This window comes from Thalassovita aquimarina (genome assembly GCF_018219815.1).
Classification (GTDB): domain Bacteria; phylum Pseudomonadota; class Alphaproteobacteria; order Rhodobacterales; family Rhodobacteraceae; genus Thalassobius; species Thalassobius aquimarinus.
Genome location: NZ_JADMKU010000008.1, coordinates 1 through 56,459, shown reverse-complemented (window position 1 = coordinate 56,459; position 56,459 = coordinate 1). Strand labels below are relative to the sequence as shown.

The 56,459-nt window shown below is 62.2% G+C and carries 58 protein-coding genes (1 of these 58 running past the window's edge); 49 read left to right on the top strand and 9 right to left on the bottom strand.

The features are described 5' to 3' along the window. The 3 genes from IT775_RS10585 to IT775_RS10575 form a co-directional block, all read left to right on the top strand. Positions 1–40: the final stretch of a RidA family protein gene (locus tag IT775_RS10585; RefSeq protein ID WP_212701082.1), read on the top strand. It extends 374 nt beyond the left edge of the window; the window shows 40 of its 414 coding nt (coding positions 375–414); its start codon lies beyond the left edge, outside the window; the stop codon is at positions 38–40. A 34-nt stretch (positions 41–74) separates the two neighbouring features. Next, a complete protein-coding gene (locus IT775_RS10580) occupies positions 75–410 on the top strand; it encodes an acyl-CoA thioesterase (RefSeq protein WP_212701081.1) in 336 nt (111 codons plus the stop codon). A 140-nt stretch (positions 411–550) separates the two neighbouring features. Beyond that, positions 551–1,015: a MarR family winged helix-turn-helix transcriptional regulator gene (locus tag IT775_RS10575; protein ID WP_212701080.1), complete on the top strand. Its 465-nt coding sequence runs from the start codon at positions 551–553 to the stop codon at positions 1,013–1,015. Between the two features lie 75 nt (positions 1,016–1,090). Here the strand turns inward: IT775_RS10575 and IT775_RS10570 are convergent, their stop codons facing one another. Genes IT775_RS10570 through IT775_RS10560 form a run of 3 tightly spaced genes read right to left on the bottom strand, consistent with a single transcriptional unit; the run spans position 1,091 to position 3,224 of the window. Beyond that, on the bottom strand, positions 1,091–1,900 hold the full coding sequence (locus tag IT775_RS10570; protein WP_212701079.1) for an SDR family NAD(P)-dependent oxidoreductase: 810 nt from the start codon (positions 1,898–1,900) through the stop codon (positions 1,091–1,093). Then, positions 1,897–2,739 (bottom strand): fumarylacetoacetate hydrolase family protein, encoded by an 843-nt coding sequence (locus IT775_RS10565; protein ID WP_212701078.1) that lies wholly within the window; start codon positions 2,737–2,739, stop codon positions 1,897–1,899. The genes IT775_RS10570 and IT775_RS10565 overlap by 4 nt, the downstream gene beginning before the upstream one ends. 59 nt (positions 2,740–2,798) lie before the next feature. Beyond that, positions 2,799–3,224: a cupin domain-containing protein gene (locus IT775_RS10560; RefSeq protein ID WP_212701077.1), complete on the bottom strand. Its 426-nt coding sequence runs from the start codon at positions 3,222–3,224 to the stop codon at positions 2,799–2,801. Between the two features lie 350 nt (positions 3,225–3,574). Between IT775_RS10560 and IT775_RS10555 the strand changes: the two genes are divergently transcribed. The 16 genes from IT775_RS10555 (at position 3,575) to IT775_RS10480 (ending at position 20,634) form a co-directional block, all read left to right on the top strand. Then, positions 3,575–4,363, top strand: coding sequence for a cyclase family protein (locus IT775_RS10555; RefSeq protein WP_212701076.1), 789 nt, complete (start codon positions 3,575–3,577; stop codon positions 4,361–4,363). Between the two features lie 12 nt (positions 4,364–4,375). Further along, positions 4,376–5,938, top strand: coding sequence for a phytoene desaturase family protein (locus IT775_RS10550; protein WP_212701075.1), 1,563 nt, complete (start codon positions 4,376–4,378; stop codon positions 5,936–5,938). Then, the gene (locus IT775_RS10545) at positions 5,935–6,381 is read left to right on the top strand and encodes a MarR family winged helix-turn-helix transcriptional regulator (RefSeq protein WP_212701074.1); all 447 of its coding nucleotides are present in this window, start codon (positions 5,935–5,937) and stop codon (positions 6,379–6,381) included. The genes IT775_RS10550 and IT775_RS10545 overlap by 4 nt, the downstream gene beginning before the upstream one ends. A 46-nt stretch (positions 6,382–6,427) precedes the next feature. Continuing rightward, positions 6,428–8,572, top strand: coding sequence for a thiamine pyrophosphate-dependent enzyme (locus tag IT775_RS10540; protein WP_212701073.1), 2,145 nt, complete (start codon positions 6,428–6,430; stop codon positions 8,570–8,572). An 11-nt stretch (positions 8,573–8,583) separates the two neighbouring features. Beyond that, positions 8,584–10,131, top strand: a complete 1,548-nt coding sequence (locus IT775_RS10535; RefSeq protein WP_212701072.1) for an indolepyruvate oxidoreductase subunit beta family protein — start codon at positions 8,584–8,586, stop codon at positions 10,129–10,131. Between the two features lie 3 nt (positions 10,132–10,134). Then, positions 10,135–11,682 (top strand): phytoene desaturase family protein, encoded by a 1,548-nt coding sequence (locus IT775_RS10530; protein WP_212701071.1) that lies wholly within the window; start codon positions 10,135–10,137, stop codon positions 11,680–11,682. A gap of 134 nt (positions 11,683–11,816) precedes the next feature. Continuing rightward, positions 11,817–13,355, top strand: a complete 1,539-nt coding sequence (locus tag IT775_RS10525; protein ID WP_212701070.1) for an ABC transporter substrate-binding protein — start codon at positions 11,817–11,819, stop codon at positions 13,353–13,355. 69 nt (positions 13,356–13,424) lie between these two features. Then, positions 13,425–14,432, top strand: a complete 1,008-nt coding sequence (locus tag IT775_RS10520) for an ABC transporter permease (protein WP_212701069.1) — start codon at positions 13,425–13,427, stop codon at positions 14,430–14,432. Further along, positions 14,425–15,291: an ABC transporter permease gene (locus tag IT775_RS10515; RefSeq protein WP_212701068.1), complete on the top strand. Its 867-nt coding sequence runs from the start codon at positions 14,425–14,427 to the stop codon at positions 15,289–15,291. The genes IT775_RS10520 and IT775_RS10515 overlap by 8 nt, the downstream gene beginning before the upstream one ends. Further along, positions 15,288–16,181 carry an ABC transporter ATP-binding protein gene (locus IT775_RS10510; RefSeq protein WP_212701067.1) on the top strand — a complete coding sequence of 298 codons (894 nt, stop codon included), beginning with the start codon at positions 15,288–15,290 and terminating at the stop codon, positions 16,179–16,181. The genes IT775_RS10515 and IT775_RS10510 overlap by 4 nt, the downstream gene beginning before the upstream one ends. Beyond that, entirely contained in the window at positions 16,178–16,999 is an 822-nt protein-coding gene (locus IT775_RS10505) for an ABC transporter ATP-binding protein (protein WP_343231131.1), read from the top strand. Before IT775_RS10510 ends, IT775_RS10505 begins: the two co-directional genes overlap by 4 nt. 197 nt (positions 17,000–17,196) lie before the next feature. Then, positions 17,197–18,345 carry an MFS transporter gene (locus IT775_RS10500; RefSeq protein WP_246525501.1) on the top strand — a complete coding sequence of 383 codons (1,149 nt, stop codon included), beginning with the start codon at positions 17,197–17,199 and terminating at the stop codon, positions 18,343–18,345. Between the two features lie 310 nt (positions 18,346–18,655). After that, complete coding sequence (locus IT775_RS10495; RefSeq protein WP_212701187.1) at positions 18,656–18,862, top strand: cold-shock protein; 207 nt, start codon at positions 18,656–18,658, stop codon at positions 18,860–18,862. 145 nt (positions 18,863–19,007) lie between these two features. Then, complete coding sequence (locus IT775_RS10490; protein ID WP_246525492.1) at positions 19,008–19,253, top strand: DUF982 domain-containing protein; 246 nt, start codon at positions 19,008–19,010, stop codon at positions 19,251–19,253. Between the two features lie 63 nt (positions 19,254–19,316). Further along, positions 19,317–19,553: a hypothetical protein gene (locus tag IT775_RS10485; protein ID WP_212701064.1), complete on the top strand. Its 237-nt coding sequence runs from the start codon at positions 19,317–19,319 to the stop codon at positions 19,551–19,553. A gap of 85 nt (positions 19,554–19,638) precedes the next feature. Continuing rightward, a complete protein-coding gene (locus IT775_RS10480; RefSeq protein WP_212701063.1) occupies positions 19,639–20,634 on the top strand; it encodes a fatty acid desaturase in 996 nt (331 codons plus the stop codon). An 80-nt stretch (positions 20,635–20,714) separates the two neighbouring features. Here the strand turns inward: IT775_RS10480 and IT775_RS10475 are convergent, their stop codons facing one another. From IT775_RS10475 to IT775_RS10460, 4 genes are all read right to left on the bottom strand, one after another. Beyond that, positions 20,715–21,473 carry a DeoR/GlpR family DNA-binding transcription regulator gene (locus IT775_RS10475; RefSeq protein WP_212701062.1) on the bottom strand — a complete coding sequence of 253 codons (759 nt, stop codon included), beginning with the start codon at positions 21,471–21,473 and terminating at the stop codon, positions 20,715–20,717. 3 nt (positions 21,474–21,476) lie between these two features. Further along, positions 21,477–23,168, bottom strand: coding sequence for an ABC transporter permease subunit (locus IT775_RS10470; protein WP_212701061.1), 1,692 nt, complete (start codon positions 23,166–23,168; stop codon positions 21,477–21,479). Beyond that, a complete protein-coding gene (locus IT775_RS10465; protein WP_212701060.1) occupies positions 23,165–24,193 on the bottom strand; it encodes an ABC transporter ATP-binding protein in 1,029 nt (342 codons plus the stop codon). Before IT775_RS10465 ends, IT775_RS10470 begins: the two co-directional genes overlap by 4 nt. Before the next feature lie 110 nt (positions 24,194–24,303). Further along, entirely contained in the window at positions 24,304–25,311 is a 1,008-nt protein-coding gene (locus IT775_RS10460) for an ABC transporter substrate-binding protein (protein WP_212701059.1), read from the bottom strand. 221 nt (positions 25,312–25,532) lie between these two features. Here IT775_RS10460 and hisN point away from each other — a divergent pair, with 221 nt between their 5' ends. Then, positions 25,533–26,327: a histidinol-phosphatase gene (gene hisN, locus IT775_RS10455; protein ID WP_212701058.1), complete on the top strand. Its 795-nt coding sequence runs from the start codon at positions 25,533–25,535 to the stop codon at positions 26,325–26,327. A gap of 114 nt (positions 26,328–26,441) precedes the next feature. On the opposite strand, the gene IT775_RS10450 is transcribed toward hisN, so the two are convergent. Continuing rightward, the gene (locus tag IT775_RS10450; RefSeq protein WP_212701057.1) at positions 26,442–27,323 is read right to left on the bottom strand and encodes a helix-turn-helix domain-containing protein; all 882 of its coding nucleotides are present in this window, start codon (positions 27,321–27,323) and stop codon (positions 26,442–26,444) included. 196 nt (positions 27,324–27,519) lie between these two features. Between IT775_RS10450 and IT775_RS10445 the strand changes: the two genes are divergently transcribed. The 11 genes from IT775_RS10445 (at position 27,520) to IT775_RS10395 (ending at position 37,450) form a co-directional block, all read left to right on the top strand. Continuing rightward, a complete protein-coding gene (locus IT775_RS10445) occupies positions 27,520–28,506 on the top strand; it encodes a TRAP transporter substrate-binding protein (RefSeq protein ID WP_212701056.1) in 987 nt (328 codons plus the stop codon). 104 nt (positions 28,507–28,610) lie between these two features. Then, positions 28,611–29,114, top strand: coding sequence for a TRAP transporter small permease (locus IT775_RS10440; RefSeq protein ID WP_212701055.1), 504 nt, complete (start codon positions 28,611–28,613; stop codon positions 29,112–29,114). Continuing rightward, on the top strand, positions 29,114–30,394 hold the full coding sequence (locus IT775_RS10435; protein WP_246525491.1) for a TRAP transporter large permease: 1,281 nt from the start codon (positions 29,114–29,116) through the stop codon (positions 30,392–30,394). The genes IT775_RS10440 and IT775_RS10435 overlap by 1 nt, the downstream gene beginning before the upstream one ends. A gap of 13 nt (positions 30,395–30,407) precedes the next feature. Further along, positions 30,408–31,250 (top strand): dihydroorotate dehydrogenase electron transfer subunit, encoded by an 843-nt coding sequence (locus IT775_RS10430; protein ID WP_212701054.1) that lies wholly within the window; start codon positions 30,408–30,410, stop codon positions 31,248–31,250. Then, a complete protein-coding gene (locus tag IT775_RS10425) occupies positions 31,244–32,188 on the top strand; it encodes a dihydroorotate dehydrogenase (protein WP_212701053.1) in 945 nt (314 codons plus the stop codon). The genes IT775_RS10430 and IT775_RS10425 overlap by 7 nt, the downstream gene beginning before the upstream one ends. Further along, positions 32,185–33,468 (top strand): Zn-dependent hydrolase, encoded by a 1,284-nt coding sequence (locus IT775_RS10420; RefSeq protein WP_212701052.1) that lies wholly within the window; start codon positions 32,185–32,187, stop codon positions 33,466–33,468. The genes IT775_RS10425 and IT775_RS10420 overlap by 4 nt, the downstream gene beginning before the upstream one ends. Beyond that, a complete protein-coding gene (gene pyrC / locus IT775_RS10415; protein WP_212701051.1) occupies positions 33,465–34,520 on the top strand; it encodes a dihydroorotase in 1,056 nt (351 codons plus the stop codon). Before IT775_RS10420 ends, pyrC begins: the two co-directional genes overlap by 4 nt. A 24-nt stretch (positions 34,521–34,544) precedes the next feature. Further along, the gene (locus IT775_RS10410) at positions 34,545–35,240 is read left to right on the top strand and encodes an orotate phosphoribosyltransferase (RefSeq protein WP_212701050.1); all 696 of its coding nucleotides are present in this window, start codon (positions 34,545–34,547) and stop codon (positions 35,238–35,240) included. 13 nt (positions 35,241–35,253) lie between these two features. Next, positions 35,254–35,574 (top strand): hypothetical protein, encoded by a 321-nt coding sequence (locus IT775_RS10405; protein WP_212701049.1) that lies wholly within the window; start codon positions 35,254–35,256, stop codon positions 35,572–35,574. 26 nt (positions 35,575–35,600) lie between these two features. Then, positions 35,601–36,986, top strand: a complete 1,386-nt coding sequence (locus tag IT775_RS10400) for an aspartate ammonia-lyase (RefSeq protein ID WP_212701048.1) — start codon at positions 35,601–35,603, stop codon at positions 36,984–36,986. Continuing rightward, a complete protein-coding gene (locus IT775_RS10395) occupies positions 36,983–37,450 on the top strand; it encodes a hypothetical protein (protein ID WP_212701047.1) in 468 nt (155 codons plus the stop codon). Before IT775_RS10400 ends, IT775_RS10395 begins: the two co-directional genes overlap by 4 nt. Positions 37,451–37,692: 242 nt before the next feature. Here the strand turns inward: IT775_RS10395 and IT775_RS10390 are convergent, their stop codons facing one another. Next, positions 37,693–38,838: an NAD(P)/FAD-dependent oxidoreductase gene (locus IT775_RS10390; RefSeq protein ID WP_212701046.1), complete on the bottom strand. Its 1,146-nt coding sequence runs from the start codon at positions 38,836–38,838 to the stop codon at positions 37,693–37,695. A 117-nt stretch (positions 38,839–38,955) separates the two neighbouring features. Here IT775_RS10390 and IT775_RS10385 point away from each other — a divergent pair, with 117 nt between their 5' ends. The 18 genes from IT775_RS10385 to IT775_RS10300 all read left to right on the top strand — a co-directional run. Beyond that, positions 38,956–39,858, top strand: coding sequence for a LysR family transcriptional regulator (locus tag IT775_RS10385; RefSeq protein WP_212701045.1), 903 nt, complete (start codon positions 38,956–38,958; stop codon positions 39,856–39,858). Positions 39,859–40,295: 437 nt separating this feature from the next. Continuing rightward, positions 40,296–41,540, top strand: a complete 1,245-nt coding sequence (locus tag IT775_RS10380) for a thiolase family protein (RefSeq protein ID WP_212701044.1) — start codon at positions 40,296–40,298, stop codon at positions 41,538–41,540. Then, positions 41,537–43,075: an AMP-binding protein gene (locus IT775_RS10375; protein ID WP_212701043.1), complete on the top strand. Its 1,539-nt coding sequence runs from the start codon at positions 41,537–41,539 to the stop codon at positions 43,073–43,075. Before IT775_RS10380 ends, IT775_RS10375 begins: the two co-directional genes overlap by 4 nt. An 87-nt stretch (positions 43,076–43,162) precedes the next feature. Further along, positions 43,163–43,669, top strand: a complete 507-nt coding sequence (locus tag IT775_RS10370) for an OsmC family protein (RefSeq protein ID WP_212701042.1) — start codon at positions 43,163–43,165, stop codon at positions 43,667–43,669. A gap of 11 nt (positions 43,670–43,680) precedes the next feature. Then, a complete protein-coding gene (locus IT775_RS10365) occupies positions 43,681–44,397 on the top strand; it encodes an SDR family oxidoreductase (protein ID WP_212701041.1) in 717 nt (238 codons plus the stop codon). 4 nt (positions 44,398–44,401) lie between these two features. Next, positions 44,402–45,772: an MmgE/PrpD family protein gene (locus IT775_RS10360; RefSeq protein ID WP_212701040.1), complete on the top strand. Its 1,371-nt coding sequence runs from the start codon at positions 44,402–44,404 to the stop codon at positions 45,770–45,772. A gap of 56 nt (positions 45,773–45,828) precedes the next feature. Further along, complete coding sequence (locus tag IT775_RS10355) at positions 45,829–46,461, top strand: TetR/AcrR family transcriptional regulator (protein WP_212701039.1); 633 nt, start codon at positions 45,829–45,831, stop codon at positions 46,459–46,461. Positions 46,462–46,571: 110 nt separating this feature from the next. Further along, positions 46,572–47,564, top strand: a complete 993-nt coding sequence (locus IT775_RS10350) for a thiamine pyrophosphate-dependent dehydrogenase E1 component subunit alpha (RefSeq protein WP_212701038.1) — start codon at positions 46,572–46,574, stop codon at positions 47,562–47,564. After that, a complete protein-coding gene (locus IT775_RS10345; RefSeq protein WP_212701037.1) occupies positions 47,557–48,531 on the top strand; it encodes an alpha-ketoacid dehydrogenase subunit beta in 975 nt (324 codons plus the stop codon). The genes IT775_RS10350 and IT775_RS10345 overlap by 8 nt, the downstream gene beginning before the upstream one ends. A 9-nt stretch (positions 48,532–48,540) precedes the next feature. Then, positions 48,541–49,323, top strand: coding sequence for an enoyl-CoA hydratase/isomerase family protein (locus IT775_RS10340; RefSeq protein WP_212701036.1), 783 nt, complete (start codon positions 48,541–48,543; stop codon positions 49,321–49,323). A gap of 4 nt (positions 49,324–49,327) precedes the next feature. Further along, a complete protein-coding gene (locus IT775_RS10335) occupies positions 49,328–50,578 on the top strand; it encodes a dihydrolipoamide acetyltransferase family protein (RefSeq protein WP_212701035.1) in 1,251 nt (416 codons plus the stop codon). Next, positions 50,565–51,737 (top strand): acyl-CoA dehydrogenase family protein, encoded by a 1,173-nt coding sequence (locus tag IT775_RS10330; RefSeq protein ID WP_212701034.1) that lies wholly within the window; start codon positions 50,565–50,567, stop codon positions 51,735–51,737. Before IT775_RS10335 ends, IT775_RS10330 begins: the two co-directional genes overlap by 14 nt. A gap of 23 nt (positions 51,738–51,760) precedes the next feature. Then, positions 51,761–52,927 carry an ABC transporter substrate-binding protein gene (locus IT775_RS10325; RefSeq protein ID WP_212701033.1) on the top strand — a complete coding sequence of 389 codons (1,167 nt, stop codon included), beginning with the start codon at positions 51,761–51,763 and terminating at the stop codon, positions 52,925–52,927. Between the two features lie 37 nt (positions 52,928–52,964). After that, positions 52,965–53,822: a branched-chain amino acid ABC transporter permease gene (locus tag IT775_RS10320; RefSeq protein ID WP_212701032.1), complete on the top strand. Its 858-nt coding sequence runs from the start codon at positions 52,965–52,967 to the stop codon at positions 53,820–53,822. Continuing rightward, positions 53,819–54,838, top strand: a complete 1,020-nt coding sequence (locus IT775_RS10315) for a branched-chain amino acid ABC transporter permease (RefSeq protein WP_212701031.1) — start codon at positions 53,819–53,821, stop codon at positions 54,836–54,838. Before IT775_RS10320 ends, IT775_RS10315 begins: the two co-directional genes overlap by 4 nt. Next, positions 54,835–55,566: an ABC transporter ATP-binding protein gene (locus tag IT775_RS10310; RefSeq protein WP_212701030.1), complete on the top strand. Its 732-nt coding sequence runs from the start codon at positions 54,835–54,837 to the stop codon at positions 55,564–55,566. Before IT775_RS10315 ends, IT775_RS10310 begins: the two co-directional genes overlap by 4 nt. Next, positions 55,566–56,267, top strand: coding sequence for an ABC transporter ATP-binding protein (locus IT775_RS10305; protein WP_212701029.1), 702 nt, complete (start codon positions 55,566–55,568; stop codon positions 56,265–56,267). The genes IT775_RS10310 and IT775_RS10305 overlap by 1 nt, the downstream gene beginning before the upstream one ends. A 100-nt stretch (positions 56,268–56,367) precedes the next feature. Next, a partial coding sequence (locus IT775_RS10300; RefSeq protein ID WP_212701185.1) for an FAD-dependent oxidoreductase occupies positions 56,368–56,459 on the top strand: 92 nt, incomplete at its 3' end.

Below are 56,459 nucleotides of genomic sequence, written 5' to 3'. Positions count from 1 at the left end.
GGTCGAAATCGAAGCCACGGCTGTCATTCCGAATGACTGAGGTTGCGCAACGCCCTAATAGCGCCCCGGTTCTGGTGACGGTCGCGCCCTATGATCAGGCCACGCCGCGCGGCGCGGTGCTTGGCGGCTGGATTCTGACGCAGCTTGACTATGCGGCGGGGCTTGCGGGGCGCAAGATTTCCGGCGGTGATGCTCTGATCGTTGCAATCAAGGAGTTGAGCTTTCACGCGGCGCTACATCCGGGCGAAGAATTCACGATCCATGCGGAGCTGAGCCGCCGCGGGTCCAGTTCTTTTAACCTGTCGGTTTCTGCTTGGGCGGAGCCGGATGCGGAATGTCGCCGGATACTGACCGCAGATGTGCTCCTGGTGGCCGTTGATGAAGATGGGAAGCCCCGTAAGCTTCTTTGAAATATGTATGATTGAAAAAGCGCGCGCCGGACTTTCAGGATTGGCGCGCGCTTTTTTGTTTCTAATATGTACTGTTGAGAAGTGAAGCGCTTATATTTATATGTAAAGCAAATCTGTTCCTAAGTGACGCGGGTCCTGATATGACTACGGAAATTCAACACGACATCGAAGACGAAGCGCTCGCACGTCAGCGCCTGCGCCTGTGGCTTCAGATGCTCAAGGCGGTGCGCTATGTGGAGGGCACGCTGCGCGAAAGGTTGCGGGCGGGGTATGAAACCACGCTGCCCCGCTTTGACGTGCTGGCCGCGCTTCATGCCAATCCGGAGGGCATGAAGATGAGCGAGCTGTCCCATCACCTTGTGGTGTCGAACGGGAATGTGACCGGCGTTGTGGACCGTCTTGTCAGCGAAGGATTGGCCGAGCGGGAAAACATGGCCACGGACCGCCGTGCCTTTCTGGTGCGCATTACCGAAAAGGGGCGCACGCTCATGGACGAAATGACCGCCGAGCATCTGCGCTGGATCGACGAGATGTTCGACGACGTGTCCGAGGCCGATGCCGCGCGGGGTATCTCCATCATGCTGGATATCAGGCAGAAGGACTGACCCGTAGGGGGCAGGACATGAAAAAGCCCGCCGGTTTGGCGGGCTTTTAGTTGTTTGGTGTTCGGGGCAGGGGGATCAGAGCAGCCCGGTTTCCTTGGCCACGCGGCGATAGCCGGCCCCGGCGGTGAAGCCGCCGTCGATCACGAAGTCCTCGCCGGTGATGAAGCCGGAGGCATCGGAGGCGAGGAACAGCACCAGCTGCGCCACTTCGTCCGCCTCGCCCGCGCGCTGCGCCGGGGTCATTTCGATCATCGGCCCCAAGTGCGGCGAATTGCGGTTCAGGTCGGTGACGATCAGGCCGGGGCAGATGGCATTGACGCGGATCTTGTCGTCGGCAAATTCCATCGCCGCGGTACGGGTCAGCCCGCGCAATGCCCATTTCGACGACGTGTAGGCCGGGTCGTAGTGACCGGAAAAGGCGCTGTTCGAGGAAATGTTGACGATGCTGCCGCCGCCGGTTTCCGCCATCATCGGGGCCGCCAGCTTGATGCCGATAAAGGCGCCGGTGGCGTTCACTTCCAGCACCTTTTTCCATTCGTCCACCGACATGTCGCGGATGATCTTGCGGTTGATGATGCCGGCGTTGTTCACCAGGATGTCAAGCCGCCCGGTCCAGTCCCGCAACGTCGCCAGCGCGTCCTGCCAGTCAGCTTCGGAGGTCACGTCGAGCTTGAGAAAGCGGACGTCCTTGCCTTCGCTGGTCAGGCGTTCGGCCAGCGCGGCCCCGTCTTCCTCGAGGACATCGCACAACAGGACCGAGGCGCCAGCGGTGGCCAGCAATTCCGCCTCGATCGCGCCCTGGCCGCGTGCGGCCCCGGTCACGATCGCGGTTTTCCCGGACAGGTCCGTCAGGGCGTTTTTCACTTTTTCGAAATCGATGCTCATGTCTTCACCATCACTTGACGTTGCTCGCCCAGACCGGCGGCGCCGAGGGTTACGACCTGCCCTTCCTTCAGGAATACCGGCGGCTTCATGCCCAGCCCCACGCCCGGCGGGGTGCCGGTGGCGATGATGTCGCAGGGTTCGAGCGTCATGAATTGCGAAATGTAGTGCACCAGGTGCGCCACCCCGAAGATCATCGTGCTGGTATTGCCGGTCTGGCGCCGTTCGCCATCGACATCGAGCCACAGGTCGATGTTCTGCACGTCGGCGATTTCGTCCTTGGTCACCAGCCACGGGCCGACGGGGCCGAACGTGTCATGGCTCTTGCCCTTGATCCACTGGCCGCCGCGTTCGGATTGGAAGCTGCGTTCGGACACGTCATTGACCAGTGCATATCCCGCGACATGGTTCAGCGCGTCTTCTTCGGAAACGTATTTCGCGCGGCTGCCGATGACGATGCCCAACTCGACTTCCCAATCGGTCTTTTCCGATCCGCGCGGGATTTCGACATCATCGTTCGGGCCGCAAATGGCCGTCGCGGCCTTGGCGAACAGCACCGGTTCGGCGGGCGGCTGTTTGCCGGTTTCGCGGGCATGGTCGGCGTAGTTCAGGCCGACACACAGGAATTTTCCGGGCCGCGCGATGGCGGAACCGATCCGCGGCGTGCCTTCGACCAGCGGCAGCGACGCCAGATCCAGGGCAGCGAGTTTCGTCAGGTTTTCGGGGGCGAGCGTGTCGCCGTCGATATCGGCGACGACCCCGGACAGATCGCGCATATTGCCGTCTTGATCCAGCAAGGCGGGGCGTTCGGCGCCGTGCGGCCCGTAGCGGAGAAGCTTCATGAAACGTCCTTTCAGGGATGCCCCCGCGGCCTGGGCAGCGGGGGCGGGGTCTTCAGAAGTTACGCGCGGCGATAGCCTTCGAGAGCTTCGTCGGGCACGTCGGGCAGGTTGGTCACCAGGTTGTCCGGCGTCCGGCAGGTCAGCCAGACCAGTTCTTCGGTCGTGCTCATGTTGACCTCGATATGCGGCATGTAGGGCGGAACGAAGACGAAATCGCCTTCGTACATGTCGACATATTCCTTGTAGTCATCGCCGAAGTAGATCCGGCCGTGCCCCTTGAGGACATAACCGCCGGTTTCGCATTCCTCATGGTGGTGCGGCGGCGAACGGTGGCCGGGTTCGTTGGTGACGCGGCCGAACCAGATTTTGGTGGCCGGGGTGTGCTGCGGGCTGACGCCGGATTTGCGAACGCATTCGCCGGATTGCAGCGTGGATTCATCAAGCTCGCCTGCGCGGGTGATGACGGGAACGACTTTCTCGCTCATGTGGAATACCTCCCTCATGGAATGGTTGTCGGTTAGGAACCGGGAACGACGGCAGATTGCCATCAAATATTTTAAACCTCAAGCATTTTGTGTTTGATTCGTCGGATTCGCGGAAAATCGACTTCCGAGGGGCGGCTTTCGGAAAACTGCTTCGGTTTTTCGCATATCTGCCAATATCTCTAAAATTGGGCGTATTTCCCTGTCTGAAGGCAGCTTTGGTCCCATCTTCCGGTGGCGGAATATGAAAAAAATTGCACAGAAATGAATTTTGTTCTTGAAGAAAATAACTACATGCATTTGCATATACTAAAAATATGCAAACACACTCTAGCCTCTACAGGGAGACAATCATGACTTCACAGGAAACCCTTGCCCAGCTTGCGACCGGCCTGCTTGACGGCTCCATCAAGGTGATTGACTGCGCCGCCGTGCTCGGTCCGAAAACCCCGCTTCTGAAGCTGCCGCCGGAGCTTGCCGACGACACTCCGCCGATCGAGATTCACAAGATTTCCGAATATGGCGACCGCGGTCCGTTCTGGGCGTGGAACTGGCTCAAGCTCGGCGAACATTCCGGCACGCATTATGACGCGCCGCACCACTGGATCACCGGCAAGGATTTCCCCGACGGCGCCGTCGACACGATCAACCCGCAGTATTTCGTCGCCCCGGCCAACGTCATCGACTGTTCGAAAGAAGCCGCCGCCGATCCCGATTTCCTGCTGACCAAGGAAGACGTGATCGCCTGGGAAAAGGAACATGGCGAGATCAAGGAAGGCGAATGGGTGCTGATGCGCACCGATTGGGACCAGTATAACGATGACGAGGACAAGTTCCTCAATGCCGACGAAACCGGCCCGCACACCCCCGGACCCGACGCCGGCTGCATCCAGTACCTGATGGACAAGAAAGCCCTCGGCTGGGGGACGCAGTGCATCGGTACCGACGCGGGCGCAGCCGCGGGATTCGAACCGCCGTTCCCGGCGCACAACCTGCTGCACAAGCATAACCGCTACGGTCTGGCCTCGCTGACCAACCTCGACAAGCTGCCGCCGAAAGGCGCGATCTTCGTCACCGCGCCGCTGAAGATCGAGAACGGCACCGGTTCGCCGGTCCGTGCCTTGGCTCTGGTTTCCGCGTAAGAGGATCGGCTCATGTCAGCCCCCGAAATCGCCATCATCGGCAGCGGCATCAACGCCCTGACCGCTGGCGCGATGCTTGCCAAATCCGGTAAACGGGTCGCGCTTTTCGAGCGCGAAGCGGTGGCCGGGGGCTGCATGCGCTCTGAAACCCTGGCCGAGGGGGTCACTTACGACCCCCTCGCCACCACGTTCGTTCTCTGGGTGACCGGGGCGGCGCATGCCGTTCTGGGCGCGGACCTCGCGCGGCACGGTGTCGAGTTTTGCGCCACCGACACGCCGACCGGCGTGTTGCTGCCTGATGGCCGGGCGCTGACCTACAAGATGGATCGCGCGGCCAATGTCGCGGCCTTCGATGCCGGACATCCCGGCGACGGCGGGCAGCTGGCCGCCGATCTCGATGCCTTCGCGGCCGATGCCGATCTGTTGTTCGGCCTGATGGGCGGCGATCCGTGGTCGAAATCCACCGCGAAGCTGCTCGCCAAGGAAACCTGGAAACGCAAGCCCCGCGGGCTGGCGACGACCATGGGCGGGGCCCTGCAATCGATGCGCGGCTGGCTCGAAACCTCGTTCGAAAGCGACCTGAACCGGGCGCTCTGGGCGCCGTGGTGCCTGCATGCGGGGCTTGGCCCCGAGGCGTCGTTTTCCGGCCAGATGGGGCAGGTGATCGGATTTGCGCTCGAAGTCGCCGGCGCGCCGGTGGTCAAGGGCGGCACCGCCAACATGGTGCGCGGCCTGATCGCCATCATCGAAGAAAACGGCGGCACCGTCCGGACCAATGCCGAAATCTCCGAAATCACGATTTCCGGCGGCCGCGCGACGGGTCTGAAGCTGGCGGGCGGCGAGCAGGTGAAAGCGGGCAAGGTCCTGGCCTCGGTCACGCCGAACCAGCTTTACGGCAAATTGGCCCCCGCGCCCGAACGCAAGGACGACCTGCGCAAGTACCGTTATGGCAAGGGCAACTTCCAGCTTCATTACCTGCTCAACGGACCGGTGAAATGGAAATCCGACGGGCTGGGTGAGGTTCAGCTGCTGCACATCACCCCGGGTCTGGACGGCGTGTCGAAAGCTGGCAACGAAGCCGAGCGCGGATTGCTTCCCGAAGTGCCGACGATCTGTGTCGGACAACCCACCGCCGCCGATCCGTCGCGCGCACCCGAAGGCCAATCGGTGCTGTGGCTGCAGATGCCCGAAGCCCCGCGTTTCGTCAAAGGCGACGCTAAGGGCGAAATCGAGGTGCCCGAGGACGGGCAGTGGACCGAGACCCTGCGCGAAGCCTATGCCGACCGCATCGAGGATATCCTTGCCGCCCATATCGACGGGTTCAGGGAAAACGTCGTGACCCGTCGGGCCATCTCTCCGGCGGATCTGGAAGGCTACAACATGAACCTTGTCGGCGGCGATCCCTATGGCGGGGCCTGTTCGCTGGAACAGTTCTTCCTGTGGCGACCCTTCGCCGACACCAACCGCCACGACACCGGCATCAAGGGGCTGTATCACATCGGCGCCTCCACCCATCCGGGGCCGGGCCTGTCGGGGGGATCGGGGTTCCTGACCGCCAAGGAACTGGGCGCATGAGCGATCGGTCAGACGATCTGCAGGAATTCACCCCTTACCTGATGAACCGCATCATGGCGCGGTACAACAAGGGGGTGGAATCGGCGCTGAAAGAGGTTGGCGTTTCCGTCGCCCAGATGCGCGCGCTTGCCGTGCTGCACGAAAGCGGCCCCTGCACGATCAATGAATTGTCGGTCCAGACGGTGATCAAGCAATCCACGCTGTCGCGTACGCTGGTCACTATGGAAAAGGCCGGGCTGATCCGGCGCGAAGCGCAGGACGATGACAGCCGTTTTCGTCAGATCAGCCTGACCGATGCAGGCCGTGCAGCCTATCAGGCGGCATGGCCCGCGATGCTGACGATGCGTGAAACGATGCTTGATTCGCTGAGCGATGAAGAACGGCTCACGTTCAACAGCCTGCTGCTGCGGATTTTCTACGACATCCGCAAACACGATTTTTAAGCCCCCTTCGACGACGGGCACCGCACAAAAAACTAGGAGACCACCCATGGCCGAAAGATCCTTCGCCAAGGAAGTCCAGAAACTCAAGCAGGGAGAAGGCAAGACCTTCACCGGTGAGGGCATTCTCGGCATCACCAAGGCCCTTTTGGAAAACGGCGTCGGCTATGTCGGCGGCTACCAGGGCTCGCCGATTTCGCACCTGATGGACGTGTTGGCCGATGCGCAGGAAATCCTCGGCGAACTGGGCGTGCATTTCGAAGCCTCGGCGTCGGAAGCGACCGCCACGGCGATGCTGGCGGCCTCGGTCCATTATCCGATCCGGGGCGCGGTGACCTACAAATCCGTCGTTGGCACCAACGTGGCATCGGACGCGCTGTCGAACCTGGCTTCGGGCGGGGTGACGGGCGGCGCGCTGATCATCGTCGGCGAAGATTACGGTGAAGGGTCCTCGATCATGCAGGAGCGCACCTATGCCTTCGCGATGAAATCGCAGGTCTGGATGCTGGACCCGCGGCCGAACCTGCCCTCGATCGTCAAGGCGGTGGGCGACGGGTTCGAACTGTCCGAGGTGTCGAACACGCCGGTGATGCTGCAGGTCGGCATCCGGTCCTGTCACGTCCACGGCCATTTCACCGCCAAGGACAACAAACGTCCCGAAATGACCGTGTCCGACGCGCTGGAAAACCCGAAGCGGAAACTGGACCGGATCGTGCTGCCCCCGGCGACCTATCTGCACGAAGAGGAAAAGCTGACCAAGCGCCTGCCAGCGGCGCAGAATTACATCCTCGAAAAGGGCATCAACGAACGCTTCGGCAACCCGTCGGGCAAGGTCGGCGTGATCCTGCAGGGCGGCACCTACAACACCGTGATCCGGGCGCTGAACCGGCTTGGGATCGCCGACCTTTACGGCGATACCGAACTGGACATACTGGTGCTGAACTGCGTCTACCCGCTGGTCGACAGCCAGATCATGGAATTCTGCGAGGGCAAGGACGCGGTCCTGATCGTCGAGGAAGGTCAGCCCAATTACATCGAACAGCAGGTCGCCCATATGCTGTACAAGGCGGGCAAGACCACCAAGCTCGAAGGCAAGGGCATGCTGCCGATGGGCGGCGAATATACAGGCCAGGTGATGGTGGACGGGATCGGCGCCTTCCTGGCCGAACATGCGCCGGCGATGCTGCCGGTTCAGAAGGTCGCCACCAACGAAGAACCCGTCGCGATCCCGGACCTGTCGAAAACCCTGCCGGCCCGCCCGCCGGGGTTCTGCACCGGCTGCCCGGAGCGCCCGATCTTCGCCGCGACCAAGCTGGTCGAGGAAGAACTGGGGCCGCACCACATTTCGTCGGATATCGGGTGTCACCTGTTTTCGATCATGCCGCCCTTCGATTTGGGGGCGACGACCATGGGCTACGGTCTTGGTCCGGCCTCGGCCGCCGCGTTTCATAACGAGGACAAGAAGGGCCGTCGCTCGATTTCCTTCGTGGGCGATGGCGGGTTCTGGCACAACGGGTTGACCAGCTCGATCGGCAACGCGGTGTTCAACAAGTCGGACAACGTGATCATCATCGTCGACAATTTCTATTCCTCGGCGACCGGCGGTCAGGACATCCTGTCGTCGCGCGCCTTCAACAAGACCAAGCAGACGCAGAATTCCATCGTCGACGCGGTCAAGGGCATGGGCGTCAAGTGGGTGCGCCAGATCGACCGCACCTATGACGTCACCAAGATGCGCGACACGCTTAAAGAAGCGCTGACCACCGAGGAAGAAGGCCCCAAGGTCATCGTCGCGTCGTCGGAATGCATGCTGAACAAGCAGCGCCGGGTGAAACCGCAAACGGCCAAGGCCGCGAAAGACGGCAAACGCGTCGTCCGCCCCCGCTTCGGCGTGGACGAAGATGTCTGCACCGGCGATCACGCCTGCATGCGCCTGTCGGGCTGCCCGTCGCTGTCGGTCAAGGATACCGGCGATCCGTTACGCGACGATCCGGTCGCCGCCATCGACCAGACCTGTGTCGGCTGCGGCAACTGCGGCGAGGTTGCCGATGCCGCCGTCCTGTGCCCGTCCTTCTACCAGGCCGAAATCGTCACCAACCCGTCGGCAAAGGAAAAACGTCGCGCCTCTCGCGCACGGAAGATCATTTCCTGGCTGCAATCGCGCCGTGACGCCAAGCGCGTCGCCTTCGCCTGAGGAGTATTGTCATGAACATGCAAGCCAAACCGGTTATCGCACGCCGCTCCCCGGGTCCCGACGGGGAGAAAGTCATCACGCTCGCGGCGCTCGCCGTGGGCGGGCAGGGCGGTGGTGTCCTGACCAACTGGATCGTCGATGTCGCCGAAGCGAACGGTTATAATGCGCAGTCCACCTCGGTCGCGGGCGTGGCGCAGCGGACCGGCGCAACGATCTACTACATCGAGATGTGCCGCGACACCGGCCGCCAGCCGGTATTCGCCCTGTCGCCCGCCGTGGGCGATGTCGACATCCTGATGGCGTCGGAACTGATGGAAGGCGGCCGGGCGATCATGCGCGGGTTCGTGACGCCGGGGCGCACGACGCTGATCGCCTCCACCCACCGTATTCCCGCCGTGTCAGAAAAGGTCGTCCCCGGCGACGGCCGCGCCAACGGCGCCGAGGTGATCGAGGCGATGGGCATCGCTGCCGATCATGTCGTCGCCTTCGACATGGAAACCGTTGCGAAAGACGCGGGTTCGGTGATTTCGTCGTCGCTTCTGGGCGCCTTGGCGGGGTCCGGTGCGCTGCCTTTCCCGCGCGAAAGCTACGAGGAGGTTATCCGGAAATCGGGCCGTGGCGTAGAAGCCTCGCTGCGATCCTTCGGTGAAGCCTACGACATCGCCACCGGCGCCAAACCCGCCCCTGAGGCGGAGGCCCCGGTTAAATCAATCCCCGTCCTGCATGTGCCCGCAAAGCTGAAACGCAAATGGGCCGCGCTGGAAAAGCGTCTCGCTGCGCTGCCCTCGGAGGTGCAGGAAATGGCCGAGCTTGGCCTGAAGAAGGTCGTGGACTACCAGGACATCGAATACGGCGCGCAGTATCTCGACATGCTCGACAAGGTGGTCGCGCTGGACGCGGCGCCCTTTGACATGAGCACCACGGCGGCGAAGTATATCGCCCGCGCGCTGTGCTATGACGACATCCTGCGGGTGGCGGATATCAAGACCCGCGCAAGCCGTATCGAACGGGTCAAGGACGAGGTCGTGGTCAAGGACGATCAGGTCCTGATGCTGACCGAATATTTCCACCCGCGTTACGAGGAATTCACCACCACCCTGCCAAAGCGCCTGGGCAAGTGGTTCCAGAAACGCAAAGGCTTCGAGGCCTGGTATGCCAAGCGGTTCGACAAGGGCCGGCGCATCCGCACCGACAGCCTGCGCGGGTTCCTGATGCTCTGGATGGTGTCGTCGCTGCGCCCGATGCGCCGCCGTCTGCTGCGCCATGAAAGCGAAATGGCCCATGTCGATCGGTGGTTCGCCACCGTGCTTGAGGTGGCCGGCAGCGACCGGGCGCTGGCCGAGGAATTGCTGGCCAATTACCGCCTGATCAAGGGCTATTCCGACACCCACGCACGCGGCCTGTCGAAATTCGCCCGGGTGATGGGGGCTGTCGACATGCTCAAGGGGCGCGAAGATGCCGCCGACTGGATGCGCCGGTTGCGTACCGCCGCGCTCGACGATGTCGAGGGCGAGAAACTCGACGGTGCGCTGGCCACCGTCAAGAGCTTCGCGGGGTAAGCCATGGCCAAGCCAATCGTCATCATCGGGGCCGGCATCAACGGGCTGGTCGCCGCGGCGGACCTGGCCGCGCGCGGCAAACCGGTTCAGGTTTTCGAGCGCGGCCCGATCCCGGGCGGCGCGGTGCGCACCGAAGAGCTCACCCTGCCGGGGTTCCGTCACGACGTGGCGGCGATGAATCTGTCGATGTTCGCCGGATCGGGTTTCATGGCGAAGCACGGGGAAGAAATGGCTCGCCACGGGATGGAGTTCGTCCCGATCACCCATCCCTTCGCGCAGGCTATGGAGCCCGGCGATTACCTCGGTGTTTCGACTGATCTGGACGAAACGCTGGCCACGTTCGGGTCCGAGGCGGACAAGGCGACATGGCGCGCCCTGATGGAAGACTTCCCCGAACGGGCCGGCGTCGTTGGCGGTCTGCTCGGCACGCCGATGAAACGCTGGCCGCTGGCGAAGTTCCTGTGGTCGAAATGGCGCGCGCTCGGCACCGCGAAAAGCCTCGAGATCGCGCGTTTCCTGATGTCCTCGCCGCGCAGCTGGCTGGAAGAAACCTTCGAAGATCCCAGGCTGCACACCGCGCTTTCGACCTGGGGGATGCATCTAGATTTCGCGCCCGACATCGCGGGCGGTGCGATCTTTCCCTACCTCGAGGCGATGGGCGGGCAGGCCATGGGCATGGTGATCGGCAAGGGGGGTGCCGATGTCGCGACCCGCGCGCTTGTGAAAATGATCGAGGCGCATGGCGGGACCGTCACCTGCAACGCCGAGGTCAGCGAAATCCTGCATCGGAACGGCCGGGCAGTCGGTCTTGTCGTGAACGGTGAAAAGGTCGAGGCTTCAACTATTCTGGCCGGGCTTGCGCCGAAGCATCTGCTGCGCCTCATCGGCTGGGATTCAGGCGATCCGCGCTTTGACCGGGGGCTGGAAAAGTTCCGCCATGCGCCCGGTACCATGATGGTTCATCTCGCGCTCGACGCTCCCGTGCCGTGGAAGGCGGACGCCTTGGGCAAGTTCGCCTATGTCCATATCGGCCGCTCCATCGATGCCGCGTCGCTGACCTATGCGCAGGCCGCGGCCGGGTATCTGCCTGCCAGCCCGCTTCTTGTCGTTGGCCAGCCAACCCTGTTCGATCCGTCCCGCGCCCCCGCGGGGAAACATACGCTCTGGGTGCAGGTCCGCATGGTGCCGGCCGAGATCAAGGGGGACGCGAAGGGCGAAATATCCGAAACAAACTGGGCACATGCAAAGGCGGCAATGGCCGAGAGGGCACTGGACCTGATAGAAGAACAGGCCCCGGGCTTCCGTAATGTGATCGCCGCAAAAACGGTCGTGTCGCCGCTGGACCTGGAAGCGGAAAACCCGAATCTCGTGGGCGGTGACCAGATCTGCGGTTCACATCACCTGAACCAGAACTTCCTGTATCGCCCGGTGCGCGGATTCGCGGACCGCTCCACGCCGATTGATGGCCTTCAGATGATCGGCGCTGCCTGCTGGCCCGGCGCGGGGACCGGCGCGGCTTCGGGCTTTTTCGCGGCGCAGGATATTAAATAAGCATTCGCAATGCAGAAAGCGGGTTTACCGTGTATCTTTTTGCTTTAAATATGAAATATTATATCTAAAATAAAAACGTCAATTCTATCGAGTCCGAACAACGGACCGTCAAACGCCAACAGGAGAGACAAGACATGACTTCGAACGTACAGCTTACCCGTCGCGGGTTCATGGGAGCCTCAGTCGCGCTGAGCGCGCTCCTGGCCTCCGGCTCGGGGCTTATGGCGCAGGGGAAGGACGGCCTGACCATCGCCTATAACCTGCCCGTCCAGAGCTGGGATCCGACCACCGGTCCGGCGGCCGTCAACCCGGCGCTGCAGTCGATCTATCTTGCCGTTTTCGACCGCTATGTCGGGCAGGGCCCCGACCTGTCCTTCGGTCCCGGTCTTCTGACCGACTGGGGATTCAGCGAAGATAAGACTAAGATCACCATGACCGTCCGCGAAGGCGTCAAATGGCACAACGGCGACGACTTCACGCCGGAAGACATCGTGTGGTCGCTGGAGCGCGCGGCGAATCCGGAAACCGGCAACCCGATGCAGTTCGTCTGGGGCAAGATCGGCAACTACGTGATCGACGGCAATGTTATCACCGCCGACCTGCTGACCTTCGAACCGGCGCTGTTCAAGTGGATGGCCTTCCTGACCGCCTTCGTGCTGCCGAAAAACTACTACGAAAAAGTCGGCGCGGAAGGCTTCGAAAAAGCCCCGATCGGCACCGGCCCCTACATGGTCGATGCGTTTGAGCAGGGCGCCTATGTGCGGCTGAAGGCCTTCCCCGACTACTGGGGCGATGCGCCGGCGTTCGAAACCGTGACGCTCAAGTTCGTCACCGACGCCGCTTCGCGCGTGGCCGAGGTCGAATCCGGCAATTCCGACATCACCACCAACATCCCCTACGAGGAATACGATCGCCTGATCGCAAAGGACGGGTTGTCCGGCGAAGCGGTGCCGATCACCGATATCGGCATGATCTTCCTCAACGATATCGACGTGATGCTGGACAAGAACGTGCGTCTTGCCGCGCATCACGCGATCAACAAGCAGCTCATCATCGACCGCCTGCTGCGCGGCTACGGTGTGCCGCTCTCGACGCTCGAAGTGCCAGGCTATGCCGCCTATGACGAAAGCATCAAGGTCGATTACGACCCCGAGAAGGCGAAAGAACTGCTCGCTGCGTCGGGCTATTCAACCGACAATCCGGTGAAGTTCACCGTCCAGACAACCCGCGGCTTCAAGCCGAAGGATTATGAAATGATCCAGGCGGTCGTCGGCATGTGGCGCAAGGTCGGGATCGAGGCGGAGATCGAGGTTTATGAGATCGCCAAGCATTACGAACTGCGCGCCGCGGATACTCTGGCGCCGGCGGCCTTCTACAATTGGGGCAACTCGATCGGCGACCCGTCGACCTCCACCGGTTTCTCCATGTTCGGCCCGTCGCCGCATGCGGTGTGGGATACCCCCGACCTGGCCGTGAAGATCGGACCGCTGTTTGGCGAACCCGACGAAGAAAAGCGGATCGCCGGCTACAAGGCCGTGTCCAAATACATCGCGGAAGAGGGCTATGTGATCCCGCTGCTGCAATACGTGATGCCGGTGGTCTTCGCATCCGATGTCACTGTCACGCCCTACACCTCGGGCGACCTGCTGCCGCAGGCCGTTGGCAAAGCCTGATCCCCGCAGGCTTACTTGCGCGGGCCTTATCCCTCTTGGCCCGCGCCTTTTTGACGACCGGAGGCTTTCATGCTCCTCAAAACCGTTCTGATCCGTCTGCTCACGACGGCGGTCACCTTGTTTGGTGTCGCCGTCGTGGTCTTTACGCTTGTGCGCGTCGCCCCGGGCAACCCGATTGCCATGATGCTGCCGCCGGGCGCGACCGAGGCGGATATCGAAAACCTCAAGGCGCTTTACGGCTTCGACAAAAGCCTGCCGCAACAGTTTATCATCTGGCTTGGCGGCGTGGTGCAGGGCGATTTCGGCACTTCCATCACGCTGCGCCAACCGGTTGACCAACTGGTGCTCGGGCGGCTGCCGGCGACGCTGGAACTGTCGCTCATGGCGCTTCTGATCGCCGTTGCACTTGGCGGGCTCACCGCCGTGATCGGCGCGCGCAAGCGCGGAACGGGCACCGAGATCGGGGTCGACCTTGTCAGCGGCGCCGTTCTGTCCATTCCCGATTTCCTCTGGGGGCTCGTCTTCGTTCTGATCTTCGGCGTGCTGTGGCCGGTTCTGTCGATTTCGGGCCGCGTCGATCCGCGCATCGCGATCGATTTCACCACCAACTTCTACCTGTTCGAAGGGCTTGTGCGCGGGCGTTTCGACGTGGTCGGTTCGACGCTCGGCCATATGCTGATGCCGGCGATGTCGCTGGCGCTGCCGCTGGCGGCGATGATCGCGCAGTTGCTCAAGCAGAACCTCAAGGAAGTGCTGGTTCAGGATTACACCACGCTGGCGCGGGTGCGCGGTTTCGGCGAAACCGCCGTGATCCTGCGCGAAGCGCTGCGCAATGCCGCGCTGCCGACGCTGACGCTGGTGGGGGTGCAGTTCACCTTCCTGATCGGCGGCACTGTGATCGTCGAGAGGCTGTTTGCCTATGAAGGTCTGGGCAACATGGCGATCGACGCCGTGATCAACCGCGACCTGCCGCTGATCCAGGGGATCGTGCTGCTGTTCGCCGCCCTTTTCATCGTGATCAACCTGATCGTCGATCTGTCCTACACGCTTCTGAATCCGAGGCTCCGACATGGCTGATACCACCATTTCCACCCCGCGCGCGCGCCGTTCGGGCAAGCCAAACCTGCGCCTTTGGCTGCCGCTTTTGTGGCTGGGTTTTGTCGCGCTGGCCGCGATCCTGGCGCCGCTGGTCGCACCGCATGATCCGCTGACGCAGGATCTCATGCTTGAACGGTTGCCGCCGTTTTTCATCGACGGGACCGAGCCGGGCTACTTGCTCGGCACCGACAGCCTGGGCCGGGACGTGCTGTCGCGGATGATCCATGGCGCGCGGATCGCGCTGTTCGTCAGCCTGATCGCGGCGACGGCGACCTGCCTGTTCGGATCGGTCCTGGGCCTTGTCGCGGGGTATTTCGGCGGTTGGTGGGATCGCGTCATTTCCCGCCTCGTCGATATCTGGATGGCCTTCCCGCCGGTTCTGTTCGCGGTGCTTCTGGTGGCCGTCATGGGCACCGGACTGACCTCGGTTATCGCGGCGATCGCGCTGATCGACTGGACCCGTTTCGCCCGCGTGATCCGGGCCGAAACGATGGTGCAGTCGCGGATGGATTACGTCGACAGTTCCCGCATCGGCGGCGCGCGCCGGATCGCGACGCTGGCCAGCGAAATCCTTCCCAACGTGCTGCCGTCGATCATCGCGCTGTTGATGCTTGAAATGGGTATCGCGGTGATCGTCGAGGCAATCCTGAGCTTCGTGAACCTGTCGATTTCGTCGGACGACCCGACCTGGGGATCGATGATCGCCGAGGGCCGCAACGCCATTCACTTCGCATGGTGGGTGCTGTTGTTCCCGCTGATCGCGCTTTTCCTGACCGTGCTGAGCTTTTCGACGCTTGGCGAGGGTCTCAAACAACGTTTCGACCCGGTGCTCCAATGACCGTAGCCACTCACAAAACCACGCTCGACGTGATCAACCTGAACATCGCCCTGCCCAATGGCGTGCGGATTCTGCGCGACGTGTCGCTGTCGCTCGAACCCGGCGAAGTGCGGGCTCTGGTGGGGGAATCCGGCGCAGGCAAGTCGATGATCGGCAAATCGGTTCTGGGCATCCTGCCGCCCAGCCTGCGGGTCACCGAGGGCGAAATCATCCTCGAAGGGCAGCATCTCAACGCGATGTCGCCGTCGACCCGGCGCACCACCGTTGCCAAGACCGCGGCGCTGATCCCGCAGGACCCGCTGACCGCTCTCAATCCGGTGCGCAAGATCGGACCGCAGATCGTCGACCCGCTGATCCGCATCCACGGCTGGAGCGCGGACAAGGCCAGGGCGCGGGCGCTCGACCTGCTGGACCGGGTGCATATCCGCGCGCCGGAACGGGTGATGAACAGCTATCCGCATGAATTGTCGGGCGGCATGCGTCAGCGCATCCTGATCGCCGCCGCCTTCGCCCCGTCGCCGCGGCTGATCGTGGCGGACGAACCGACGACGGCGCTCGACGTGACGGTGCAGAAACAGATCCTGCGCCTCATCCGCGAATTGCAGCAGGAAACCGGGACGGCGGTTCTGTTCGTGACCCATGACATGGGCGTGGTCGCCAAGATCAGCCAGAAGGTGACGGTGCTGTTCGCCGGCAAGGTGATGGAGGACGCTACGACAAAGGCGGTCTTCACCGATCCGCAACATCCCTACACCCGCGCGCTGATCGCGGCGACGCCGAGCTATGCCGACCTGGAACGCCCGTTCTCGCCAGTGCCCGCGTCGCTGATTTCCGATCTGCATCAGCAGATCGCGCAGGATGACGCGCTTTACAAGGGGGCCAGAAGGTGACCTCGACGAACACCACCGCGCCGCTGATTTCCGTGCGCAACCTGCGCCTGTCCTTTCCCGACCGCGCGCATAAATCGCTGATCGGGGCGGCGCCCCGCATCGAGGTGCTCAAGGGCTTCAGCATCGACATTCCCGACGGCAAGATCACCGGCATCGTCGGTGAAAGCGGGTCGGGGAAATCGACGCTGGGCCGGGTTCTGGTGCGGCTGCTGGAGCCGGATTCGGGCGAGGTTCTGTTCGACGGGACCGATATCGCGCATCTGGACGAAGGCGCGCTGCGCCCGCTGCGCCGCGACCTGCAGATGATTTTCCAGGACCCGATGTCATCGCTCAATCCGCGTCACAAGGTCTGGCGGATCATCGCGCAGCCGATGAAGCGCTATGGCCGCGGCGGCAGCAAATCAGATGCCATCGCAGCCCTGACCAAGGTCGGCCTGCCCGCCGCCTTCGCCGACCGCTACCCGCACGAACTGTCGGGCGGTCAGCGTCAGAGGGTCGGGATCGCCCGCGCCATCGCGCTGGAGCCGCGTTTCATCCTTGCCGACGAGATCGTGTCGGGGCTGGACGTGTCGAGCCAGGCGCAGGTTCTGGCCCTGCTCAAGGATCTGGCCCGCGACATGGGGCTGACTGTCGCCTTCATCAGCCACGACCTGTCGGTGATCCGGCATCTGTGCGACGAGGTGATCGTCCTGAACCACGGCGAAATCGTGGATCAGGGGCCGGTCGCAGAGGTCTTCGATGCGCCGAAATCGGACATCACCAAGGCATTGCTCGGTGCGATCCCGTTGCCGGAACTCGACGACAACTGGTTCGACTGAGGCCACGGGCGGGCGGTTGCCAATCCGTGTGGTTGGCGCCTCCGGCCGGCATCGAGGTTGTTTTTTGACGGTTTCTGGCCTCTTCTGACCTGGATCCAATTTTCCTGCGGCGTGGCCCGATGCCAAGTTCTGCCCCCGAAAAGACGCCTCACTGGCGCCGTTTGCCTTCAGGCATATGGGCGCTTGGGTTCGTGTCGATGTTCATGGATATCTCGTCCGAGATGATCCACGCGCTTTTGCCGGTCTACCTGACCGTCGGGCTTGGCGCCACGGCGCTGACCGTCGGCGTGATCGAGGGTATTGCCGAGGCGACCGCCGCGATCACCAAGGTTTTTTCCGGCGCGTTGTCGGACCGGATCGGCCGCCGCAAGGAGTTGGCGGCTCTTGGCTATGGGCTGGCGGCGCTGACCAAACCGGTTTTTCCGCTTGCCCCGTCTCTTGGCTGGGTGGTCGCGGCGCGCTTTGTCGACCGGGTCGGCAAAGGCATCCGGGGCGCGCCAAGAGACGCACTTGTCGCCGACATCACCCCGGTGGGGATGCGCGGTGCCGCCTTCGGTCTGCGCCAGTCACTCGATACGGTCGGGGCTTTCCTCGGTCCGCTCGCGGCGGTCGGGTTGATGTATCTATTCGCGAACGATTTTCGCCGTGTTTTCTGGTTCGCCGTCATTCCGGCGTTCATCTCGCTCGCCCTGATCCTGTTCGTGGTGAAGGAACCCGAACGCAAACCCGGCCTGCGGAAGGTTCGCAATCCACTGTCCCGCGCCGAACTGCGGCTGCTTGGGGGCGTCTATTGGTGGGTTGTCGCCGTGGCCATGCTTTTCACGCTCGCCCGGTTCAGCGAGGCATTTCTGATCCTCAGAGTGCAGGGGACGGGGGTGCCGGTCATGTATGTGCCGCTGGTGCTCGTGGGTATGAATGTCGTCTACGCGATGTCTGCCTGGCCGGTGGGGGTGCTGTCGGACGGGATCGGACGGGTTGGATTGCTGCTGGCCGGGCTGGGGCTCTTGATCGTCGCTGACCTGTTCCTTGCCCTCTCGAACGGGCTTGCTGGGATCGCGTCGGGGGTGCTGATCTGGGGGCTTCACATGGGCTTTGCCCAGGGTCTGCTATCGGCCCTTGTCGCCGAGACGGTGCCGGAGGAACTGCGGGGGACCGCATTCGGCATGTTCAACCTCGTGACGGGGGGAACGCTTCTGGTTGCCAGCGTCATCGCCGGCGGGCTTTGGGAGGTGTATGGCGCGCAATGGACCTTCGTGGCCGGGGCCGTCTTTGCCGCGACCGCCGCGATCGGCCTGCTGCCTCTCCGGCGCCGGCTGCGTGGCGCGGCGAAAGCCCGCCGGCCCTGATCTTCGCGTGCCCCTGGACGCCTGGCCTTGCCATGCGAATGCCGATCATTGCCTGCACCGGGTGCGGCGCGCAGGCGGGCGAGGGGGCGAGGTGCCGGCTTTGCGGCAGGCGCCCAGGTATGACGGGGCAACGCCGTTTTCCCGCCTTCCGGGCTTCCCGGCTTGTAATGATGTCGAAGGGTAACTATCTAAACCCTGCAAAGCTTCTTCCTACGACCTTCTGTTTCCTAACGGCCTCAGTTGATTTTATGACGACACTGAGCCGGGCCATCGCGTTATGTGGATGGCAATTCATCTAGGAGACACCACGATGGCCAATGGCACCGTGAAATGGTTCAACCCCCAAAAAGGTTTCGGCTTCATCGCCCCCGAGCAGGGATCGAAGGATATCTTCGTTCACATCTCGGCCCTCGAACGCGCCGGGATTCAACAGCTGGACGATGGCCAGGCTGTCACCTTCGACATCGAAGGTGGCCGCGACGGCCGTGAATCCGCGATCAACCTCGCATTGGCATAAAGCTGCGTAGGAAAAAAATACGAGGCGGGAACGGCCTTCGGGCTGTTTCCGTCTTTTCATTAGATATGGCCCCTGAACTTCAGAGACGGCCATCACGAAATTCAAGGATATGAGAAACTTGATAGAAATTAACTGGGGTCATCCCATGACAGTTGTCGTTTCACCCAACGGCAACACGCAAAAAATCAGCACGATTGAACAGGCCTGTTACTGGCTGCGCAAGAAATGGCCGGTCTCCGACCGTAAACGGGACTTCGCGCTCGATCAGATCGATGCCGCTATGCATTGCCTGGTGCCGGTCGGCACCGCCCGCAAAGCTTTCATTTCGGCGGCCAGGACCGCCGGTTTCATGCCGGATCACACCGGCGCCGATACCGCCGCCATTTGCTAGCCCAAGGTGGCTTTGTAGCTGAGCGGCCCGTCCCGGTACACATCCTGTCAAGGAGACTGAAAGATGGCGAAACTCACGAAAGACACATTGTTCAAGGCCGGCAAGCCCCGTGCCGAAACGACGATGGACAAGACCTCGCGCGCCGTTCGGGAAATTCTCGACGACGAAGCTGAGCAGCGCGAAACCAAGACGGCACGCCTGCGCAAGGCGCGGCTCGAGAGAGAGGCCAGCACACCTGTCGACGCCCCCGAGACTGCGGTCACAGGGACGCGCAAGAAACCCCGCGCCAAGGCTGACTGAAAAGCCGAAACGCGGCGCAATTCGAAATCGAAAGACGCCCCGAGAACGAAGGGCGCCTGAGACACTTCAAACGAAAGAGACCCCGTTGCAGCCCCAAGAATGGACCCGGATCCTCGTCAAATACCGCGAACCGATCCTTACACGTAGTATTTTCGAACTGACCGTGACGCTGGTGCCTTTCGTGGCGATCTGGGCCTTGGCCTGGTGGGCGCTGTCGTTCAGCCCGTGGTTGGCATTGACGCTGGCGATGGCGAACGCGGCCTTCCTTCTTCGCTTGTTCATGATCCAGCACGATTGCGGTCACGGTGCGTTCTTCAAGAACCGCCGGCTGAGCGACTGGGTCGGGCGGTTTCTGGGCGTTCTGACGCTGACCCCCTATGACGTCTGGCGCAAGAACCATTCGATTCACCATGCCACCACCGGCAATCTCGACCAGCGCGGCACCGGCGATCTGCCGACGCTGACGGTGCGCGAATACCGGGAAAAGACATGGGCCGGGCGGGCCTTGTATCGTTTGATCCGGAACCCGTTCTTCCTGTTCGGCATCGTCCCGTTCTACCTGTTTTTCCTGCAAAACCGGCTGCCCGTCGGCCAGATGCGATCGGGGCGGCGATATTGGCTAAGCGCGCTGGCGACAAATGCCGTGATCGGCGCGGCGCTTGGTGTGATCGGCTGGCTGGGGGGGCTGGACGTGCTGCTGTTCGTGTTCCTGCCGACGACGCTTCTGGCCGCAATCGCCGGGGTTTGGTTCTTCTACGTCCAGCATCAGTTCGAAGACACCGTCTGGGACCACGATGACCAGTGGAACGTGCAAGAGGCCGCCCTCAACGGCAGTTCCTATTACGATCTGCCCGGTATCCTGCGCTGGATCACCGCCAATATCGGTGTCCACCATGTGCATCATCTGGCCAGCCGCATTCCGTTCTATCGCCTGAGCGAAGTGGTCCGGGATCATGACCTGCTCGCGCAGTCCCAACGCCTTACCCTGTGGGAAAGCTTCCGCTGCGTGCGGCTTCACCTTTGGGACGAGAACAGCCGCAAGCTGTTGTCGTTTGCCGACGCTCGGTCGGTCGCCGCGTAAAGCCTGGCGAGCGCCGGATCGAAAAGCCTGACGCGCTCGACAGCGGTGCGGTAACGGTCCGATGCCGCCGTTGCGACAGATCAGGCGATGACTCTCACCCCGGCGTCGCGAAATGGCTGCAGGGCGCCGGGGGACGCGTTCTTGTCCGAAACGAGGATGTCGATGCGTGACGCTGCGCAGGACAGCACCCGGCTGGTTTCGCCCAGCTTGGTGTGATCGACGAGGATCACGGTTTCGCGCGCCTGTTCGGCCATCGCGGTGGCGATCTCCGCCTCGTGCAGATCGAAGGAAAAGGCGCCTTTGCCGGCCTGCAGGGCAACCGGTGCGATGAAGGCCATGTCGACGTTGAACCGGCGGATTTCGGCAAGCGTCAGTTCGCCCAGCGTGGCCGGTACGTCCGAGGCGACGCGACCGCCAAGCAGCAGCAGGTCGATATCGGCCCCGGCGCCTTGGATCGTCGTCGCGATGTCGATCGAATTGGTGATGACCATGAAGCCCGAGAGCTTCACCAGTTCCTGTGCGAAGATCGACGTGGTGGTGCCCGCGTCGACCAGAATCGAATGGCCCGGTCGGATCAACGACGCCGCCTTGCGGGCAATGTCGCGCTTTGCCCGGATCTGTTCCCCCATCCGTTGCTGGAACGGTTCCTCGCCACGCGGCTGGGGCAGGACGGCGCCGCCATGTACCCGGCTCACGCGGCCGTCACGTTCCAGGTCGACCAGGTCGCGACGCACCGTTTCCCGCGAAACGCCCAGCATTTCGGCAAGGTCGTTGGCGCTGACCTGCCGGTTGGTTTCCAGCATGGCCAGGATGCGTTGATGCCGTTCCTTCGACCACATGCGTCAGTCTGCCTTTTCCCTTGCGCTGCGCCGTCCGAGATAGGCGAGCAGCGCTTTCATGCCAAGCAGGGCTATGCACACGACGCCCATGACGCAAGTGGAAAAGGCCGCCGCCTGCGAAGTCAGCCCGGCATCGTCCAGCCGCATGATGGTGACCGCGGCGACGCTGAGATGCGGCGTGGTCAGGAACACCACCGCCGACAGCGTCACCATCGAACGCATGAACAGGAAGAAGAACACCGACACCAGCATCGGCGCGACGAAAGGCGCGATGATGTTGACCGCGATCCGCCCCATGCCCGCGCCAAGACTGCCCGCCGCTTCCTCGAGCGCGGGCGGCAATTGCCGGAACCCGGTCATCACGGTCAGGAAGGCCTGGGTGTGGTAGTGGTAGAAATTGACGATCGCGATCAGAGCCGCCGTGCCATAGAGCAGGTAAAGCGGCGTCGCGGTGGAATTGAAGGTCAGGATATAGGCCAGGCCCAGCACCATGCCCGGCACCGCGGCGGGCATCGCCGCCAGCAGCTGGATCGGCTGCATCAGCGCCCTCGGCAGGCGGCGCAACCCGATGCCCAGCAGGAAGACCGCCAAGGTGCCGCCCGCCGCCGCCATCAGCGAAATCAGGATGGTGATCCAGAGCGACGAATAGCCCCCCGCCAGCGTGATGTCGTAATGGCGCGGGGTCAGCGACAAATTGTAGGGCCACAGCCGCACGAAGCTGGCATAGACGACGATGCCGATGACGGCGCCGATCGCCGCGCAGATGGCAAGGCAAAGTCCGGCCATCGGCAGGTCGCGCAGCGCCGCGAATAGCGGCACGAAGGGCTGGGCGTTGGTGGCCTGCTGGCCCTGCTGGCGCTTCATCGCCTGCCGTTCGATGTAATAGGACAACACGGTCGGCAGCAGCAGCATGATGCCGACCACCGCGCCCATGTTGAAATTGCGCTGGCCGATGACCTGCGAATAGATTTCGGTGGCGAGAACCGAATAGTCGCCGCCGATCACCGCGGCGTTACCGAAATCGGTGATGGTGATGGTGAAGGTGACGAAGGCGGCGTTCAGGATGCCGAACCGCGCCGCGGGCAGGGTCAAGTCGCGGAACTGCCGCGCGGGCGTTGCGCCAATGACCTCGGCCGCCTCGTAGGTGCGGGCGTCCAGCAGCACCAGCGCGGCGCCGATGATCATCACCGCCTGCGGCAGGGCGTAAAGCGTGTTGGCGAACAGCAATCCCCAGAAGCCGTAGATTTCGATTTCCAGGCCGAAGAAGCGGTTCATCAGCCCGTTGCGTCCCAGCAGGAAAATCAGCCCGAGCGCCTGAACCAGCGATGGCGCCAGCAGCGGCAGCACGATCACGGCGCGGATCACCCGTTTGCCGCGAAAGGCGCAGCGGTAGAGCCCGTGCGCGATGACGAAGCCCAGCACCACGCTGAGAACCGTGGTGGCGCCGCCCATGATCAGCGAATGCCGGGTGGCGCGCCAGAAACCGGAGGATCCCAGAACCTCGGCATAATTGCCCAGACCGTAGGAACCGTCCGCCGTGGTCAGCGACCGCAGGAACACGATCGCCATCGGGTAGAGGAAGAACAACAGCAGCCCGATCAGGGGCAGGCCAACGCAGACAAGCGTCAGCAACCTGTCGCCGTCGATCCGGGGACTGCGTGAAGCGACGCGCGCGGTTTGGGCCGCGCCGGTCATGCCGCGCCCCCCGCATCATCATTGGCGACCCAGGTGCAGGCTTCGGGCGTGATCGTCAGCTGCACTGATTGTCCCTCGCGGCAGTCGATGCTGCCGTGGGTTTCGACGACAAGAGGGCCGAACGGGCTATCCAGATCGATCCGCCGCAGATTGCCGAGAAAGCCGATCGACCGCACGGTTGCCGGACCGTTGTTGTCCGGTGTCAATGCGATCTGTTCGGGCCGGATACAGGCGACATAGGCGTCGTCCGTGCCGTCGGGGCGGTTGCTCAGGAGGTCGGGTTGCACGTCCCGGATGACCGCCGTTCCGATCAGGTTGCTGATGCCCATGAAATCGGCCACGAAGCGCGTCGCGGGCCTGTGGTAAAGCTCTTCCGGGCTGCCCGCCTGCACCACGGTGCCGTGGTTCATGCAGATGATCTTGTCCGCCAATGCCAGCGCCTCTTCCTGGTCATGGGTGACCATAAGCGTGGGAATGCCAAGCGCGCGTTGCAGCTGGCGGATTTCGCTGCGCAGGTCGGCGCGCACCTTCGCATCAAGCGCCGAAAGCGGTTCGTCCAGCAGCAGGACACGCGGGTCGACGGCGATGGCACGGGCAAGTGCGATGCGTTGCTGCTGTCCTCCCGAAAGTTGCCCCGGAAGATTGTCGGCCAGATACGGCAGCTTGATAAGCTCCAACAGTTCCCGCACACGGGCCGCGATCTTGTCGGCCGGGACGTGGCGGATTTTCAGCCCGTAGCCGATATTTTCGGCCACCGTCATGTTCGGAAACAGCGAATAGGACTGGAACACGATGCCAAAGCCGCGCTTGCGGGCGGGCAGGGCAGACAGGGTTTCGTTTTCCAGGCAAATTTCGCCCGCGTCGAGATCGGTCAGTCCCGCGATCAGGCGCAGCAGCGTGGTCTTGCCGCAGCCCGACGGCCCCAGAAGGCAGACGAATTCGCCCTGTTCGATCGAAATGGACACATCGTCCAGCGCGGTGAAGGTCCCGTATGTCTTGGTGGCGTTGCGGACGGTCAGGTACATGTGGCGGTGTCTCGGTTGGGCGCAGGTGTCAAAGGGCGCGGCGACCCGAAAGCCGCCGCAAAGGAGGCGGCAATGGTGCCGAGGGGACCATCGCCGCACCGGGCCGTCAATCAGCGGCCCAGCTTTTCTTTCCAGGTTTTCTTGACGGCGGTCTGGTTCTTGGCCGACTTCGCGAAATCGACCTTCGCCAGAACGGTGCCGATATCCGCCGGCAGGCCGGCCTTTTCTGAAACGGCCGAGGCTTTCACGCCCGGCACCGTAATCAGCGCCTTGTACTGACCATAAAGCGCGATCGCCTCATCCGACATCGTCCAGTCGAGGAACTTCTTCGCGTCGTCCTTGTTGTCGCTGCTGGCCATCAGGCCCGAGGCTTCCAATTCATATCCGACGCCGCCTTCGGGGAATACCATGGCCAGCGGATACCCTTCCTCGATCGATTGCATGGCGGTGAAGGCCAGCGAGATGCCCACCGTGTATTCGCCGACACGCGCCGATTTGCAGGGCTTCGACCCCGACGACGTGTATTGCGCCATGTTGGGATCGACCGCTTCCAGCTGGGCCCAACCGGCATCTTCGCCCATGCTCTGCAGCACGGCGTTCACGTGCAGATAGCCGGTGCCCGAGGAATTCGGATCCGGCATCAGCACCTCGCCCTCGAAGGCGGGGTCTTCCAGGTCCTTCCAGCTTTTGGGCATCGGCAGGCCCTTCTGTTGCAGCCGCGCGGTGTTGACGCAGAAGGCGCCCATGTACCCGATCGGCGCGAACCAGCGGTCGTCGGGGTCGCGGAAGGCGTCGCCCAGAACCTCGGCGCCCTTGGCCTTGTAGGGTTCCATCATGTCGAGAATGCGCGGATCCATCATCGCGGTGACGGCCCAGCCCCAGATCACGTCGGCCTGCGGGTTGTCGGCCTCGGCCAGGATGCGGGCGCCCAGCTTGCCCGTCGACAGGCGCAGGACGTTGATTTCGAGATCCGGCATCGTGGTCTTGGCAGCGGCGATGTAACCGGCGATTTCTTCCTCTTCCAGCGCCGTGTAAACGGTGATTTCACCGGCTGTGGCCGCCGTTGCCGCGCCGAGCGCAAGAAGGGATGTCGCGAGCTTGGGAATCCAGGTTTTCATTCTTCATCTCCTTGTTGGCAGGTGTCCCGGCGGGCCGTGACGCACGGCGCCGAGGCAGTGTGGGTTTGTTTTTTACCCGATTTATTGCCTCCCCCGTCATGGCTGCAATTTTGCCCGGATGAGGATATTTGTGTAGTCTTGCATTTTTTTGCGTTTTGTCTACTGATATTTTGAAACCGCGTGCGAGCCCGGGCGCCCAGTCATTCAATCGAGGAAAATCTATGCAGAGAGTGAAGGATACGCCGGATACCGAGACGTTGACCGCGTTCGCATGTGGGCTTGCCGATTTGGCGGCGCCGATATCGCTGGCCTATTTCCGTACCCCGCTTGATGTGGAGAGGAAGGCTGACCTGTCGCCGGTAACCCAGGCGGACAGGGCGGTCGAGGCGGCGATGCGACAGCGGATCGCCGAGGCCTTTCCCAGCCACGGCATCTTTGGCGAAGAACACGGAAACGCCAATCTCGACAGCGCCCATGTCTGGGTTCTCGACCCGATCGACGGCACCAAGAGCTTCGTTACGGGCATGCCGACATTCGGCACGCTTATCGCGTATTTGGAAGAGGGAGTGCCGACGGTCGGGATCATTTCGATCCCGCCCACCGCGGAATGCTGGGTGGGGCGTGCGGGCGAAGCGACCCAGTTCGGGGACAAGGCCTGCCGGAGCAGCGGCTGCCGCCGCCTGTCCGATGCCAGTGTCTACACAACCTCACCCGACAGCTTCGACGCGCAGGGATTGGCGGCTTTCGAAAAAGTGACGGCCGGGGCCGCTCTGCGCCGCTTCGGCGGGGATTGCTACAGCTACGGATTGCTCGCCTCCGGCCATGTGGATGCGGTGATCGAAATGAACCTTCAGCCATATGATTTTCTGGCGCTTGTTCCCGTGGTCGAAGGTGCCGGCGGTGTGATCACCGACTGGCAGGGGCGCCCGCTCGGTCTCGGGTCCGACGGGCGTGTCGTTGCCGCGGCGACGGCGGCACTGCATGCCGAGATTCTCGCGATCCTCAAACAGGGGTGAGAGACGGCGAACACGCGTCGGATCAAGGGGCCCGGCATTGTCGCCTGTTACGCCTGCCTGGAAAAATGCGGAACCGGCTTTGGTGGCGGCAACGGGGCCGCACCCGATTTGCGATTATTGCAGAATTTTCTTCAGCCGGTTTACGGCTTCCACGCCTTTAAGGCTGTTCTTCCAAAGCTGTTCGGTCACTTGCTGGTGAAGCTGAATGGATTCCTGTGCAGAGGTGATCGTCGCAACCCCGATGCGGATATTGGGAAAGGAACCCAAGCGGAAGGGGCTTACCGCGACCTGGGCCTTGTTGCCGTTCCGAAAGATCTGGAAACTCGACCCGGGGGTGGAATCTTCGACGACGCCGATCTGCACGCCAATCGGCTGCTCCTCCAGCAGTCTTATGATGTTCTCGATTTCCCCTCTGGCGATTGCCTTCCGCTCGTCAAGCTCGGGGCCGGTGATGCCCTGTTTTCCGACAAAGCCGGACAGGGCGAACTGTTCCAGTTCTGCACTGGAGACCAGGCTGACGATATTTGGGCGGCGCTTCTGAAAAGTGGCTTTGCGTTCGCGCAGCGTTTCGACGATTTTCCGGACCTCGGTTTCCAGGTTTTCGCGGTCGGTGGCGCCTTCGGGAACGCTTTCGTTCAGCACCTGGCCGAGAATGGCGTCAAATTGCTGGGTGGTCAGCAGATAGGACACCGGGCCGAACAGAACGCTGATCTGTTCCGCCGTGTCCTCGATCTGTTTCATGCGCTCAAAGAACGTCAGGGCGGAGGTGATATATTCGGACCCGACGCCAAACAGCGATGTAAGGGAGACGTCAAGAAGGTCAGCGATCTTGCCGAGCGCATCGACCCTGATCGGCTGCCCGGATTCGTACCGATAGATCGCCGCCCGCGAGATTCCCGTCTCCTTGGCGACCTGTTCCGGGGTCAGCCCCTTGCCCAGCCGATAGGAGCGAAGCCGCTCTCCGACCTGGAGTATCGCGTCGTATTGCGTGGACATGCCTGCAGAATCCTCACCAATTGATTGCAAAGCACAATATCAGGGCATGGATGGAATCGCAAATATTGTATAATTTGAATAATCGTCTCAAAAGTGAGAATTATCTTGACTGTGATACCCGGTCGCCAGAATATCCCGGCATCAATAATGGGAGAAAGCCATGTCTGAAACCAAGAAATCTCTTCTGAAGCGGGGCATGATCGCGCTGTCCGCCGGGGTGTTTGCCCTGACTGCAGTACCGGCAATGGCGCAGGACTATATTGCCCGGATCGGTCACTTGGAATCGACCCAGCAGAGCCGCCACATCCACCTGGAAAAAGTTGCCGCTCTGGTCTCGGAGCGAACCGGTGGTGCAGTTGAGTTCCAGATCTTTCCGCAGGGCCAGCTTGGCAACCAGCGGCAAATGACCGAAGGTGTGCAGCTTGGCGCGCTGGAAGCGACCGTTTCGCCCGCCGCCTTCCTGGGCGGCTTCAATCCGGCCGTTTCGGTCCTGGATATCCCCTATCTGCTGCCAACCGACGAAGCCAAGGCGCAAGCCCTGCGCGACGGCGACTTCGGCAAGGCGCTGTTGGAGTCCTTTTCCAGCCGCGGGGTTGTTGGTGTGGCTCTGTGGCCCAACGGGCGCAAGAACTTCACCTCGAATCAGGCACTGGACGACATCTCGGCATTTGCCGGCCAGAAGTTCCGGGTAATGGACAGCAAGATCCTGATCGAGCAGTTTAACGCGCTGGGTGCATCCGCCATCGCGCTGCCGTTCGGCGAGCTTTACACCTCGCTGCAAACCGGCGTTGTGGACGGTCAGGAAAACCCGCTCGACACGATCCTGCGCATGAAGTTCCACGAGGTGCAGGATTACCTGGTCGTCTCCGAGCATGGGGCGATGGAAGACGTAGTGCTGTTTAACCCGATGTTCTGGGAAAGCCTGCCGGAAGAATACCGCACCATCATCACCGATGCCTTCTCGGAAGTGGTGCCAGAACTGACGGCACACAAATCCGCGGCCGTGGCCAGCGCGCTGGAGGAGATCTCGGGTGGCGATATCAACGTGCGGGTGGCCTCGGAAGCAGAACGCCAGGAACTGCGCACCAAGATGTATGAACCTGCGCGGGCAGCCTATATCGACCAGGCTGGCGACGAAGGTGCGGCGCTGATCGAAGTCTACGAGGCGCAAGCCGCCAATTGAGCCGCCTGAACTAAGATAACCACCGGCGCGGGGCAGATGAAGCGTCCCGCGCCGGGTTGGCGCTAGCCGCAGCGGCGATTGTGCCGAAGGGAGGACGTGTTTCCATGCTTCAGATACTCAGAATCGCCGAGCGGGCCAGCCTTGTCGTCATTTTCCTGACCATGGCCGCGCTCTTTTTCTTCAACGTGGTCGCTCGCGAAATCGGCGGATCCTTTGCAAGCCAGTTCGCCTGGATCGAGGAAGCGGTTCGGTTGCTCAATACCCTGCTGGTCTTTTTGGGACTCGGCCTTGCGCTCGAACGCGGCCGTCACATGGGGATCGATACGCTGCGTGACCGCCTTCCGGAGGGTCTGCGCATCCCGTTGCTGAAACTGATCGACGCTGCCGGATTTGCCTTTTCCATGTACCTCGTCTGGCTGGGCTATACGCTGTTCGAATTCGTCCTCAGAACCGGGCAGCGGAGCCCGACCCTGGATGTGCCGATGGGGTATGTCTATCTCGCCCCGGTGATCGGGTTCTGCCTGCTGGGACTGCGCTTCGCGCTGAGCTTCTTTGGTGTCATCGACCGGTTTGGAAAGCCCGAAGCCGAAGACGCGGAGGCGTACTGATGCTGATCCTGATCCTTCTTCTTGCCGTCGCGCTTCTGGTGCTCGGGTTCGAGATGTTCCTGGTGCTGGGGATCCCGGCAATCGCAATCAAGGAAGCCTTCTATGGCCGCCTGCCTGATCCGGCGGTCGTGCAGAAGATCTTTGGCGGCATCGACCATTCGACGCTGCTTGCCATCCCTTTCTTCATTTTTGCGGCGCACCTGATGGGCGGGGGGCAGATTGCTCGCAACCTGACCGGTCTGGTGCGGTCGCTCATCGGTCACACGCGGGGCGGCATGGGCCATACCGTGATCGGCGGGTCGATGGCCTTCGGTTCGGTGTCCGGTTCGGCGCCGGCCACGGTCGCGGCGATGGGCAAGATGGTCTATCCGGAGATGCGCAAGACCGGCTTTAGCCAGAAATTCAGCCTCGGCCTGCTGGTAGCGAGCGCCGAAACCGCGTTGCTGATCCCGCCGTCGATCACCTTCATCATCTACGGCTGGATGACCGGCACCTCGATCGCACGGCTGTTCGCGGGCGGGCTGGCCGTTGGCCTTTTCCTCGGCTTGGCCTTCGCGCTGATGGTGATGCTCGAAGCCCGTCGTAATGGCATCGAACCGGGCGCGCGTTCGTCCTGGAAAGATCGGCTGAAGGCGGTCAAGGACGCCGGCTGGGCCCTGGGCATGCCGGGGATCATTCTGGGCGGCATCTACTCGGGATACATCACGCCGACCGAAGCCGCCGCGGTGAGCGTCATCTACGCCATCTTCGTGGAAATGGTTGTCTACCGGAACTTCGGCTTCAAGGACCTGTTCCGCATCACCGAACAAAGTGCGATCTCGACCTCGGTCATCTTCGTGCTTCTGGCGATGGGCGGATTGATTTCCTTCTTCGTGACACTCGCGCAGGTGCCCGCCCAGATCACCGATTTCCTGACGGCCATCAACGCGGGCCCGATCACCTTCCTGCTGGTGGTCAACGTCTGCTTCCTGATCGCCGGGATGCTCATCGACCCGAACTCCGCCCTTCTGATCCTGGTGCCGCCGCTCTACCCGGTTGCCGTGGCGTTGGGCGTCGATCCGGTCCACTTCGGCATGATCGTAACGCTGAACATCAGCCTCGGCATGATCACACCGCCCTTCGGGCTCGACATCTTCGTGGCGTCGTCGACGCTCGGAAAACCTGCCCTCGACATCATCAAGGGGGTCTGGCCGTTCGTTGCAGTCAACATCATCGTCCTGCTGATCGTGACCTATGTGCCTGAAATCTCGCTTTTCATCCCGAAAATGATCTTCGGTTAAGAAAGGGAAACCAATGACAGACAGACAGCTCAACGCCGAAGCGCTCGCTTCGGCGAACGGGGAAGTCTTCGAAACTGAAACCCGTGTCAAAAGCAACGTGGAAGTGAACGGCGAATACCGCCACCTGGTTCTGGACGCGCCGCAAAAGATCCTGAATTGCAAGCCCGGCCAATTCTTCCACCTTCTTTGCCCGGTGTCCGGCGGGCACCAGCCCTACCTGCGCCGCCCGATGAGCATCTACGGCTATTACCCGGAAAAGGGAGAGCTGCACTTTCTCTACAAGGTGGCCGGTGAAGGCACCCGAGCGATGGCAGACCTGAAAGAGGGCGACGGTTTCAACGTGTTAGGCCCGCTTGGCAAAGGCTACTCGATCCAGGACGACTGGAACAACCTGCTTCTGGTCGCGCGCGGCGTCGGCCTTGCCACCCTGGCTCCTCTGGCTCAGGAAGCCCGCCGTCTGGGCCGCAAGCTCACCGCGATCTGTTCGGCCCGCAGCCCCGACGTGCTGATGTCGACGGACTTGTTCCGCGAAATGGGCGCCGAGGTGATCACCGTTACGGATGCCGAGGGCACTTCGGACATGTACAACATCCGGGCCATCGTCGAGGGCAGGATCGCCGCGGGCGCGGTGGATGCGCTTTATACCTGCGGATCGAACCGGATGCTGAAGCTGCTGCAGGGCCTCGGCGCCAAACACGGAATCCCGGGCGAGATCGCACTGGAGCAGCAGATGGCCTGCGGCGTCGGCATGTGCCAGTGCTGCGTGCGCTCTTTCCGCCGCAACGACAAGATCATCCACGAACGTGTGTGCCGCGAGGGCCCCGTCTTTGACATGCAGGAGGCGATGGAATGGTAAATCTGACTACAAAAATCGGGTCCCTGACCCTTGCAAACCCGATCATGCCGGCTTCTGGCACCTTCTCCGAGGACCTGGTGGACGTGATCGATATCGGTGCGATCGGCGCCCATGTCACCAAGACAATCACCCGCGAAAAGCGCGGCGGCAATCCGACGCCGCGGGTCTGTGAAGTGCGCGGATCGATGCTGAACTCGATCGGGATCCCGTCGAAAGGCATCGACGACTTCATCGAGAATGTGATCCCGTTCTATCAGCGCTACGACGCGCCGTTTGTCGTCAGCATCTCGGCCCATAGTGCGGATGACTTCGCGCGGATCTGCGAAGAGATTTCGGTGCCCGGCGTGGATGCTATCGAGGTGAATATCTCCTGTCCGAACATCGAAGAGGACGGTAAGGCCTTTGCCATGCGGCCATCTTCCACCCATGCGGTGATGACCCGGCTGCGGGCGGCCTCGGACCTGCCGCTCTGGGCCAAGCTGACGCCCAATACCGGCGAGACGACCGAAGTCGCAGAGGCCGCCCAGGACGCGGGCGCGAATGCGCTGGTGGTGTCCAACACGCTGCTGTCGATGGCCATCGATATCCATTCAAGAAAGCCGAAACTGGGCAACCTGATGGGCGGGCTTTCCGGTCCGTCGCTGAAGCCGATTGCCCTGCGCATGGCCTATCAATGCGCCAAGGCCGTGGACATTCCAGTGATCGGCTGCGGCGGCATTTCAACCGTCGAGGATGTCGCCGAGTACCTGATCGCAGGCGCCACCGCCGTGCAGGTCGGCACCGCAACCTTCATCAAGCCGACCACGATGGTGACGCTGGTGGAGGAACTGAGACATTTCCTCGCCTCCCAGAACATCACCGATGTTTCCGAACTGATCGGTACCGTTCGCGATGATGATGCGGCGGATTCCGTCGTCTTCATGGAGGCCGCGCCATGACACAGTGTGCGGTGGGGCATGCCGCGGCGGCAGAGCACCAGCAGGCGGCAGAGATTTTCAGCGCGGTCTACAGGATGAGCCGCGACAGGGCCGGCGTCAGCCGCCCCGCCTATTCCGAAACGGAAACGGCTGTGCTGAAGTTTCTTGAAGAACTGGCGGTGCACGCCGGGCTTTCGACGGCTTACGACGCCGGGCAGAACCTTGTCATGTCGCTGCCCGAAGATGCGGGCGCCGAACAGTTCGTGTTGGTCGGCAGCCATGTGGACAGCGTGCCCATGGGCGGCAACTATGACGGGATGGCCGGCGTCATTGCCGGGGTCATGTGCCTGCTGCGCGCCAAGGCGAGGGGAGAACGGTTTGCCCGTTCGCTGAAGGTCATCGCGATGCGTGGCGAGGAAAGCGCCTGGTTCGGCCCGTGTTACATTGCGTCCAAGGCGTTGATGGGGGTGTTGAGCCGGGAAGAGCTGGCTGCGCCGCACAAGGGCGACGGGCGCTCTCTGGACACGCATATGGAAGGCGCTGGCATCGAGATGGCGCCGATCCGCTCCGGCGTCCCGCTGATGAAGGCGGGGGATATCCTGGAGTATATCGAATTGCACATCGAGCAGGGGCCGCTTCTGATCGGCAAGGATCGTCCCGCCGCCATAGTGTCGGGCATCCGCGGAAACTTCCGATACAAAGCGATCCGCTGCACCGGCGAAGCCGGGCATTCGGGTGCGGTGCCGCGCGCGTTCCGCAAAGATCCGGTTCTGGCGATGTCGGACCTTCTGACCCGGCTCGACGAAGCCTGGTTGTCGATCGTGCAGAAAGGAGGCGATCTGGTCGTGACCTCGGGCGTCGTCCACACCGACAGCGAGACAAACGCAATGTCCCGGATCCCGGATCAGGTTGACTTCAGCCTCGATATTCGCAGCCAGGACCCGGAAACGCTGCGGGGAATGCGTCAGCTGCTGGCCGATGAGATGGCGCAGATTTCCCACGAGCGGAAAGTGACGTTCGCGACCGGCAGCCTCAATGCGACTGCGCCGGCCCGGATGAGCCAGTCTGTCGTCGACGGGCTGAGCGCGGCAATGGAACGTATCGGGCTGGCGCCGATGGTCATGGCGTCGGGCGGCGGGCATGACGCTGCGGTCTTTGCAAATGCGGGCGTTCCCAGTGCCATGGTGTTCGTGCGCAACCAGAACGGTTCGCACAATCCCGATGAAGCGATGGAAATCGACGACTTCATGGCCGGAACGTCAATCATCTACGAATATCTGCGAGGGGGGGCACGCGCATGACTGAAGATCTGGTCATCACCCGTCCCGACGATATGCACCTGCATCTGCGCGACGGGGAAATGCTGGGGGCCGTGACGCCCTGTTCCTGCCGCGATTTTGCCCGCGCGATCATCATGCCGAACCTTGTGCCGCCGGTTACCACCGCGGCAGCCGCGCGGGCCTATCGTGGCCGGATCCTGGCGGCAGTCCCCGAAACGGATGCTTTCGAACCTCTCATGACGCTCTATCTGACCGAAACCACCGATCCCGCCGAGCTAAAGGCCGGTTTCCGGGACGGGATCGTCAAGGCTGCGAAGCTCTATCCGGCAGACGCGACCACGAATTCGGACAGCGGTGTCCGCGACATCCGGAACGTCATGCCGGTGCTGGAACGGATGGCGGACGCCGGAATCTCGCTGCTGGTGCATGGCGAGGTGACGGACCCGGAGATCGACATCTTCGACCGCGAGGCGGTCTTCATCGACCATGTCCTGGACCCGCTGCGCAAGGAGTTGCCGGAGCTGCGCGTGGTGCTGGAGCACGTTACGACGCGCAACGGGGTGGACTATGTGAAATCCGCGGATGCCGGGCTCGCGGCTACGCTGACCACGCACCATCTGAGCCTGAACCGGAATGACATATTGGCCGGCGGGATACGGCCGCATTACTACTGTCTGCCGGTCCTGAAGCGAGAAGAGCACCGCCAGGCGCTGCTGGCGGCGGCGACCTCGGGGGATGCGCGGTTCTTTCTGGGAACCGATTCCGCGCCGCACCCGACGACGGCGAAGGAAACCGCCTGCGGCTGTGCCGGGATGTTCACTTCGGTGAACACCATGCCCATTCTCGCCACGCTGTTCGAACAGGTTGCGAAGCTGGACCGGATCGAAGCCTTCACCTCGCTGAACGGCGCCGCGTTCTACGGATTGGCACGGAATTCAGGCAAACTGCATCTCCGCAAGCGGGCAGAGCCGCAGGTGTGGCCGGAACGGATCAGAGCGGGACAGGAAGACGTCACAGTCTGCGATCCCGGGTTTCCGGTCTATTGGGATGCAATCGAAGGCACGGCGGCCTGACGGCCGGTCAGAAGGACATTCACCATGAAACTACATGACTTTCCCAGCCGCGATGTCATCGCCAGGATGACGGCGAAGATGCTGCTGGAGATCAACGCAGTCCATTTCCGGGCCGATCATCCGTTCACGTTCACCTCCGGTCTGGCAAGCCCGGTCTACATAGATTGCCGGAAGGTTATTTCCTACCCGAGGGTGCGCGAGGCGATGATGGGTTTTGCCGGCGCGCTCCTGCTGAACGAGATCGGGTTCGAACAATTCGATGCCGTGGCGGGTGGAGAAACCGCGGGCATACCGTTCGCGGCCTGGCTTGCCGCCGACCTTGGCCTACCGATGCAATATGTGCGCAAGAAAGCCAAAGGCTTTGCCCGCGACGCGCAAATCGAAGGCGATGTGGCGGCGGGCCAGCGCGTTCTGCTGGTCGAAGACCTGACGACGGACGGGGGCAGCAAGATCAAGTTCTGCGAGGCCCTGCGCCGTGCAGGCGCGGTGGTCGATCATACGATCATGATCTTCTACTACGATATCTTCCCCGAAACCCGCGCCAAACTTAAAGACCACAATCTGACCCTGCATGCGCTCGCCACCTGGCGGGATGTTCTGCAGGTCAGCAAAGAGACCAACTATTTTGACACGGAAGCGCTGGCAGAAGTTGAACGGTTTCTGAACGAACCCCTCGCATGGTCGGGTGACCATGGCGGGGCCACATCAATATCCCTTTGACAGGAGAACTACCATGTTCATCGAACTCGCAGATATCATCGCCGAAAACGGCAAGGGCATTCACGCGTTCCGCAAATGCGCGGGTGTGGCCCGTGAAAAGGCAGCCGCATCACCCGATCAGGCCGTGGCGTATTTCCTGCTGGCCGCGCTGGCGGAGGATTTCATCGAAAGCAACGAACGAATGGCGATCACGGTGGCGCATACCATTGCCGCGTTCGAGCAGTTTTCGGACACCGCCGCGCAGTTGGAAGATGTCTTCGGCGGCGGGAAACCGGCAGAGGTTCTTGCTGCCGTGAACAGGATCGCATCGGACCTGGCTAGCCGCAACGCCTGACACGGCCGAAACAAAGAGAAAGCACTATGAATACCCGATTGGAACAAGATTCGATCGGCACGAAAGAGGTGCCGGAAACAGCTTACTACGGCATTCACACGGTGCGTGCGGTGGAAAATTTCCCGATCACCGGGGTTAGCCTCAGTCATTTTCCGGATCTTGTCCGCGCGCTGGCCATGGTGAAACTTGCGGCGGCACGGGCCAATACGGAATTGGGCGCCCTGGACGCTGAACGCGCGAAATGGATTGGCAGCGCCTGCCGGGATCTGATCGCCGGGAAAAAGCATGACGCCTTTGTCGTCGACATGATCCAGGGCGGTGCCGGAACCTCGACGAACATGAACGCCAACGAGGTCATCGCAAACCTGGCCGCTGAAAAGGCAGGCCGCCCGCTCGGGGGATATGACTACATCCATCCCAACGATCATGTGAACCGCTCGCAGTCCACCAATGACGTCTACCCGACGGCGATCCGTCTTGCGGTCCTGTTCAAGTGCCATCGGCTGATCGAGGAACAGCGCCTTCTGCTGGCGGCGTTTTCCGCCAAGGCGGAGGCATTTTCGGACATCCGCAAGGTGGGCAGAACGCAGTTGCAGGACGCGGTTCCAATGACGGTCGGGCGCGAGTTTGCATCCTTCGCGGCGGCGCTCACCGAAGAGATCACCCGGCTGGAGGATCTTTCCAAGGTGCTGCGTGTTGTAAATCTCGGGGGCACCGCGATCGGAACCGGCATCAACACACCGGCCGGTTATGCAGAAGTCGCCGTGCGGCATCTGAGCGCGATTTCCGGCCAAGACCTCAGATGTGCCCGGGATCTGGTCGATGCGTCTTCCAATATGGGGGCACTGGTGTCGTTCTCGGGACTGCTGCGCCGCGTGGCGATCAAGATCTCCAAGATCTGCAACGATTTGCGCCTGCTCAACTCGGGCCCCCGGGCCGGTATCGGTGAAATCGTCCTGCCGGCGGTTCAGGCCGGGTCCTCGATCATGCCGGGCAAGGTGAATCCCGTGATCCCGGAGGTCGTCAGCCAGGTTGCCTATCAGGTCATCGGCAACGACGTGACCATCACCATGGCCGCCGAAGCCGGGCAGCTTCAGCTCAACGCGATGGAGCCGGTGATCGCCTATAACCTTCTGGAGTCCATGCGGATGCTCGAAAACGCGATGAAGACGCTGCGGGTGCGCTGCGTGGATGGCATCCAGGCCGATCGGGAACGTTGTGAGGACCTGTTCGCCAGCAGCCTGGTACTGGCCACCGCCCTGGTGCCGGAACTCGGCTATGAAACCAGTGCAAAGGTCGCCAAGGAAGCCCAGGCCAGCCACCGTTCGATCAAGTCGGTTGTCGTGGAAGCAGGTCTGATGACCAGCGCCGCGTTTCAGGACACCATCGAGAAAAGTTTCGAACATCTTTGAAAGGAAATGCGAAGAACGCGCCCGGATATGTGAAATCCCTTCGACCAAGACGTGTTGCGTCACCACGGCGTCTGGCCGCGAGGCAGGCTCCGGGTGATGCCGATCAGGTCGATGGCGGCACCGAAAAAACGTCGCTGGCCCGCATCCTTGTCGTTGGCATCCGCATCCGGACGATTGCGGGCAATCTGGTGGCCGTCTTCGCCGCGGTGACCTTGGCCCCGAAAATGCCGCATTTGGCCTCTATACAATTTCAGGACGAGCAGAGGGGCGAGAAAATGTATTTGGCCTACACTGAAAAACTTGAACAAAACCGGATCGCAAAGTCGGTTCAACGCATCCTTTTGAATGGGGCAGTGTTGCTCGCGGCTATGGCGGCGATCGGCGTCATTGGATGGGCCGCTCTTGGCGCTTCTCTGGGTGAGGCCAGCATCGTCATGCCTGCGCCTCCTGAACTGCTCCGCTGAACGCTAACGGAAGAAAGTTAGTCCTTCGTTCCAATGGTTTGTGTCTCTGTCTGACGGCGAAACCGTTCTCGTGAAGCCGGTTGAACTCGGCCCGGACTTTCGCCCAGGCCGACGCGAAACTCGGCCGCTAGCCGTTCGTGAACCGAGCCCCTGAAACTCCCCCAGCTTTGCACTGGATCTGCCCGGTCTTGATGAGGCAGATGACAAAGAGAAGTCGTTTCAGGGGAACAGGCCGGTGCAGGTCAGCCCTCGAAGGCGCTGCGCATGGCGTCGAGGATGGCTTCTTTCCCGATTTCCGGCTTCGGCGGGTAGATCCAAGCCTGGTTGATTTCCTGCTTCATTGCTGCGCCCTCATCCCGGGTCTTGGCGATTTGACGATCCCAACCGGTGGTGAAAACGGCCCCCCACGGGCCAAGGCTGAGGCAGGTTGCGTAGAATTCCTGGCTGTAGGGCAAAAGGTCTTTGCCAAGAATGTCGCGCACGGCATTCCTGCCTGCAACCATCCCCATGGGCATCGCGTGCTGACAGGACATCAAGGTCGCATGATCGACCGAGGCCATGGCTTTGCCGACGTCTCCGGCTGCGTAGAGGCCATCGCGGCCCGTAATCCTGAGATGCGCATCAACCGCCAGGCGGCCGTCCGAACCGGTGCTGCCGCCCGAAATGGTCTTGGTCAGCGGGCTGGCTTCGAGGCCTGTCGTCAGGATGACAGTCGAGCTTGCAATGGTCTGACCGTCGTCCAGCACGAGGGTGCCGTCGTTGATTTCGCGAATGGAATTGCCTGTCAGGACTTCGATATTCGCCTCGATAAAGGCCTCCTGCAGAACATCCGTCAGGCTTTCGCCCAGTTCCCCGCCGGCGACATCCGCGCGTTCCAGCAGGACAATACGTTTGTCGTCGCCCGTTCTGGAACGAAGTTCGGTGGCCAATTCGATGCCGGAAAAGCTCGCGCCGACCACAACCAGCGTGGCGCCTTCTTCCAGGGACTGAAGATGAGACTCCAGCTTCTCGGCATCGCTGTAGGTGTCGACCGAATAGACACCCGGGGCGTTTGAAAGACCATCGATCTGACGCAGGGAGCTTCCCGTGGCCAGGATCAGGCGATCATATGCAGATTGGCCATTTTCGGTTTCCACCGCGGTGTCGCCGATGGCCGACACCTTTGTTTTCGTGAAGCCGACACCGATTTCCGACAGCAGGGGCGCCAGCGGAACCGTCATGTCGTCGGTGGGCGCTTCGTACAGCCTCGGCCGGATCGTCAGATAGTCGTCCTGGCTGAAAAGCCGGATATCAACATCTTGAACGCCATGCGTGTCAAGCTCGGTGGCGGCGCTCAGTGCGGCCCATACTCCGGCGAAGCCGCCTCCGATGATCGAGATATTGCCCATGTGGGTTTCCTTTATTCCGTTGCGATTTCTTCATCGACGGGCGGTAACTAGGACTTGCGAAAGGGCAAGAAAAGTTTCTATTTTGAAGTAATAATTTGCATAAATGGAAGTTGTTGCATGGACTGGGATGACTATCGCCTGTTGCTGTCGATTGCCCGAAGCCGCGGTCTTCCCGGTGCCGCCAGCGAACTGGGCGTATCCGTTTCGACGGTTTTCCGGCGCTTGGAGAAAATCGAGGAGGAGCGCGCGCAGCGGCTTTTTACCAGGGCCAGGCAGGACTATGTGCCGACGGAAATCGGGATCGAGCTTGTGCGCGTGGCCGAGAGTATCGAGACCGAGGTGCAAAGAGGTGAGCGGGCAATCAGCGGAAGAGATCAGCAACTGACCGGCACGCTGCGGGTTACCGCAAGCGAGGTCATCGCGAACTATTTCCTGGCGCGTCACATCCCCGATTTCAGGACGCGGCATCCCCAGCTCAGCATGGAGATCCTCAGCGGGAACAGTATTTTCAGCCTGGAGGATCAGACGGCCGATATCGCATTGCGTCCCGTTCGTCCGACCGACGTGAACTTGGTTGGCCGGAAAGTCGCCGAGTTGCATTGGGGACGGTATTGCAGCGCTTCCCCTCAAGGCGCGGCTGAGGGGAGGGAAAGTGACCGGGAACTGGAAGAAATCATCGGGTATTCTTCGGGGCCAATCAGCATTCAGGAAAAGCTGCTTGGCCGTGCGACTTCGAAGCATTCGGAAGTTTTCTGGCGCAGCAACAGCCTCGTGACCAATGCGGCGATTGCGCAGGCCAGCAGGAGCACGGCATTGCTCCCCTGCATTCTCGGGGAAAGCTGGCCGGGTCTGCGGTGCGTCGAAGCCCCGATTCCAGAAGTCGCTGGCGAACTCTGGATCGTTTGTCACAAAGACATGCATCGAACTGCGCGCATTCGTGCATTTTTTGACTTCGTGATTGAAACTGCGCGCTCCGATCCTTTTCTGCGTTTGCCTGATGACGGCAGTCGCCCGGGTTGATGGCCTCGGGCTGTCTCAGTTCGGGGAATGCGCGTCGGCAGGCTGAACGAGCCACCACAGCCGACGTCTGATCATCCATCCCGAACAGCCCGGTGCGATCCGTTTCGGTTCACGCGACTCGTCGGACTTTCCCTTTGCCTCGTACCGGTTTGTTCCACGTGGCCCGGTCGCAAGGGCCTGTTCATGACGGGACAGGGCAGGGGGCTTGCTGCCTGATCGCTGGGCTTGCCGTCCGATTGCATCTTCCATTCGAATCAGCGTCGCCGATGGCGCTTTGTTTTCCTGTCCGTCGCCGAAATCGCTGCCGCCAGGCGCCCGCTTTCTCAATATATGAATGATGAACCATTATTCATAATTGTTGCGCCCTGCGGCCCCGCGTGGTAGTGTGGCCTTCAAGGAGATTTTGGGATTCCCAAAAAAGAGGAGAGGAAACGTCGATGGATGACGTCTATGTAATTGGCGTGGGCATCACGAAGTTCGGGGCACGCACGAACAGTTCGGTGAAGGATCTGGTCGCAGAGGCCGTGGTCGATGCTTTGGATGATGCGCAGCTTGAAAGATCGGCCATCCAGACCGCGTTTTTCAGCAATGCCGCGCAGGGCGCGCTCGAAGGGCAGCATGCGATCCGTGGGCAGATCGCCCTGCGCGCCATGGGATTTTCCGGCCTGCCCGTCACCAATGTCGAAAATGCCTGCGCCTCGGGGTCGACGGCGTTCCATCTGGCGCAGAACGCCATTCGTGCCGGGGCGGCGGATATTGCGCTTGCCGTCGGGGCCGAAAAAATGGTCGTCGGCGACAAGCGCGCGTTGCTCAGCGTCTTCGATGGCGGCTGGGACGTGCACGAACCGGAGCGGAACCTGGAATATCTTGCAAAGCTTGCGGCAGATCCCGAGGCGCCGAAGAACGAGGGGAAGCAATCCATCTTCGTTGAAGTTCTCGCGGCGCTGGCGCGCCGGCACATGAACACCTTCGGAACGACGGTCGAACAGATCGCCGCTGTGGCCGCGAAGAACCACGTTCATTCGCAATTCAATCCGATGGCGCAGTTCCAGAAGCCCATGACAGTCGAAGAGGTGTTGGCGGCGCGCCAGGTCACTTCGCCGCTGACGGTGCCGATGTGTTCGCCGATTTCGGATGGCGCCGCGGCGGCAATCTTGTGTTCCGGGCGGATGCTGAAAAAGCTGGGCCTGTCGCGCAGCGTGTTGCTGCGGGCCTCGATCCTGACCGGCAGCGTCGACCGGGAAGCGGGCGAGCTCGAGAAGCAGATCGGTCGGCTCGCCGCGCTTCAGGCTTATGAAAAATCGGGCGTCGATCCGAAAGAGGTTTCGGTCGCCGAGGTACATGATGCATCGGCCTTCGGGGAAATCGCCCAGTCCGAAAACCTTGGCCTGTTTGCCTATGGCGAAGGCGCGGCGGCGGCCGAGCGGGGCGAAACCACGGTCGGGGGACGCATTCCAATCAACCCGTCGGGCGGGATGGTCAGCCGTGGTCATCCGCTGGGCGCGACGGGTATCGCACAGATCCACGAACTTGTGACGCAGCTTCGCGGCGAAGCGGGACAGCGCCAGGTCGAAGGTGCGAAAATCGCTGTTCAGGAAAACGGCGGCGGCTTCATCGGATTCGACGAAGCGTCCTGCGTGGTTTCAATCCTCGAACGGCCTGCCGAAGGGAGGGCAGCATGAATATTGCGAAACTTGTAGAGCGGGTCGTCCGCCTGCATTCGGAACGTCCCGCGATCTACGTGGGCACAACGCAGGTCTCGACCTACAACGAATTCGGGCACCGGGTTGCCACGCTGGCCGGTGCGCTGCGCGACAAGCTGGGCCTGAAACCCGGCGATCGCGTCGCGCTGGCGATGCTGAATTGCCCCGAGTTCCTGGAAATCCAATATGCCTGCTGGTGGGCGGGGCTGACGCTGGTGCCGACCAACGCGCGGCTGCACCCCAAGGAACTTGCCTACATTCTCGAAGATTCCGGCGCCAAGGTCTGTTTCTGCACCGCCGAGATCGGCGAGGCATTCCTGCCGCAAGCGTCTGACTTCTTGGAAAACGGCAGGCTGATCTGCGTATCAAGCGACGAATTCCAGCACCTGCTGAAGGCGGACCCGATCGCGGTCACCGAACTGACGGGGGGCGAAACCGCTTGGCTTGGCTATACCTCGGGGACGACCGGTCGGCCCAAGGGCGCGATGCTGTCGCACAAATCGCTGATGACAACGGCGCTGCGCCACTATTCGATGGAACCGGTCGGCCCGGATGACGCGAAGCTTTATGCTGCCGCCATGTCGCACGGCGCGGGCGCCTTCGGGATATCCTACCTGCTGCAGGGGGGGCGACAGATCATTCCGGAATCCAAGGGTTTCCGCCCGGCCGAAATCTACGACCTGCTGTCGACCTTCGAGAACGTATCGATGTTCGGCGCGCCGACGATGGTGATGCGCCTGATCGATGATCCGTCGCTGGCAAATGCAAAAATCGAGAATCTGAAAACGATCATTTACGGCGGCGGCCCGATGTATGTCCAGGACATCAAGCGGGCGATGGCGGCGATCGGCAACCGGTTCCACCAGGGTTACGGGCTGACCGAAGCACCACTCACGGTATCGGGACTGTCCAAGGCGATGCATGGCGACGTGAACCATCCGCGCTACGACGATCATCTCGGTTCGGTCGGGGTTCCGTTCATGGGGACCGAAATCGTCATTCGCGACGAGGCCGGCAACCCCTTGCCTGCGGGGGAAGTCGGGGAAATCACCATCCGTGGGGATGTGGTGATGACCGGCTATCTCAATCGTCCGGAGGCGAACGCCGAAACCTTGCGCGATGGCTGGCTCTATTCCGGCGATGTCGGGCTGATCGACGAAGAAGGCTTCCTGACGCTCAAGGACCGCTCGAAGGACCTGATCATCAGCGGCGGGCTGAACATCTACCCGCGCGAGGTCGAAGAGGCGTTGCTGACCCATCCTGATGTCGTCGAGGCGTCGGTCATCGGTGTCCCGAACCGCGAATGGGGCGAGGAAACGGTGGCCTTCGTCGTGACCTCGGAAGCCAGCAAGATCGGCAAGGACGATCTGGACACGGTTTGCCGCGACAACCTTGCCGGGTTCAAGCGGCCGAGGCGCTACGAGTTCGTTTCGGAACTGCCGAAGAACAACTACGGCAAGGTTCTCAAGACGGACCTGCGCAAAGCGATGGAAGGCGTCGGGGAGGACGCCTGACGACGGTACACGTTGCTGCGCCCGATGACTTGGTCGCGGGCGCAGCGGCAGACCGTCAGGAGATAAAAAAACAGGGAGGAACTAACGATGGGCGTAATCAATCCGGCGCTCTACGAATTGCCGCGCATATACACGATGCAGGCTTCGGCCGAGTGCAAAGACGCCATTTGCAGCCAGGTTACCGTTCGGGACCATGTTTGGACGGTGGACGAACCGGAACTATTCGGCGGCACCGATCTTGGCGCGGCACCGCTGGAATACGCGCTTGGCAGCGCCGCGGCGGTCACCAATTGCCTTGTCACGCTGGTGAGCGAGGAAATGGGGATCGAGGTGAAACTGCACCGCGTCGACATCAAGGCCGATCTCGATACCTACGGATTCCTTGGCAAGGCGCCGGTCGCCAAGCCTTTCCCCGGCGTTGTCATCAGCATCGAGGGCGAAAGCCCGGCCGACTCCCGTGATGTGGATCGCCTGTTCAAGGAAGTCATCCGCCGCGATCCGTTCACTCAGATGTTCGCGGCGACGGGCGCGGAAGTTGTCCACGACTGGAACATTTCCCCGGCAGATGCCGATCAAAAACTTGCAGTTAACTAAGGATAAGAACAATGAAGAGTCTCGATCAACAACATGTCGTGGTCATTGGCGGCAGCTCTGGGATTGGCCGTGCCACCGCGGCCGCCGCACTGGAACGTGGTGCCTCCGTCACCGTCGCTGCGCGCGGGGCCGATCGGCTGGACGAACTCAAGCAGAACTTTCCCGCGATCAAGACAGAGGTCCTGCAGGGCACCGACGAAGCGGCGGTCAAGGCGTTCTTCGACAAGCAGGATGCAATCGATCACGTCTACGTTTCTGTCGGGTCCGGCTACCAGGTGCATGCATTGGGCGAAACGCTCGATAATATGATGCCGATGGTGGATGACCGGATCAAGGCGGCCATCCTGGCGGCGAAATACGCCGCGCCCAAGATCCGCGAAGGCGGTTCGGTCACCTTCACCTCGGGGATTTCGGCACACAAGACAATTCCGGGTGAAGGCATCGGCGGGATGTCGTGCAGCGCGGTCGAAACGCTGGCCCGGTCACTGGCGATGGAAATGAAACCCATCCGTTTCAACGCGATCGTACCGGGCGCAACCGACACGCCGTTCCTCAACGGGATCCTTGGCGATCATGCCGGTGCGGTGAAGGAGTTCTTCCGCGAAAACGTCCCGGCGGGACGCTTCGCCGATCCCGAGGAAATCGCCCATGCGGTCCTGTTCCTGATGGAAAACCGCTTCGTCACCGGCACCGCGCTGGTGGTCTCGGGCGGTCATCACCTGATCTGATGTCATGAACAAGGTGGTAACGGACGTGGCAGTGGGCGGCATGGCCGCGCGGTTGGGGGATTTCGTGGCTAGCCTTGGGCCGGGCACGATCCCCGACCGGATCGCGGCGCGGGTCGCCGATTGCTGGCTGAACGCGCTTGGCGTCGGGCTTGCCTCCTTGGCAACGCCCTACGCGCAGGTCGCGCAAAAGGCGGCTTCGCATCTCTCGGGCCTGCGCGGGGACTGTACCATCCTTGCTTCGGGGGCGAAAATCAGCCCGTCAGCGGCAGCCTTCGCGAACGCGGTGTTGCTGCACGGCCGGACACAGGAAGACACCCTGGGCGGCACCCATATCGGTTGTGTCGTGGTGCCGGTGCTCTTGGCCTTGTCGCAAAGCGGTGCGGCCCGGCCGGAACGGATGAATGCCGCGCTGCTGGCCGCCTACGAGGTCGGTGGCCTTCTGGATGCCGCTTGCGGGCGGATATCGACCGGGCGCGGCAACCGGTCGACCCCGCTTTACGCGCCGGTCGCGGCAGCGGCGGCGGCGGCCTATGCGATGGACCTGCCTGCCGAACGGGTCGGGGCCGCCATTGCGCTTGCCGCCGGCGGGGCCGGGGGCGGCGGGCAATCCTTCGTCGACGGCAGCGACGACTGGCGCTACCAGGCCGGACTATCGGCACAGCTGGCGCTGTCCGCGGTGGAGCTGAGCGCTGCCGGAGCGGTGGCCGCCCCAAACGCGCTGGAAGGACATTATGGATTGATCAGGGCGGCTTGCGGGTCCGTCCCGGAACCGGACTTCGATCGGCTGGGGCAGGACTGGGCCATCGAGCGCGTCGCCTTCAAGGCCTACCCGGTCTGTGCTTATGCCCAATCCGCCTGCAAGGCGGCGGCGTCTCTGTCGATCACCCGGACCGTGGCCCGGAATGTCGCCAGCATCGGCATTTTCATGAACCCGTTCGAATACGGGCTTCCGGGCATTCCGTCGCCCGGACCCTTTTCCGGCATGACCGAAGCCATCATGAGCGTTCCATTCGCCGTGGCCGCGACCTTGATCGACGGCGCTCCGAACATGGGCAACCTGACTGCGGGGGGCTGCGACGAGTTACGTGATCTCATCCGCAAGATTCAGGTCCATCCCGATGAGGCGGTGGCGCCCATGAACTGCAGAATGTACCTGAAGACGGCAGACGGCCCCACGCTGTTTGCGGAAGCCGGTCCCAACCCGCAGGAATTCGACCTCGCGTCGTCATTGGAGCGGGCATTGCGCGACGTATCGGCACCGGCGGGAACGCTGGGGCGATTGGACAAGGCTTTGCGGCGGCAGCAGCCCGACCTCAGCGCGGTTGAGCGGGTTTTCGAAGAGGTGCGCTCGGCAGCGATGTTCGTTCATTGCTAATGTGATTCATTGTTCATATTATCGGGCGTGACATCAATATTCAGAACTGGATTGTTATGGCCCTCGCGCATACCCCCAATCGTCGGAAAAAACGTCTCAGCCGTGAAGAAAAAGCGGAAGAAACTCGCCGGGCCCTGTTCCGGGCTGCGGCCAAGGTCGTCGGTAAATACGGGTATGCCGACGCCTCGATCTCGCGCATAACCACCGAAGCCAACATCGCCCAGGGCACGTTCTACAACTACTTCGAGACGCGGCAGGATCTGTTCGATCAACTGCTGCCCGAGGTTGGCGGCAACATGCTGGACCATATCAAGGAACAGGTGGACACGTCCGTGTCCGGGGTCGAACGTGAACTTCAGAGGCTGACCGCCTATTTCGACTATCTGCATGAAAATCCTGAGTTTTACAGGATCTTGAACGAGGCGGAGATTTTCGCGCCGAAAGCGCATGAGAAACATTTCAACATGCTGATCGCCGGATACATGTCCGCCTTTCGCAGAAGCCGCGACCGCGACGAGTTGCAGAATTACACCGATGAGGAACTGGAAGTCATCGCCTATATCCTGCTCGCCGCGCGTGGATACCTGAGTCTCGGCTACGCCGTGCGCGGAGGACGGTCCCGGAAGGTCCCGCCGCAGGTCTACAGCGCTTACGAAAAAATCGTGAGTTCAGGGCTATTTAAGTTCTAACATCCGTAAACCACCGGAAGCGTTGGGAAGGTTTTCCTTGACCGGATTGTTCGCATGAACATAAAATGAATCATGATTCATAATTCATAATGCGAATCTCTGGTGAGGTGATGACGAAAAAACGCAACGATAAATCCGATACGGATCTGCTGGGTCTCTACCGCAAGATGCGGGTGATCCGGGAAGCGGAAACGGCCCTGTCCGGGCTGTTCGCCAACAATGAAATCCCGGGCTTCATTCACCTCTCGCTGGGGCAGGAAGCAGTCGCGGCCGGCGTTTGCGACGCGCTGCGGGATGGCGATACGCTGGCGTCGAACCATCGCGGTCACGGTCATGCCCTAGCGCAGGGGGTATCGCTCGACCAGTTCTTCCTCGAACTGTTTGGCAAGGATGGCGGCATTTGCCGCGGCCGCGGCGGGTCGATGCATATCGCCGACATGTCGGTTGGTATGCTGGGCGCGAACGGCATCGTCGGCGGCGGGCTTCCCATCGCGCTTGGCAGCGCCCTGGCGCATTCGATCAAGAAGTCGGATCAGGTTGCGGTGGTGTTTTTTGGCGATGGCGCGCTTGGCGAAGGGGCCGTGCACGAGGTGATGAACCTCGCGGCGCTGTGGAACCTGCCGCTTCTGATGGTCTGTGAAAACAACGGCTGGTCGGAATTTTCGCGCAGTTCGGATCAGATCAGGGCCGAGATCGGAGACCTCGCGAAAGCGTTCTCGATCCCGTTCGAACGCGTTGATGGCACCAAGGTGCGCGACGTTCGCAGCATGACCGCCGATCTGTGCGACCGGCTGCGGACCGGGCAGGGGCCTGCCATCCTCGAATGCCTGACGGTGCGCTGGCACGGTCATTACGAAGGCGATCCGCAAAAATACCGCGCCGAAGGCGATCAGGAAACGGCGACGTCGACCGATTGCGTGGCGCTCGAACGCGACAGCCTCATCGGCGATGGCTTTGATGCCGCGACGCTCGATGCGCTCGATGCCGAGGTCAAGGCCGAGGTCGAGGCCGTCGTCATCGCCGCCCGCAACGGTGCATCCCCCAGTTTCGCAACCGCCCTGGGTGACGTCCACAGAAATACGATCGGATCTCATCATGTCTGATACCCGCTATGGCCGCGCGATCACGCGCGCTCTCAATGACGCAATGGAAGCCGACCCGTCGGTGATCGTGATGGGCGAAGATATCGGCGCCGTCGGTGGCCCGTTCGGGGTGACGCGGGGGCTGCAGAAGAGTTTCGGCTCTGAGCGGGTGCGCGACACCTCAATTTCCGAGGCCGCGATCGTCGGCGCCGCGGTCGGGGCGGCGATGACCGGGCTGAAGCCGGTGGTCGAGATCATGTTCATGGATTTCACCACCTTCACCATGGACGCCCTGGTCAACCAGGCCGCGAAGGCGCATTTCATGTTCGGTGGCCAGGTTTCGGTTCCGATGGTGCTGCGCACGCCGCATGGCGGGGGCATCAACGCGGGGCCGCAGCATTCGCAATGCCTTGAGGCCTGGTTCGCCCATGTGCCGGGGCTGAAGCTCGTCTGCCCGTCCAATCCGGCCGATGCCTACGGCCTGATGCGCGCGGCCATCGACGATCCCAATCCTGTCATCTTCGTCGAGAACAAGGCGATGTACGGCACGCCGGGGAAACTGGCCGATGATCCCGAACCGGTCGAGATCGGCAAGGCCCGCCGCGCGCGCGCCGGGTCCGACGTCACGCTGGTTGCCTATGGCGCGATGGTGGCCGAGGCGATTGCGGCGGCCGAGGTCCTGTCGGCCGAAGGGGTGGAGGCCGAAGTCCTCGACCTGCGCAGCCTGCAGCCCTGGGACAAGGACCAGGTGCTGGCGTCGCTTTCCGAAACTCATCGCATGGTCATCGTGCACGAAGCGGGGGTCGAATTCGGCATCGGCGCCGAAATCGCCGCCCATGTAGCGGATGCGGGCTTCGATGAACTCGACGCGCCGGTTCTGCGCGTCGGCGCGCCGCATATGCCGGTGCCGTTCTCCCGCGAACTCGAAGCCGAATACCGCCCGAATGCCAACAAGATCGCCGACGCCGTTCGTCGCGTCATGCAATAGGAGACCCTCATGCCGGAACATGTCCAAACAGAAATTACGGACGGGATTGGCATCCTGACGATCAACCGGCCGGATGCGTTGAACGCGCTTGACGGCCCGACCCTGAAACAACTCGACGCCGCTTTCGACCGGCTCAACAGGGACACGGATGTCCGTGTCATCGTGCTGGCGGGGGCGGGCGATAGGGCCTTCGTCGCCGGGGGTGATATCCGCGACCTGAACAGCCGCCGGGGGCTCGCCCATTATCAGGAGCTGGCCGAAGACCTGCATGGCTGCTTTGCGCGGATCGAGGCTTCGGACAAGCCGACGATTTCCGCCATCGACGGCTGGGCGCTTGGCGGCGGTGTCGAACTGCTGCTGTGCACCGATATGCGGATTGCCGGCGCCTCGGCGACTTTCGGGCTGCCCGAGATCAATCTCGGACTTTTCCCCGGTGCCGGCGGGACGCAACGGCTGATCCGTGAAATCGCCCCGTGCCGGGCGCGCGAACTGATGTTCACCGGCAACCGGATCGATGCCGACACGGCGCTGAGCCTCGGGCTGGTGAATTCCGTGATCGAAAACGGCTCGGTGCTGGACGCGGCCAAGGCGATGGCGGCCACGGTGGCATCGAAGTCGCCGCTGGTTCTCAAACTGATGAAGCGCACGCTCCGGCACGGCGTGTCGATGCCGCAACCCGCCGCGCTGGCCTATGAGCAGGCGATGATCGGGCTGGTTCTGGACAGCGACGATGCGCACGAAGGCTGCGGTGCTTTCATCGAAAAACGTCAACCCGAATTCCAGGGCAGGTAAAGCGATGGATGTTACCCTCACATCACTGACGATGCCGAAGCTGGGCCTGACGATGACCGAAGGCGTCATCACCGAATGGCGCGCCGCTCAAGGCGCACGGGTCCAGCAGGGCGATATCGTTTTCGTCGTCGAAACCGACAAGATCGCGACCGAGATCGAAGCCCCCAGCGACGGTGAAATCGTCGAAATCCTCTTCGGTGAAGGGGCGACGGTCCCGGTCGGCGAAGCGGTGGCCCGGTGGACCGGGATCGGCATGGCAGGTGACGCCGAAACCGCCGATGCGTCCGCATCATCGGAACCCGAACCTAAAGCGCCGGACGCGCCGGCGGATTCCCAGGACAGCGCTGGCAAGACCGCCAAGCCCCTGAGGAAACGGGTGCCGGCAACGCCGCTGGCGCGGCGCCTGGCGGAAGAGTGGGGGACGGATCTGGCGACGGTGACCGGTACCGGGCCGCGCGGCCGTATCAAGGCCGAAGACGTGCGTCGCCACCACGAGGCGGCGAAACCGGCGGCAAATCCGGGCGGCGATGCCCCCCGGCAAGAGCCCCGGGTCGAACCTGTTCCCGCGCTGCAGCAGACCGCCGCGCGCCGGGTGCTGGAGGCCAAGACGACGATCCCGCATTTCTATGTCAGCCGCGAAGCCGAAATTTCCGAACTGACGGCTTTCCGTCGCCAGCTCACGGAACTGACCGGACAAAAGATCAGCCTGAACGACTGTATCGTCGTGGCCTTTGCTCGGGCGCTTAACGACCTGCCCGAATGCAACCGCGTCTGGCGCGACGGCGAATATGTCAGCTACCCGACGACCGATATCGGCATCGCGGTTCAGACCGAACGTGGCCTTCTGGTGCCGGTGGTCCGTGATCTGGGGCTGCTGCCGCTTGATCAGGCCGCGCGGCACATCGGCGCGGTGCTGTCCCGGGCCCGCGACGGCAATTTCACTGCGGACGACCTGACCGGAGGCACCGCCTCGGTGTCCAATGTCGGAATGTTCGGCGCCACGTCTCTGACGCCGATCGTGAACCCGGGGCAATCTTCGATCCTTGGTGTCGGCGACATGCGCGAAGTCTTCCGTCCCGATGCGGACGGGAATCCCGAACTGCGCCGCGAACTGTCGTTCGTTTTGGCGGCGGATCACCGCGTCCTCGACGGGGTCGACGGGGCGCGGATTCTGGCCGGCATCACCCACTACCTCGAAAACCCGCTCCTCTTGATGGCAACTCCAATGCAAGGGCAAACCCATGTTGCAAGTTAACACCCCGGAACAATCGATGATCATCCGCACGGCCGAACAGGTCGGCGAAAAATACGGCCTGGAATACTGGCGCCAATGCGACCAGGAAAAGCGTTTCCCGGCGGAGTTCTGGAAAGAGGTCTGCGAGGCCGGGCTGTGCGGTGTGGCGTTGCCAGAAGAACATGGTGGCGCCGGTTTCGGCATGGTCGAAATGGCGCTGGTGATCGAGGCGCTGTCGATGTCCGGCGGTGGCGCGACCGTGGCGCAACTGTTCATGCTGAACCCGATTTTCGGCGGTGTCGCGATTTCGAAATTCGGCACCGATGAAATGAAATCCCAATGGCTGCCGCAACTGGTGTCAGGTGACATGCAGTTCTGCATGGCGCTGACCGAACCCGATGCTGGCAGCAACAGCCTGTCGATTTCCACCGTTGCCCGCCGTGACGGCGACGGATGGCGCCTGTCCGGAAACAAGGTCTGGATTACCGGCGTGCCCGAGGCGCAAAAAATGCTGGTGGTGGCGCGCACCACGCCCGCCGACCAGGTGCAGCGGAAAACCGACGGTATCAGCCTGTTCCTGATCGACACTGACCGCGAGGGTCTGAGCCACACCGCCATCGACAAGCTCGGCACCAATACGCTGACCTCGTCCTCGGTCTATTTCGACGACGTGCCGGTTCATGCGTCGGACCTGGTCGGCACGCTGGATGCCGGTTGGCCGCAGCTTCTCGAAGTGCTGAACGGCGAACGGATCGTGACCACGGCGGGCCTGTCGGGCACGTCGCGTCTGGCGACCGGTCTGGCCGTCGACTACGCCAATGACCGCAAGGTGTTCGGCAACCGTCCGATCGCCAGCTACCAGGGGCTGCAATTCCCGCTGGCGCAGGCCCATGCGCTGAACGAATGCGCCCGGCTGATGAACCTGCGCGCGGCGCAGCTTTGCGACGACAACCTGCCTTACGGCAGCGAAGCCAACGCGGCAAAACTGATCGCCGCGCAGGCCGCGGCAATGGCCACCGAACGGTCGATGCAGACCATGGGCGGCATGGGCTATTCCAAGGAATTTCACGTCGAACGGCTGTGGCGCGACGCGCGCCTGTTCCGCTTCGCGCCGATCTCCGAAGAGATGGTTCTGAATTTCATCGCGCAACATGATCTCGGCATGGCGCGATCCTACTAATCCGAGAAAACATGGAGGAGACTATGACCAACTTTAAATCCGTGGCGCTGGCCGCCCTGATGGGCGTGCTAAGCCAAGGCGCAGTCGCCGATGAGGCATTCCACATCGGTGCGATCCTGCCTTTCAGCGGGCCCTATGCTTTCGGCGGAGAAGCCGCCAAGGCGGGCATGCAGATGGCGATCGACGAACGTGGTGGCAAGGTTCTGGGCGTGCCGATCGAAGTGTCGTGGGAGGACGGCGAGGCAAACCCGCAGGTGACGCTGAAAAAGGGTACCCGACTGATTGCCGACGACGTGCATCTGCTGGTCGGCGAGGCCAGCTCGCCGGCGACGCTGGCGTTGTCGAAACTGGCGGGACGGCGCAAGGTTCCGCTGCTGAATACGATTTCGGCGGACGAACGCATCACCGGCAGCGAAGGCAATCGCTACACCTTCCGCACGTCGAACGATTTCGGAATGGAAACGCAGATGACGATTTCCTACTACGAAACCGCGCGCCCCAAATCTGTCTATGCCGTCATCCCCGATGTCGGCGCAGCGCGTGACTTGTGGGGCAAGGTGAAGGATTCGTTGCCGGGCCTCGGCATCGGTGTCGCGGGCGAAGATTACCCGCCGCTCGGCAACAAGGATTACGCGGTCATCGTCAACAAGATCGCCAATTCCGGCGCCGATTCAGTCCTCGCGGTTCTGGCCGGCGGTGACGCGGTGAACTTCATCAAGCAGGCGGGCGAGGTCGGCCTGACAGGCAAGGTCGAAATCTTTGGCCCGACCCTTCTCGAGGAACTGACCGCCGCCGCGGTCGGCGAGGCGTCGCTGGGCGTGTTTTCCGGTGTCCGCTATCACTACAGCTACAAGAACGAGCAGAACAGCAAGTTCGTCGCCGCCTACAAGGAAAAGTTCGGCGAGGTTCCCAGCGTGTTCGCCGGCGAGGCCTATGACGGGCTGAGCTGGTTCCTCGACACCGTCGAGGCGACCGGGTCTTGGGACAAGGAAGCCTGGGTGGATGCGTTCAGCGGTTCGACCCGCGACAGCTCGATCGAGGGCGTGAAGACAATGCGCAGCTGCAACAATCAGGCCGAACAGATCGGGCTGATGGCAGTGGTCGGGCGCGGCGTCGGCGACCAACCGGAACTGACGATGCAGATCGTCGAAGAGTTCCCGGCCGACGCTCTGTTCACGGACTGCCCGTAACGGTCAGTCCGCTCACGCGCAAATTAGGGAGGGCGCCATGAGTACATTCGTAATCGGCTTGAGCCTTGCAGCTCTGCTATTCATTCTCGCCGCCGGGCTCGTTCTCGTTTTCGGGCTTTTGGGGGTTATCAATCTGGCTCATGGCGCTTTCTACATGCTGGGTGCCTATGTCGGCTATCAAATCGCCGCCTGGACCGGCAACTTCTGGCTGGCACTCGCCCTGGCACCGGTGTTCGTCGCGGCGGTTGCATGGATTGCGGAGCGGCTGACGCTCAGCAAGCTCTACGACCGCGAACACTATCTTCAGTTCCTGCTGACCTTCGGGCTGATCCTCGTCATCAATGAACTTGTCAGGCTGGTCTGGGGCGTCGGCTACCTGCGGGTGGACGCACCTGTGCTGCTGCAGGGAAGCGTGGATTTCGGCACATTCCAGGTGTCGGTGTACCGTCTTTTCGTGGCCTTTGCCGGGCTCGCGGCGGCAGGGGGGCTTTATCTCGTCCTCGAAAAAACGCTCATCGGCACGGTGGTGCGGGCCGCCAGCGCCAACAGCGCGATGGTGTCCTGCCTTGGCGTGAACGTGCGCCGGATTAGAAGTTCGGTCTTCGCGATCGGCGGCGGGCTTGCCGGTTTCGCCGGCGTGATCGCGGCGCCAATGGTGCCGCTCAGCCTCGACATGGGGCTGATCGTCATCATCGACTGTTTTCTGGTGATCATCATCGGCGGCATGGGCAGCATCCGGGGTGCCGTGCTCGGGGCCATCCTGATCGGGATGACGCGCGCCTATGGTCAGAACTTCATCCCGCAATTCATCGATCCCCTGACCTTCGGCGTGCTGGTCGCGGTTCTGCTGGTGCGGCCTTCGGGGATCTTCGGACGCAAGGAGCGCATGGCATGAGCGAGAAACTTTCATTCAACCTGACATTCATCGTCGCGGCCGTCGCTTTCCTTGCCCTCGTGCCATCACTCGGCGCTGGCGAACGGGCCATCTACTTCCTGTCGCTCACTCTGATCTGGGGTCTGTTCGCCGCCGCTTTCGATCTCAGCTTCGGCGTCACCGGATTGCTGTCCTTCGGGCACGCGGCCCTGCTGGGCGTCGGCGCCTATGTCTTCAGCATACTTACGGCGGATTATGGCGTTCCTTGGGGGATCGGCCTCGTGGCGGGGGCGGCGACTTCCGGGCTGCTGGGATTGCTCTATGGCCTGATTTCGATGCGGGTCGGAGGGTTGTTCTTCGCGCTCGTCTCGCTGGCCGCGGCGGAACTGATCCATATCCTCATCTCATCCACCCTGCGCGACATCACCGGGGGCCATGACGGGTTCCCGGCGGTGCCCAGACCGATGATCGGGTCAAGCTGGGATTTCTATGACAACACGACCTTCTACTACCTGATCCTGGCGATCGTTTTCGTCAGCGTGCTGCTGCTGGCTATCCTGCGCAGTTCGCCCTTCGGCAGGTTGTGCCAGGGGGTGCGCCTGAATCCCGTCCGGATGACACATATCGGTTTCCGCATCGCCCGCATACGGTCGCTTGCGCTGCTCGTTTCGGGTGTGTTCAGCGGTATTTCAGGCGGATTGCTGGCCTCTTTGATGATGTTCATCAGCCCCGAAACGCTGAGCTGGACGACATCCGGCGACGTTCTGATCATGACGCTGTTGGGCGGCGCGGGGACGCTGATCGGCCCGATCCTGGGCGCGCTGGTCTTCGAGACCATGCGCGACGTTCTGAGCGATCTGACCGTGCATTGGTACGGGCTTCTCGGCCTCGCCTTCATCTTGTGCACCATCCATCTGCCCGAGGGGCTGATGTCGCTGCGGCCCGGACGGCTGCTTGGCCGGCTGTTCGCTTCGCGGCGTGCATCCAAGGGCGAACTGGAAACCATTCTTGAGGGGGAAAGCAAATGGAGGGAATGAGCTGCAACAATCTTTGGGTCAGCTACGGCGCGTTCCACGCCCTGTCCGACGTGTCGCTGTCCTTCCGTCCCGGGCGGATCACCAGCATCATCGGGCCGAACGGCGCCGGCAAGACCACGCTGGTCAACGCGCTGACCGGATCGGTGGCCCCCTCGAGGGGCGACGTGAAGATCGGCAAGCGGACGGTGAACCGGTTCGGCCCGGCGAAACGCACCAAGATGGGGTTGGGGCGGAGTTTCCAGACCATCAACGTGTTTTCCGAAATGTCGGTGCGGGAAAACCTCGAGCTTGCGGCGCAGGCGCGGGCGTTCCGGCTGCAACCTTTCTGGCGACCGGCGCAGGGGCTCAGGGTGTTGGCCGAACTGGCCGACAAGATCCTGGAAATGGTCGGGCTGACCGCGCATGCGGACCAGACTGCCGATGCGCTCAGCCACGGCGACCAGCGGGCACTTGAACTGGGCCTGACGCTGATCGGCGAGCCGGACATCGTGCTGCTGGACGAACCGCTGGCCGGTGTGGGACATAACGGGATCGACCGGATGGATGCGCTGATCCGCACGGTTGCGGAAGGGCGCACCGTCATTCTGGTCGAACACAACATGGACGTGGTGATGGGATTGTCGGACGACATCGTCGTGCTGGCCGGCGGGCAAGTTCTTGCCACCGGAACGCCGGATGAAATTCGCGCCAACGAAACCGTCCGCGCCGCTTATCTGGGAGGGGAATGATGCAGGATCTTGTACTCAAGGATTGCGATACCTTCTACGGCAAGGCGCAGGCGCTGCACGGTGTGACGCTGTCGGTGTCGGTCGGCCAGATCACTTCGATCGTTGGCCGCAACGGGGCCGGGAAATCGACGCTGCTCAAAACGCTCATGGGGCTGCAGCCCTTGTCCCGCGGGCAGCGCCTGATGGGGGACAACGACCTGTCTGACCGCGCCCCGCACCAGTTGAACAAGCTCGGCCTGGCCTACGTGCCGGAGGACCGGCAGGTCTTCCCGAACCTGACGGTGATGGAAAACCTTGCTGTCTCAACCTTCGCGCACCGGACGCTGGAGTGGAGCGCGGACAAAGTGCTGGAGTTGTTTCCCCGCCTTGGCGAAAGGCGAACCGCGCTCGGCGGCGTATTGTCGGGCGGCGAACAGCAGATGCTGGCGATCGGCCGGGCGCTGCTGTGCAATCCGCGTTTTCTGCTGCTGGACGAACCCACCGAGGGGCTGGCCCCGATCGTCGTCGAACAGCTGGTCAAGGCGATCTGCCGTATCCGCGACGCGGGCGTCGGCGTCGTTCTGGTGGAACAGAACCTGTCGATCCCGCTGTCGATCAGCGACACGATCCTTGCCCTGGAAACCGGGCGGGTCAGGTGGGCCGGACCGGCCGGGCAGGTACGCGATACGCCGACTTTGCTGGATGAATTCATCGGTGTCTGATGCGGGTCGCTTGCGATCCCGGGCCGCGGCTTGATCTGAACCTCCCAAAATCAGCCCTCCAAGCCGCGGCCCAAATATTTTCAATTTTCGGAGCGAGTTAATGAGCGAGAAGAGTTTTGATGTCGTCGTGATCGGGGCTGGTCCCGGTGGGTATGTTGCCGCGATCCGGGCCGCGCAGCTGGGGCTGAAGGT

Bases quoted from the DNA above. Each gene is read 5' to 3' on its own strand.
- IT775_RS10575 (WP_212701080.1), top strand. From the start codon at position 551: ATGACTACGGAAATTCAACACGACATCGAAGACGAAGCGCTCGCACGT.
- IT775_RS10570 (WP_212701079.1), bottom strand. From the start codon at position 1,900: ATGAGCATCGATTTCGAAAAAGTGAAAAACGCCCTGACGGACCTGTCC.
- IT775_RS10565 (WP_212701078.1), bottom strand. From the start codon at position 2,739: ATGAAGCTTCTCCGCTACGGGCCGCACGGCGCCGAACGCCCCGCCTTG.
- IT775_RS10560 (WP_212701077.1), bottom strand. From the start codon at position 3,224: ATGAGCGAGAAAGTCGTTCCCGTCATCACCCGCGCAGGCGAGCTTGAT.
- IT775_RS10555 (WP_212701076.1), top strand. From the start codon at position 3,575: ATGACTTCACAGGAAACCCTTGCCCAGCTTGCGACCGGCCTGCTTGAC.
- IT775_RS10550 (WP_212701075.1), top strand. From the start codon at position 4,376: ATGTCAGCCCCCGAAATCGCCATCATCGGCAGCGGCATCAACGCCCTG.
- IT775_RS10545 (WP_212701074.1), top strand. From the start codon at position 5,935: ATGAGCGATCGGTCAGACGATCTGCAGGAATTCACCCCTTACCTGATG.
- IT775_RS10540 (WP_212701073.1), top strand. From the start codon at position 6,428: ATGGCCGAAAGATCCTTCGCCAAGGAAGTCCAGAAACTCAAGCAGGGA.
- IT775_RS10535 (WP_212701072.1), top strand. From the start codon at position 8,584: ATGAACATGCAAGCCAAACCGGTTATCGCACGCCGCTCCCCGGGTCCC.
- IT775_RS10530 (WP_212701071.1), top strand. From the start codon at position 10,135: ATGGCCAAGCCAATCGTCATCATCGGGGCCGGCATCAACGGGCTGGTC.
- IT775_RS10525 (WP_212701070.1), top strand. From the start codon at position 11,817: ATGACTTCGAACGTACAGCTTACCCGTCGCGGGTTCATGGGAGCCTCA.
- IT775_RS10520 (WP_212701069.1), top strand. From the start codon at position 13,425: ATGCTCCTCAAAACCGTTCTGATCCGTCTGCTCACGACGGCGGTCACC.
- IT775_RS10515 (WP_212701068.1), top strand. From the start codon at position 14,425: ATGGCTGATACCACCATTTCCACCCCGCGCGCGCGCCGTTCGGGCAAG.
- IT775_RS10510 (WP_212701067.1), top strand. From the start codon at position 15,288: ATGACCGTAGCCACTCACAAAACCACGCTCGACGTGATCAACCTGAAC.
- IT775_RS10500 (WP_246525501.1), top strand. From the start codon at position 17,197: ATGTTCATGGATATCTCGTCCGAGATGATCCACGCGCTTTTGCCGGTC.
- IT775_RS10495 (WP_212701187.1), top strand. From the start codon at position 18,656: ATGGCCAATGGCACCGTGAAATGGTTCAACCCCCAAAAAGGTTTCGGC.
- IT775_RS10490 (WP_246525492.1), top strand. From the start codon at position 19,008: ATGACAGTTGTCGTTTCACCCAACGGCAACACGCAAAAAATCAGCACG.
- IT775_RS10485 (WP_212701064.1), top strand. From the start codon at position 19,317: ATGGCGAAACTCACGAAAGACACATTGTTCAAGGCCGGCAAGCCCCGT.
- IT775_RS10475 (WP_212701062.1), bottom strand. From the start codon at position 21,473: ATGTGGTCGAAGGAACGGCATCAACGCATCCTGGCCATGCTGGAAACC.
- IT775_RS10470 (WP_212701061.1), bottom strand. From the start codon at position 23,168: ATGACCGGCGCGGCCCAAACCGCGCGCGTCGCTTCACGCAGTCCCCGG.
- IT775_RS10465 (WP_212701060.1), bottom strand. From the start codon at position 24,193: ATGTACCTGACCGTCCGCAACGCCACCAAGACATACGGGACCTTCACC.
- IT775_RS10460 (WP_212701059.1), bottom strand. From the start codon at position 25,311: ATGAAAACCTGGATTCCCAAGCTCGCGACATCCCTTCTTGCGCTCGGC.
- hisN (WP_212701058.1), top strand. From the start codon at position 25,533: ATGCAGAGAGTGAAGGATACGCCGGATACCGAGACGTTGACCGCGTTC.
- IT775_RS10450 (WP_212701057.1), bottom strand. From the start codon at position 27,323: ATGTCCACGCAATACGACGCGATACTCCAGGTCGGAGAGCGGCTTCGC.
- IT775_RS10445 (WP_212701056.1), top strand. From the start codon at position 27,520: ATGATCGCGCTGTCCGCCGGGGTGTTTGCCCTGACTGCAGTACCGGCA.
- IT775_RS10440 (WP_212701055.1), top strand. From the start codon at position 28,611: ATGCTTCAGATACTCAGAATCGCCGAGCGGGCCAGCCTTGTCGTCATT.
- IT775_RS10435 (WP_246525491.1), top strand. From the start codon at position 29,114: ATGCTGATCCTGATCCTTCTTCTTGCCGTCGCGCTTCTGGTGCTCGGG.
- IT775_RS10430 (WP_212701054.1), top strand. From the start codon at position 30,408: ATGACAGACAGACAGCTCAACGCCGAAGCGCTCGCTTCGGCGAACGGG.
- IT775_RS10425 (WP_212701053.1), top strand. From the start codon at position 31,244: ATGGTAAATCTGACTACAAAAATCGGGTCCCTGACCCTTGCAAACCCG.
- IT775_RS10420 (WP_212701052.1), top strand. From the start codon at position 32,185: ATGACACAGTGTGCGGTGGGGCATGCCGCGGCGGCAGAGCACCAGCAG.
- pyrC (WP_212701051.1), top strand. From the start codon at position 33,465: ATGACTGAAGATCTGGTCATCACCCGTCCCGACGATATGCACCTGCAT.
- IT775_RS10410 (WP_212701050.1), top strand. From the start codon at position 34,545: ATGAAACTACATGACTTTCCCAGCCGCGATGTCATCGCCAGGATGACG.
- IT775_RS10405 (WP_212701049.1), top strand. From the start codon at position 35,254: ATGTTCATCGAACTCGCAGATATCATCGCCGAAAACGGCAAGGGCATT.
- IT775_RS10400 (WP_212701048.1), top strand. From the start codon at position 35,601: ATGAATACCCGATTGGAACAAGATTCGATCGGCACGAAAGAGGTGCCG.
- IT775_RS10390 (WP_212701046.1), bottom strand. From the start codon at position 38,838: ATGGGCAATATCTCGATCATCGGAGGCGGCTTCGCCGGAGTATGGGCC.
- IT775_RS10385 (WP_212701045.1), top strand. From the start codon at position 38,956: ATGGACTGGGATGACTATCGCCTGTTGCTGTCGATTGCCCGAAGCCGC.
- IT775_RS10380 (WP_212701044.1), top strand. From the start codon at position 40,296: ATGGATGACGTCTATGTAATTGGCGTGGGCATCACGAAGTTCGGGGCA.
- IT775_RS10375 (WP_212701043.1), top strand. From the start codon at position 41,537: ATGAATATTGCGAAACTTGTAGAGCGGGTCGTCCGCCTGCATTCGGAA.
- IT775_RS10370 (WP_212701042.1), top strand. From the start codon at position 43,163: ATGGGCGTAATCAATCCGGCGCTCTACGAATTGCCGCGCATATACACG.
- IT775_RS10365 (WP_212701041.1), top strand. From the start codon at position 43,681: ATGAAGAGTCTCGATCAACAACATGTCGTGGTCATTGGCGGCAGCTCT.
- IT775_RS10360 (WP_212701040.1), top strand. From the start codon at position 44,402: ATGAACAAGGTGGTAACGGACGTGGCAGTGGGCGGCATGGCCGCGCGG.
- IT775_RS10355 (WP_212701039.1), top strand. From the start codon at position 45,829: ATGGCCCTCGCGCATACCCCCAATCGTCGGAAAAAACGTCTCAGCCGT.
- IT775_RS10350 (WP_212701038.1), top strand. From the start codon at position 46,572: ATGACGAAAAAACGCAACGATAAATCCGATACGGATCTGCTGGGTCTC.
- IT775_RS10345 (WP_212701037.1), top strand. From the start codon at position 47,557: ATGTCTGATACCCGCTATGGCCGCGCGATCACGCGCGCTCTCAATGAC.
- IT775_RS10340 (WP_212701036.1), top strand. From the start codon at position 48,541: ATGCCGGAACATGTCCAAACAGAAATTACGGACGGGATTGGCATCCTG.
- IT775_RS10335 (WP_212701035.1), top strand. From the start codon at position 49,328: ATGGATGTTACCCTCACATCACTGACGATGCCGAAGCTGGGCCTGACG.
- IT775_RS10330 (WP_212701034.1), top strand. From the start codon at position 50,565: ATGTTGCAAGTTAACACCCCGGAACAATCGATGATCATCCGCACGGCC.
- IT775_RS10325 (WP_212701033.1), top strand. From the start codon at position 51,761: ATGACCAACTTTAAATCCGTGGCGCTGGCCGCCCTGATGGGCGTGCTA.
- IT775_RS10320 (WP_212701032.1), top strand. From the start codon at position 52,965: ATGAGTACATTCGTAATCGGCTTGAGCCTTGCAGCTCTGCTATTCATT.
- IT775_RS10315 (WP_212701031.1), top strand. From the start codon at position 53,819: ATGAGCGAGAAACTTTCATTCAACCTGACATTCATCGTCGCGGCCGTC.
- IT775_RS10310 (WP_212701030.1), top strand. From the start codon at position 54,835: ATGAGCTGCAACAATCTTTGGGTCAGCTACGGCGCGTTCCACGCCCTG.
- IT775_RS10305 (WP_212701029.1), top strand. From the start codon at position 55,566: ATGCAGGATCTTGTACTCAAGGATTGCGATACCTTCTACGGCAAGGCG.